Annotated in this window: 46 protein-coding genes; 39 read left to right on the plus strand and 7 right to left on the minus strand. The window is 42.6% G+C overall.

Annotation, left to right across the window (positions count from 1 at the left end; all coding sequences use genetic code 11):
* The first annotated feature begins 241 nt into the window (after positions 1 to 241).
* From AB5170_RS00940 to AB5170_RS00950, 3 genes are all read left to right on the plus strand, one after another.
* Positions 242 to 676 (plus strand): Hsp20/alpha crystallin family protein, encoded by a 435-nt coding sequence (locus tag AB5170_RS00940; protein WP_173734793.1) that lies wholly within the window; start codon positions 242 to 244, stop codon positions 674 to 676.
* Between the two features lie 635 nt (positions 677 to 1,311).
* On the plus strand, positions 1,312 to 2,262 hold the full coding sequence (locus AB5170_RS00945; RefSeq protein ID WP_118577640.1) for a 3'-5' exonuclease: 951 nt from the start codon (positions 1,312 to 1,314) through the stop codon (positions 2,260 to 2,262).
* 41 nt (positions 2,263 to 2,303) lie between these two features.
* Positions 2,304 to 2,603 carry a hypothetical protein gene (locus AB5170_RS00950; RefSeq protein WP_368361323.1) on the plus strand — a complete coding sequence of 100 codons (300 nt, stop codon included), beginning with the start codon at positions 2,304 to 2,306 and terminating at the stop codon, positions 2,601 to 2,603.
* A 137-nt stretch (positions 2,604 to 2,740) separates the two neighbouring features.
* Here AB5170_RS00950 and AB5170_RS00955 read toward each other — a convergent pair whose 3' ends face one another.
* Positions 2,741 to 3,973 (minus strand): D-alanyl-D-alanine carboxypeptidase family protein, encoded by a 1,233-nt coding sequence (locus tag AB5170_RS00955; RefSeq protein WP_237925448.1) that lies wholly within the window; start codon positions 3,971 to 3,973, stop codon positions 2,741 to 2,743.
* 617 nt (positions 3,974 to 4,590) lie between these two features.
* On the opposite strand from AB5170_RS00955, the gene ileS reads away from it, so the two are divergent.
* From ileS to AB5170_RS00970, 3 genes are all read left to right on the plus strand, one after another.
* The gene (ileS, locus tag AB5170_RS00960; protein ID WP_195589340.1) at positions 4,591 to 7,743 is read left to right on the plus strand and encodes an isoleucine--tRNA ligase; all 3,153 of its coding nucleotides are present in this window, start codon (positions 4,591 to 4,593) and stop codon (positions 7,741 to 7,743) included.
* 182 nt (positions 7,744 to 7,925) lie between these two features.
* Positions 7,926 to 10,400: a glycogen/starch/alpha-glucan phosphorylase gene (locus AB5170_RS00965; protein ID WP_368361352.1), complete on the plus strand. Its 2,475-nt coding sequence runs from the start codon at positions 7,926 to 7,928 to the stop codon at positions 10,398 to 10,400.
* A gap of 210 nt (positions 10,401 to 10,610) precedes the next feature.
* The gene (locus tag AB5170_RS00970) at positions 10,611 to 12,296 is read left to right on the plus strand and encodes an AAA family ATPase (protein ID WP_368361324.1); all 1,686 of its coding nucleotides are present in this window, start codon (positions 10,611 to 10,613) and stop codon (positions 12,294 to 12,296) included.
* A 54-nt stretch (positions 12,297 to 12,350) separates the two neighbouring features.
* On the opposite strand, the gene AB5170_RS00975 is transcribed toward AB5170_RS00970, so the two are convergent.
* The gene (locus tag AB5170_RS00975; protein WP_195379568.1) at positions 12,351 to 13,112 is read right to left on the minus strand and encodes a PIG-L family deacetylase; all 762 of its coding nucleotides are present in this window, start codon (positions 13,110 to 13,112) and stop codon (positions 12,351 to 12,353) included.
* A gap of 135 nt (positions 13,113 to 13,247) precedes the next feature.
* Between AB5170_RS00975 and AB5170_RS00980 the strand changes: the two genes are divergently transcribed.
* The 4 genes from AB5170_RS00980 (at position 13,248) to AB5170_RS00995 (ending at position 17,881) form a co-directional block, all read left to right on the plus strand.
* On the plus strand, positions 13,248 to 15,284 hold the full coding sequence (locus tag AB5170_RS00980; protein WP_368361325.1) for a beta-galactosidase: 2,037 nt from the start codon (positions 13,248 to 13,250) through the stop codon (positions 15,282 to 15,284).
* Between the two features lie 504 nt (positions 15,285 to 15,788).
* Positions 15,789 to 16,205: an IS200/IS605 family transposase gene (gene tnpA, locus AB5170_RS00985; RefSeq protein WP_368361353.1), complete on the plus strand. Its 417-nt coding sequence runs from the start codon at positions 15,789 to 15,791 to the stop codon at positions 16,203 to 16,205.
* Positions 16,206 to 16,260: 55 nt separating this feature from the next.
* Positions 16,261 to 17,517: a transposase gene (locus AB5170_RS00990; RefSeq protein ID WP_226814884.1), complete on the plus strand. Its 1,257-nt coding sequence runs from the start codon at positions 16,261 to 16,263 to the stop codon at positions 17,515 to 17,517.
* A gap of 133 nt (positions 17,518 to 17,650) precedes the next feature.
* Positions 17,651 to 17,881 carry a hypothetical protein gene (locus tag AB5170_RS00995; RefSeq protein ID WP_226840928.1) on the plus strand — a complete coding sequence of 77 codons (231 nt, stop codon included), beginning with the start codon at positions 17,651 to 17,653 and terminating at the stop codon, positions 17,879 to 17,881.
* A gap of 58 nt (positions 17,882 to 17,939) precedes the next feature.
* Here the strand turns inward: AB5170_RS00995 and AB5170_RS01000 are convergent, their stop codons facing one another.
* A complete protein-coding gene (locus AB5170_RS01000; RefSeq protein ID WP_368361326.1) occupies positions 17,940 to 19,061 on the minus strand; it encodes a DUF362 domain-containing protein in 1,122 nt (373 codons plus the stop codon).
* Between the two features lie 147 nt (positions 19,062 to 19,208).
* Positions 19,209 to 19,748, minus strand: a complete 540-nt coding sequence (locus tag AB5170_RS01005; protein ID WP_368361327.1) for a nitroreductase family protein — start codon at positions 19,746 to 19,748, stop codon at positions 19,209 to 19,211.
* Positions 19,749 to 19,935: 187 nt separating this feature from the next.
* Between AB5170_RS01005 and AB5170_RS01010 the strand changes: the two genes are divergently transcribed.
* The 11 genes from AB5170_RS01010 to AB5170_RS01060 all read left to right on the plus strand — a co-directional run bounded on the left by AB5170_RS01010 (position 19,936) and on the right by AB5170_RS01060 (position 31,324).
* The gene (locus tag AB5170_RS01010; protein WP_368361328.1) at positions 19,936 to 20,421 is read left to right on the plus strand and encodes an RNA polymerase sigma factor; all 486 of its coding nucleotides are present in this window, start codon (positions 19,936 to 19,938) and stop codon (positions 20,419 to 20,421) included.
* Positions 20,422 to 20,485: 64 nt separating this feature from the next.
* Positions 20,486 to 20,986 carry a hypothetical protein gene (locus AB5170_RS01015; RefSeq protein WP_368361329.1) on the plus strand — a complete coding sequence of 167 codons (501 nt, stop codon included), beginning with the start codon at positions 20,486 to 20,488 and terminating at the stop codon, positions 20,984 to 20,986.
* Between the two features lie 162 nt (positions 20,987 to 21,148).
* Positions 21,149 to 21,943, plus strand: coding sequence for a GNAT family N-acetyltransferase (locus tag AB5170_RS01020; RefSeq protein ID WP_118577632.1), 795 nt, complete (start codon positions 21,149 to 21,151; stop codon positions 21,941 to 21,943).
* Between the two features lie 195 nt (positions 21,944 to 22,138).
* Positions 22,139 to 22,675 (plus strand): DUF3877 family protein, encoded by a 537-nt coding sequence (locus AB5170_RS01025; RefSeq protein ID WP_118577631.1) that lies wholly within the window; start codon positions 22,139 to 22,141, stop codon positions 22,673 to 22,675.
* Between the two features lie 100 nt (positions 22,676 to 22,775).
* Positions 22,776 to 23,168: a VOC family protein gene (locus AB5170_RS01030; RefSeq protein WP_118577630.1), complete on the plus strand. Its 393-nt coding sequence runs from the start codon at positions 22,776 to 22,778 to the stop codon at positions 23,166 to 23,168.
* A gap of 71 nt (positions 23,169 to 23,239) precedes the next feature.
* Positions 23,240 to 25,045, plus strand: a complete 1,806-nt coding sequence (locus AB5170_RS01035; protein ID WP_118577629.1) for a sensor histidine kinase — start codon at positions 23,240 to 23,242, stop codon at positions 25,043 to 25,045.
* Complete coding sequence (locus AB5170_RS01040; protein WP_368361330.1) at positions 25,017 to 26,630, plus strand: response regulator; 1,614 nt, start codon at positions 25,017 to 25,019, stop codon at positions 26,628 to 26,630. The genes AB5170_RS01035 and AB5170_RS01040 overlap by 29 nt, the downstream gene beginning before the upstream one ends.
* Positions 26,631 to 26,774: 144 nt before the next feature.
* On the plus strand, positions 26,775 to 28,067 hold the full coding sequence (locus AB5170_RS01045; protein ID WP_368361331.1) for an ABC transporter substrate-binding protein: 1,293 nt from the start codon (positions 26,775 to 26,777) through the stop codon (positions 28,065 to 28,067).
* A gap of 77 nt (positions 28,068 to 28,144) precedes the next feature.
* The gene (locus tag AB5170_RS01050; protein ID WP_118577626.1) at positions 28,145 to 29,029 is read left to right on the plus strand and encodes a carbohydrate ABC transporter permease; all 885 of its coding nucleotides are present in this window, start codon (positions 28,145 to 28,147) and stop codon (positions 29,027 to 29,029) included.
* Entirely contained in the window at positions 29,026 to 29,865 is an 840-nt protein-coding gene (locus tag AB5170_RS01055; protein WP_118577625.1) for a carbohydrate ABC transporter permease, read from the plus strand. The genes AB5170_RS01050 and AB5170_RS01055 overlap by 4 nt, the downstream gene beginning before the upstream one ends.
* Before the next feature lie 67 nt (positions 29,866 to 29,932).
* Positions 29,933 to 31,324, plus strand: coding sequence for a glycoside hydrolase family 32 protein (locus AB5170_RS01060; protein ID WP_173715739.1), 1,392 nt, complete (start codon positions 29,933 to 29,935; stop codon positions 31,322 to 31,324).
* 174 nt (positions 31,325 to 31,498) lie between these two features.
* Here AB5170_RS01060 and AB5170_RS01065 read toward each other — a convergent pair whose 3' ends face one another.
* Complete coding sequence (locus tag AB5170_RS01065; protein ID WP_173770790.1) at positions 31,499 to 32,197, minus strand: FadR/GntR family transcriptional regulator; 699 nt, start codon at positions 32,195 to 32,197, stop codon at positions 31,499 to 31,501.
* Positions 32,198 to 32,477: 280 nt separating this feature from the next.
* Here AB5170_RS01065 and AB5170_RS01070 point away from each other — a divergent pair, with 280 nt between their 5' ends.
* The 11 genes from AB5170_RS01070 (at position 32,478) to AB5170_RS01120 (ending at position 45,767) form a co-directional block, all read left to right on the plus strand.
* Positions 32,478 to 33,833, plus strand: a complete 1,356-nt coding sequence (locus AB5170_RS01070; protein ID WP_368361332.1) for a GntP family permease — start codon at positions 32,478 to 32,480, stop codon at positions 33,831 to 33,833.
* 13 nt (positions 33,834 to 33,846) lie between these two features.
* Complete coding sequence (locus tag AB5170_RS01075) at positions 33,847 to 34,083, plus strand: HPr family phosphocarrier protein (protein WP_173715741.1); 237 nt, start codon at positions 33,847 to 33,849, stop codon at positions 34,081 to 34,083.
* A 17-nt stretch (positions 34,084 to 34,100) separates the two neighbouring features.
* Positions 34,101 to 35,846 (plus strand): dihydroxy-acid dehydratase, encoded by a 1,746-nt coding sequence (ilvD, locus tag AB5170_RS01080; protein WP_173715742.1) that lies wholly within the window; start codon positions 34,101 to 34,103, stop codon positions 35,844 to 35,846.
* A 2-nt stretch (positions 35,847 to 35,848) separates the two neighbouring features.
* On the plus strand, positions 35,849 to 36,901 hold the full coding sequence (locus AB5170_RS01085) for a sugar kinase (RefSeq protein WP_148461520.1): 1,053 nt from the start codon (positions 35,849 to 35,851) through the stop codon (positions 36,899 to 36,901).
* Between the two features lie 15 nt (positions 36,902 to 36,916).
* Positions 36,917 to 37,555: a bifunctional 4-hydroxy-2-oxoglutarate aldolase/2-dehydro-3-deoxy-phosphogluconate aldolase gene (locus tag AB5170_RS01090; RefSeq protein ID WP_227198687.1), complete on the plus strand. Its 639-nt coding sequence runs from the start codon at positions 36,917 to 36,919 to the stop codon at positions 37,553 to 37,555.
* Between the two features lie 201 nt (positions 37,556 to 37,756).
* The gene (locus tag AB5170_RS01095; RefSeq protein ID WP_148461522.1) at positions 37,757 to 39,289 is read left to right on the plus strand and encodes a sugar ABC transporter ATP-binding protein; all 1,533 of its coding nucleotides are present in this window, start codon (positions 37,757 to 37,759) and stop codon (positions 39,287 to 39,289) included.
* Positions 39,282 to 40,298 (plus strand): ABC transporter permease, encoded by a 1,017-nt coding sequence (locus tag AB5170_RS01100; protein WP_148461523.1) that lies wholly within the window; start codon positions 39,282 to 39,284, stop codon positions 40,296 to 40,298. The genes AB5170_RS01095 and AB5170_RS01100 overlap by 8 nt, the downstream gene beginning before the upstream one ends.
* A gap of 138 nt (positions 40,299 to 40,436) precedes the next feature.
* Positions 40,437 to 41,369 (plus strand): ABC transporter substrate-binding protein, encoded by a 933-nt coding sequence (locus AB5170_RS01105; RefSeq protein WP_148461524.1) that lies wholly within the window; start codon positions 40,437 to 40,439, stop codon positions 41,367 to 41,369.
* A 213-nt stretch (positions 41,370 to 41,582) separates the two neighbouring features.
* On the plus strand, positions 41,583 to 43,229 hold the full coding sequence (locus AB5170_RS01110; RefSeq protein ID WP_173715745.1) for a response regulator: 1,647 nt from the start codon (positions 41,583 to 41,585) through the stop codon (positions 43,227 to 43,229).
* A gap of 7 nt (positions 43,230 to 43,236) precedes the next feature.
* Positions 43,237 to 44,286 (plus strand): sensor histidine kinase, encoded by a 1,050-nt coding sequence (locus AB5170_RS01115; protein WP_148461526.1) that lies wholly within the window; start codon positions 43,237 to 43,239, stop codon positions 44,284 to 44,286.
* On the plus strand, positions 44,283 to 45,767 hold the full coding sequence (locus tag AB5170_RS01120) for an ATP-binding cassette domain-containing protein (protein WP_368361333.1): 1,485 nt from the start codon (positions 44,283 to 44,285) through the stop codon (positions 45,765 to 45,767). Before AB5170_RS01115 ends, AB5170_RS01120 begins: the two co-directional genes overlap by 4 nt.
* Positions 45,768 to 45,891: 124 nt before the next feature.
* On the opposite strand, the gene AB5170_RS01125 is transcribed toward AB5170_RS01120, so the two are convergent.
* Positions 45,892 to 48,303, minus strand: coding sequence for a glycoside hydrolase family 3 N-terminal domain-containing protein (locus AB5170_RS01125; RefSeq protein WP_272105094.1), 2,412 nt, complete (start codon positions 48,301 to 48,303; stop codon positions 45,892 to 45,894).
* 296 nt (positions 48,304 to 48,599) lie between these two features.
* On the opposite strand from AB5170_RS01125, the gene AB5170_RS01130 reads away from it, so the two are divergent.
* Together AB5170_RS01130 and AB5170_RS01135 are read left to right on the plus strand one after the other, a co-directional pair.
* Positions 48,600 to 49,541, plus strand: coding sequence for an AraC family transcriptional regulator (locus AB5170_RS01130; RefSeq protein WP_173770787.1), 942 nt, complete (start codon positions 48,600 to 48,602; stop codon positions 49,539 to 49,541).
* Positions 49,542 to 49,761: 220 nt separating this feature from the next.
* Entirely contained in the window at positions 49,762 to 50,628 is an 867-nt protein-coding gene (locus AB5170_RS01135) for a hypothetical protein (protein WP_368361334.1), read from the plus strand.
* An 87-nt stretch (positions 50,629 to 50,715) separates the two neighbouring features.
* Here the strand turns inward: AB5170_RS01135 and AB5170_RS01140 are convergent, their stop codons facing one another.
* Entirely contained in the window at positions 50,716 to 51,456 is a 741-nt protein-coding gene (locus tag AB5170_RS01140; protein WP_118577600.1) for a 1-acyl-sn-glycerol-3-phosphate acyltransferase, read from the minus strand.
* Between the two features lie 202 nt (positions 51,457 to 51,658).
* On the opposite strand from AB5170_RS01140, the gene AB5170_RS01145 reads away from it, so the two are divergent.
* From AB5170_RS01145 to AB5170_RS01165, 5 genes are all read left to right on the plus strand, one after another.
* Positions 51,659 to 52,105: a protease complex subunit PrcB family protein gene (locus AB5170_RS01145; RefSeq protein WP_118577599.1), complete on the plus strand. Its 447-nt coding sequence runs from the start codon at positions 51,659 to 51,661 to the stop codon at positions 52,103 to 52,105.
* A 28-nt stretch (positions 52,106 to 52,133) separates the two neighbouring features.
* Positions 52,134 to 53,690, plus strand: a complete 1,557-nt coding sequence (locus tag AB5170_RS01150; RefSeq protein WP_368361335.1) for an SPOCS domain-containing protein — start codon at positions 52,134 to 52,136, stop codon at positions 53,688 to 53,690.
* A gap of 241 nt (positions 53,691 to 53,931) precedes the next feature.
* Complete coding sequence (gene ispE, locus AB5170_RS01155) at positions 53,932 to 54,786, plus strand: 4-(cytidine 5'-diphospho)-2-C-methyl-D-erythritol kinase (RefSeq protein ID WP_368361336.1); 855 nt, start codon at positions 53,932 to 53,934, stop codon at positions 54,784 to 54,786.
* A 15-nt stretch (positions 54,787 to 54,801) separates the two neighbouring features.
* Positions 54,802 to 55,476 carry a GntR family transcriptional regulator gene (locus tag AB5170_RS01160; RefSeq protein WP_118577596.1) on the plus strand — a complete coding sequence of 225 codons (675 nt, stop codon included), beginning with the start codon at positions 54,802 to 54,804 and terminating at the stop codon, positions 55,474 to 55,476.
* Between the two features lie 295 nt (positions 55,477 to 55,771).
* Positions 55,772 to 56,871, plus strand: a 1,100-nt coding sequence (locus tag AB5170_RS01165) for a spore germination protein (RefSeq protein WP_368365031.1), incomplete at its 3' end; no start/stop codon positions are given.

Genomic DNA, 56,871 nt, shown 5'->3' on the forward strand with positions numbered 1-56,871 from the left:
GCAAGACTAACTTCCACCCCCAATTCCTAATGTAGAACAAAACAGACTAAAGGTGGAAGTTAGTTTTTCATTTAAGGATAAATGTGAAAAAAATGTGAAATTAGCACTCTCCTCTTGACAGTGCTAACAATGCGTGTTATATTACATGCAGAACAAAGGAAGAGAGAAAAAGAAATTTTCCAGTTTCAACAACGATGTTAATTAAACACGCAAGTGTTCACAATATAAGGAGGAATGGATTATGTTAATGCCTAGTATTTTTGGAGAAGATTTATTTGATGACTGGATGAGATTACCTGTAGAAAGAGAGAATCACAGAGGTTACAGAGCTGCTGAATTGATGAAGACAGATATTAAGGATGTGGATGGAAATTATGAGCTGAGCATTGATCTTCCAGGCTTCCATAAAGAGGATGTGAAGATTCAGCTGAAGGATGGCTATCTGAACATTCAGGCTTCCAGAACCGAGAATAAAGATGAGAAAGACAATAACGGCAAATACGTTCACAGAGAGCGTTACACCGGACAGTGCTCCAGAAGCTTTTACGTAGGTAAGGAACTGGAGCATGAGGACATCCATGCGAAATATGACAATGGTGTTCTGACTGTTACTTTCCCGAAGGAAGCGAAGAAAAAAGTGCCGGAAGAGAAGAAGTTTATTTCTATTGAAGGCTGATTTCCGGGGAAAGAGCTGTTTTAACAGATAAGAATTCCCGTGGGAAACTGATAACAGATAATAACTGGCGCGGAGCAGTTCACCTGCTTCGTGCCGATGAAATAAATAATTGAAATAGACGATTGAAATAGATAATTGAATTAGATAATATAGAGTGTGCATTAGCCGTAAATCAGAAGCGGCGGCTGATATTGCCGACTTACATAAGTAACGAGTGAAGGCGGCAGAGCATGTTTTGTTTGATGTGCTTGCAGTGTATGGATTATTCAGCAATATTGAAATAATGGTAAACAGCTTCTTTTATATAGATTGTGTTCATTTTAAGACGATTTTCTAATTTACATAGATTTTGTTTCATACCCCCTCATTTCCTGCCGGCTACCCACCGGCAGGTTTTTTCTTATGTCTTTACATCATTTCACCTGTCTGCTATACTTGTCTGGAATTGTTGATAACTGCAAAGGACAGAACAAAAAATCTCCCACAAATTATGATGTACATCTTGCAGAAAGCCTTTTCAAACAGGCTCCAGAGCGTGAAAACAAGATGTTGCTGCAGTAATCGTGGATGGCAAAAACATGTTACTGCTTACCTGTTCACAGTAACAAAAACATTTTCAGAAAAGGAATTTACCCATGAATTACATTGTATTTGACCTGGAATGGAATCAGAGTCCGGGGGGAAAAAGGTGGTCTAACAGCCGTCTGCCTTTTGAAATCATAGAAATCGGCGCCATAAAACTAAATGAAGAGAAAGAAATTGTGGATAGCTTTCAGCGTCTGATCAAGCCCCAGGTGTACAATTGGATTCATGACAGCATTCATGAAGTGATTCACATGAATTATAAGGATCTGCAGAATGGAACTCTTTTCCCACAGGCCATCACGGAATTTTTGGAATGGTGTGGCGAAGAATATATTTTCTTTACCTGGGGAAATCAGGATGTAATGGAACTGCAGCGGAACATGAAATATTATGGAAAACTTTCCCTGCTCAAAGGTCCGGTGACTTATTATGATGTGCAGAAATTATTTGCTATTCGTTATGAAGAAAATGACGAGCGCCGTGCTCTGGAATTTGCTGCTGATAAAATGGGCGTGGAGAAGAAAATGGATTTTCACCGCGCTCTGGGAGATGCTTATTATACTGCATGTATTCTCCAGAAAATAGAAGATAAATACATTTTTCCAAACTCATCCCTGGACGTGTATCAGAATCCCAAGAGCAAGCGTGAAGAGATTCACATATCCTATCCAACCTATGATAAATATGTATCCCGGGAGTTCTATTCCCGCGAAAAAGCCATGAAGGACCGGGAAGTAACCAGCACGAAATGTCCATTGTGCCATAATCCTGCCAAGCGTAAGATCCGTTGGTTTATGAATAATTCCAAGGTTTACTACAGTGTGTCCCTCTGTCAGGAGCATGGCTTTGTACTGGGAAAAATCAGGATTCGCCGAACGGAAGACAATAAGTACTATGTAATTAAGAAGCTCACCAATGTAACCGATGAAGAAGCCGATGAAATCCGCCAGAAACGTGATGCGCATCGTGCCAAACGGAGACTGAAGAAAGAAGAGCAGTAAATCCGTGAAACTACTTCTTGTAACGAATGAAAAACTAACATTTGGTTAATCTCAAGCCAAAACTGAAACAGCTTCAGGTAAAAGTGAAAGGCTATAAATATTATCCGGATTCCGGCAAAACCATTTACACAACCCGCTTCACCAATAAATCCAAAAGCACCATCACCAAAGTGAAGCTGAAATTCACCATGACCATTAATGAAGAAATGACCCGCACCAAAACCTTCAAGGTCAATATAAAACCGGGAAAGACAAAAACCATGAAGCTGAATATAGGAAAATTAATAGCAGATCCTTCAAATATTAAGGTGAAATGCCTGAAATTCTGGTATAAGAGTTGAGGAAAGAAACTGTAGTAATAGGGGCATTTCGAATAAAGAGATAAAAGAATATTGTGTAAAGTAGAGGAGTTACAATAAAAATAATACAGGGCTAAGAACGAAAATGCGTAATGCAGGTTTCATTCTTAGCCCTTATTCTATAAAGTCGGTGTTGTCAGCAGACTGGTCATGATCGACCGTTCATACTGCATACCCCATCCAACCATCTGACCATTGAAATAATACTTGCTCTTTAATCTCAATGGTCCCACAGCGTTGGAAAGAATGGCCTGTTTCTTGGTAAGAACACTGAGGTCTGTTCCTGTGGGGACGGTCACGTATACATTTTTTGTGTAGTAGAATGGATAAGTATTTCCGCAATTATTCAGCAGATACTGCTCACCTGGAAGATTTTTCTTCGGAACAGGATTTTTGCTGATTTTTACTTTTTTACATTCGAAATTGTCGAAACCGTAATCCAGAAGGCTCTTTGTGTCAGCCCAGGCGCCATTTACGGAATTCATCACAACTGCAACCAGGGTCATATTTCCACGCTTGGCATAGGTGATCAGAGTAGCACCGGCAACATCTGTGTAGCCTGTTTTTCCACCCAGAACACCATCATAGGCGTAATCCCGGCCAGCCATCATCTTGTGATGATTGAGCAGATAGCGGGTTTCTGTAAAAATATTGGTAGGCGGAATTTCATAAAGATCTGTGGTGAAAAATTTCCTGCAAAGTGGATTCTGCCATGCAGCCTTGGCTATTTTTGCCATATCGCCTGCGGTGGTTACATGAGTCTCATCAGGAAGTCCGTTAGGGTTATTAAAATGGGTGTTTTTGCATCCAAGCTGCTGGGCTCTGGTGTTCATCAGCTCTACAAACTTCTTCACAGAACCGGAAACCTCTTCCCCAATACCAAGTGCCATTTCATTGGCTGATTCCAGCATCAGTGCCATAAGACATTGTTCAACTGTAAAAACCTCTCCGGCATCACCATAAATGGTGGAACTTCCCGCTTCAATTCCGTAAGCCGCCTGCTGAGAAAGGGTAAGCTGTGCGTTCACGTCCAGGTTCTCACATCCAAGAAGACAGGTGAGAAGCTTGGTAATACTGGCCGGGTAAAGCTGAGTATTGGCATTCTTGGAATACAGGACCGCTTCTGTATTTAAGTCCATGAGAACTGCTGACTGCGCCTCAATCTTAGGACCCTCCGGCCAACCCTCAATGGAATCGGTATCAGCTGCCTGTGCATAATATTCGGTGTGCGGATCCGGAGTAGGAGTGGGAGATTCGCTGGCAGTGTCTGTAGCTTCTGCCCAGACAGCGCCCGTCTGCCCAAGCAGCATTGCTGCTGTCAGGATTCCACAGAAAATCCGCTTTATTTTCATATGAAGATTTTTCCTGATCATATAAAATCCTTTCTTAAAATAGTACATAAAATTCCCAATACGTAATTGCATTATACCACTTTTCTTTATGTAAAACTATTAAAAGAGTGTGAATTGTTCACAGCACCCCGGAAAATCCACAAATTCAGCATTATTTTCCCCTATTCTTCCCATTTTTTCAGCGGAAAAATACTTGACATATAGAAATTCAGACCCTTATAATAGACAGGAAACAGAATAGTTAAAGACTGTGATGGAGACAGTAAGCTGATTTTGAACGTTTTAGGTTGTGCAGACACAGACAGCAGCAATCTTTTCAGCGAGACGGGGATGGTGTAAGCCCGCCGCAAGTAGATTCAGCCGAAGATCACTCCGGAGTTTTATCTCTGAAGGAACAAGTAGGAGATAACGGAATTCCCCCGTTACAGGGAGCGTGTATCGGCTGCGTGTGCAAGCCTGTACAATGTAACAGGTGGTATAACGAGTGCTGACAGCTTTCGTCCTTTTGCAGGATGAGAGCTTTTTTTATGCAGACGGAGAATCCTGCAGGCAGGATTTTTTATGTAACAGGAAATCCCAACAGCAATCGACTGATAATTTTAAAGGAGGAAAAAGCTTTGTACCAGAAAGTAGACACGAATCTGAATTTCGTAGATCGCGAGAAAAAAGTAGAAGAATTCTGGAAAGAAAACCATATTTTCGAAAAAAGTATGGAAAACCGTAAAGAAGGCCCGACTTACACATTCTATGACGGACCGCCAACAGCAAACGGCAAGCCGCATATCGGCCATGTGCTGACACGTGTTATCAAGGATATGATTCCAAGATACCGCGCAATGAAGGGTTACATGGTTCCGCGTAAGGCTGGATGGGATACCCATGGTCTTCCGGTAGAGCTTGAAGTAGAGAAGAAGCTTGGTCTGGATGGAAAAGATCAGATCGAGGAATACGGTATGGAGCCGTTCATCCAGCAGTGTAAAGAGAGTGTCTGGAAATACAAAGGAATGTGGGAGGATTTCTCCTCAACAGTTGGTTTCTGGGCTGACATGGAGCATCCATATGTAACTTACGAGGACAATTATATTGAGTCCGAGTGGTGGGCACTGAAAGAAATCTGGAACAAAGGCCTCTTATACAAAGGTTTCAAGATCGTTCCTTACTGTCCACGCTGCGGAACCCCGCTTTCATCCCAGGAGGTTTCCCAGGGCTATAAATTAGTAAAAGAGCGTTCTGCGATCGCACGTTTCAAAGTGGTTGGAGAGGACGCATATTTCCTGGCATGGACCACAACACCGTGGACACTGCCTTCTAACGTTGCACTTTGCGTAAATCCGGATGAGACTTACTGTAAAGTAAAAGCAGCAGACGGATACACTTATTATATGGCAGAAGCACTTCTTGACAAAGTACTTGGCAAGCTTGCAAAGGAAGAAGAGCCTGCATATGAGGTTCTGGAAACTTATAAAGGTAAAGACCTGGAATACAAGGAATATGAGCCGCTGTTTAAATGCACAGGTGACTATGTAGCATCCAAGGGCAAGAAAGCGCATTATCTCGTATGTGATAACTACGTTACCATGAGTGATGGTACCGGTATCGTTCATATCGCTCCTGCATTTGGTGAAGACGACAGTCGTGTAGGACGTGAATATGACCTTCCGTTTGTACAGTTTGTAGATGGCAAGGGTGATCTTACTGCTGAGACACCATATGCCGGTGTATTTGTTAAGAAAGCAGACCCAATGGTACTGGCTGATCTTGAAAAAGAAGGCAAGCTGTTCGATGCTCCGAAATTTGAGCATGATTACCCACACTGCTGGCGTTGTGATACACCACTGATCTACTACGCAAGAGAATCCTGGTTTATTAAAATGACAGCTGTTAAAGATGACCTGATCCGCAATAACAACACCATTAACTGGATCCCGGAGAGCATCGGTAAAGGACGTTTCGGCGACTGGCTTGAGAACGTTCAGGACTGGGGAATCAGCCGTAACCGTTATTGGGGAACTCCACTGAATATCTGGGAGTGCAGCTGCGGTCATATGGAATCTGTTGGAAGCCGTCAGGATCTCTATGAGAAAACTGGTGACGAGCGCGCCAAGACCGTAGAGCTTCACCGCCCATACATTGACGAGCTTACCATGAAGTGTCCGGAGTGCGGCGGCACTATGCACCGTGTACCGGAGGTTATTGACTGCTGGTTCGATTCAGGAGCAATGCCATTTGCACAGCATCATTATCCATTTGAGAATCAGGAATTGTTCAAACAGCAGTTCCCTGCAAACTTTATTTCTGAGGCTGTTGACCAGACAAGAGGATGGTTCTACTCCCTTCTTGCTGAGTCCACTCTTCTGTTTAATCAGGCTCCATATAAGAATGTTATCGTTCTTGGACATGTTCAGGATGAGAACGGCCAGAAGATGAGTAAGTCCAAGGGAAATGCAGTTGATCCGTTTGATGCACTTCAGACATACGGTGCAGATGCCATCCGCTGGTACTTCTACATCAACAGTGCACCATGGCTGCCGAACCGTTTCCATGGCAAGGCTGTTCAGGAAGGTCAGCGTAAATTCATGGGTACTCTGTGGAATACTTATGCATTCTTTGTACTTTATGCAAATATTGATAACTTTGATGCTACCAAATATACGCTTGACTATGACAAGCTTCCGATTATGGATAAATGGCTCCTCAGCAAGCTGAATACACTTGTAAAGACTGTTGACGAAGATCTGAACGACTATAAGATTCCGGAGACTGCAAGAGCACTTCAGGGCTTTGTAGACGAGATGAGTAACTGGTATGTAAGACGCTGCCGTGAGCGTTTCTGGGCAAAGGGCATGGAGCAGGATAAGATCAATGCTTACATGACTCTTTACACAGCACTGGTAACAGTTGCCAAGGCTGCAGCTCCGATGATCCCGTTCATGACAGAGGATATTTACCAGAATCTTGTAAGATCTCTGGACAAAACAGCTCCGGAGAGTATTCATCTCTGCGACTTCCCAGAAGTAAAGGAAGAGTGGATCAATAAAGATCTGGAAGAAAACATGGAAGAAGTTCTGGATGTCGTTGTTCTTGGCCGTGCATGCCGTAACACAGCAAACATCAAGAACCGTCAGCCAATCGGAACCATGTATGTAAAAGCTCCGAAGGTGATGGATAAATATTTCACAGACATTATTGCAGACGAGCTGAATGTAAAAGAAGTGAAATTTGCAGACGATGTGGAATCCTTCATTTCCTACAGCTTCAAACCACAGCTTCGTACAGTTGGACCGAAATATGGCAAGCTTCTTGGCGGAATCCGTACTACACTTGCAGAAATCAACGGCAGCAAGGCCATGAGCGACCTGAAAGCAAACGGTGTACTTGTACTTGATATTGATGGAAACAAGGTTGAGCTTACAGAGGAAGACCTGCTCATCGAGACTGCGCAGACAGAAGGTTATGTAACAGAGTCTGAAGGCGAGACTGCAGTTGTTCTGGATACCAACCTGACACCTGAGCTGATCGAAGAGGGATTTGTCCGCGAGATCATCAGTAAAGTACAGACCATGCGTAAAGAGGCTGGCTTCGAGGTTATGGATAAGATCCGTGTTTCTGTAAAAGATAATGACAAGATTATCGAGACCATGAAGGCAAACGAGGCTGAGATCAAATCTGAAGTTCTGGCTGAGAAAGTCGTTTATGGCGAGACAAATGGTTATGTAAAAGAGTGGAATATTAATAAAGAGCATGTAACTCTTGGTGTTACAAAATTATAAAATACCAGGTAGGATTGTGGGAGTGCAACGCACGAAATAATCCGCAGGTATCATAGTCGGGGCTTTTGCCCCGGCTATAATGACAGTTTGCAGTACAACCGAATAAGATTGAGACTCCAGCAGCTGTGTTTTTATGAGAAAACAGGCTCGCTTGAATCATACATTACAGGAGGGACAAAATGATTGACAAACAGTTTGACAAAGAGACTTTCAAGAAAAGTGTAAAAGACAACGTTAAGTTTCTTTACCGCAGAAAGCTTGAAGAGGCAACTCAGGAGCAGCTCTTCCAGGCAGTAAGCTACACAGTGAAGGATGTAATCATCGATAACTGGCTTGATACACAGAATGCTTATGAAAAGCAGGATCCGAAGATCGTATATTATATGTCCATGGAGTTTCTTATGGGACGTGCCCTTGGAAACAACCTTTTAAACCTTGGCGCATACGGTGAAGTGAAAGAAGCTCTTGAAGAGCTTGGAATCGACATCAATGCACTTGAGGATCAGGAGCCGGATCCGGCACTTGGAAATGGTGGTCTGGGAAGACTTGCTGCATGTTTCCTTGATTCCCTTGCAACACTTGGATACAGCGCATATGGCTGCGGAATCCGTTACCGTTATGGTATGTTCAAACAGGAAATCAGAGATGGATTCCAGGTTGAGGTTCCGGATGCATGGCTTGAGGAAGGCTATCCATTTGAGCTTCGTCGTCCGGAGTATGCAAAAGAGGTACATTTCGGCGGATATGTAAGAGTTGAATATGACCAGGCAACCGGCCAGAACAAATTCATCCATGAAGGATATCAGGCTGTAAAGGCTATTCCATACGATATGCCGATCGTTGGATACGAGAACAATGTAGTAAATACACTTCGTATCTGGGATGCAGCTGCTATCGAAGAGTTTGGATTTGATTCCTTTGACAAAGGTGATTATAAGAAAGCCGTTGAGCAGGAGAACCTTGCAAAGGATATCGTAAATGTTCTCTATCCGAACGACAATAAAATGTCCGGTAAAGAGCTTCGTCTGAAACAGCAGTACTTCTTCGTATCTGCAAGTATTCAGGCTGCAATCGAGAAATATAAGAAAACACATAATGATATTAAGAAGCTCCACGAGAAAGTCGTATTCCAGATGAACGATACTCATCCGACTATGGCAGTTGCAGAGCTTATGCGTCTTCTTATGGATCAGGAAGGTCTTGGCTGGGATGATGCATGGGCTGTAACTACCAAATGTGTTGCTTACACCAACCATACCATTATGGCTGAAGCTCTTGAGAAATGGCCGATCGAGCTGTTTTCCAGACTTCTTCCACGTGTATATCAGATCATCGAAGAGATCAACCGTCGTTTCATCATTGAAGTACAGAACAGATATCCTGGAAACTATGAGAAAATCAAAAAGATGGCAATCATCTATGACGGACAGGTTAAGATGGCTCACCTTGCAATCGTTGCAGGCTTCTCTGTAAATGGTGTTGCAAGACTTCATACAGAAATCCTGAAGAATCAGGAGTTAAAAGATTTCTATGAGATGATGCCAGAGAAATTTAATAACAAAACCAACGGTATCACTCAGAGACGTTTCCTTCTTCACGGAAACCAGAATCTTGCTGCATGGATCACAGACCATATTGGACCAGACTGGATCACAGATCTTTCCCAGATCAGCAAGCTGAAGGTATATGCTGACGATGAGAAGGCTCTTCAGGAGTTTATGAACATTAAATTCCAGAACAAACAGCGTCTTGCGAAATATATTCTGGAGCACAATGGTGTTGAAGTTGATCCTCACTCCATTTTCGATGTACAGGTTAAGAGACTTCATGAGTATAAGAGACAGCTTCTCAATATCCTTCATGTAATCTATCTGTACAACCAGATTAAATTACATCCGGAGATGGAATTCTATCCAAGAACCTTCATCTTTGGCGCAAAAGCTTCTGCAGCATATGAGCGTGCGAAAAAGATCATCAAACTGATCAACTGCGTAGCAGATGTTGTAAACAACGATCCATCAATTGGCGGCAAGATCAAAGTTGTATTTATCGAGAACTACAGAGTATCTAATGCTGAGATGATTTTTGCAGCAGCAGATGTTTCCGAGCAGATTTCTACTGCAAGTAAAGAGGCTTCCGGTACAGGTAACATGAAGTTCATGCTGAACGGTGCTCCTACACTTGGAACCATGGACGGTGCAAACGTAGAGATCGTTGAGGAAGTTGGTCAGGAGAACGCATTCATCTTCGGTATGAGCGCTGACCAGATCATTAATTATGAGAACCATGGCGGATACGATCCAGACTTTATCTACAACACAGATGCTGAGATCCGTCAGGTACTGATGCAGCTGATCAATGGAACCTTCTCCAGCGATACAGAGCTGTTCAGAGATATCTATGATTCTCTTCTGAACACTAAGAACTGCTCCAGAGCAGACCAGTATTTCATTCTCGGAGACTTCAGATCCTATGCTGAGGCTCAGAAGAGAGTGGAGGCAGCTTATAAGGATGAGAAGAAGTGGGCGAAGATGGCACTTCTGAACACTGCATGCAGTGGCAAATTCTCCTCTGACAGAACCATCCAGGAGTATGTAGATGATATCTGGCATCTGGATAAGGTTACTGTAACCAAGAGCGAGGCTGCTGAGAAATAAATAAGGGCAAATTTATTTTGCGAAAAAGATTATAAGACATAATAAAGGCTGTGTTCATGCCAGAACCTGAAAAGGTTGGTGTGGATGCAGCTTTTTTCCGCTACAGTAAATATGAATTTTTTTCAGATTGAGTTTACCATTCAAGTGTGCCATAATGAATATATACATATCAGTGTGGGAAAAATGCGGATAAGGAGGTCAGAGGCTGTTATGAAACCAATCGTATCCATTGGAAATCAGGATTTCAGATCCATTCGGGAGAATCATAATTTTTATATTGATAAGACAGCGTTTATCAAAGAATGGTGGGAAAATCAGGATACAGTTACGTTGATCACCCGCCCCAGACGCTTTGGCAAAACCTTGAACATGAGTATGGTGGAGAATTTTTTCTCAATTCAATCCAAGGCGGAGGAGAATCTTTTTACAGGGCTTGAGATTTGGAAAGAAGAGAAGTACCGGGAACTTCACGGCAAATATCCGGTGATTTTTCTTAGTTTCGCTTCTGTGAAAGGCGATACTTATTCCGATGTGCGCGAAGGAATCGTGCAGACCATCCTGGATCTATACGCGAAGTATGATTATCTGCGCCAGAGTGATGCACTGAATGAGAAGGAAAAGGCCTATTTTGACTATGTGAATGGTGAAATGTCCAATACCATTGCAGCTATGGCGCTTCGGAGATTATCTCTTTGTATGAGTCTGTATTATGGGAAAAAAGTGTTGATTCTGCTGGATGAATATGATACGCCGCTGCAGGAAGCTTATGTGAAAGGGTACTGGAATGAACTGACCTCTTTTATGAGCAGTCTGTTTAATTATACGTTTAAAACCAATCCATATATGGAACGTGGATTGCTAACTGGAATCACACGGGTCAGCAAGGAATCTATTTTTTCCGATCTTAATAATCTGGAAATAGTGACAACCACCTCAAATAAATACAGCACCTCTTTTGGTTTTACGGAGGAAGAAGTGAGAAATGCCCTGCAGCTGTTTGGACTCCAGGATCAGGCGGATAATGTGAAAAAATGGTACGATGGTTTTTGCTTTGGAAATAAGAGTGATATTTACAATCCCTGGTCTATTACGAAATATCTGGATACTGGGAAATTTGACAGCTATTGGGTTAATACCAGCTCCAATTCGTTGATTGATAAGCTGATTCAAGGCGGTACTTCAGATATCAAAATTGCTATGGAAGATTTGCTGGAGGGAAAGACCATAGAAACTGCCATTGATGAAGAAATCATTTTTGAGCAGCTGGAAAATAACAGTGCGGCTGTGTGGAGTCTGTTGCTGGCATGTGGATATTTGAAGGTAAATAAAGCTTCAAAAGATGGCGCTGGTGGAAACTATATTCTTTCTCTGACTAATTTTGAAGTACAGAACATGTTTCGCCGCATGATTCAGGGATGGTTTGGTAATGTGTCCGTAAGGTACAACGATTTTATTAAAGCATTATTGTCAGATGACCTGGATTACATGAATCAGTATATGAATCAGGTTGCGATGCAGACTTTCAGCTTTTTTGATACTGGAAAAAAGGCAGAAGAGCAGGAGGAACCGGAGCGGTTTTACCATGGTTTTGTACTGGGGCTGATGGTTGACCTTGCAGATAAATACAGAATTACCTCTAACCGGGAAAGCGGTCTGGGACGGTACGATATTATGATGGAGCCCCTGGAGAAAAATAAAAGAGCATATGTAATAGAATTTAAAGTGCATAAAGCAAAGCGTGAAAAGGATTTGGAGGAAACCGCACAGAATGCTTTGCAGCAGATTGCGGAAAGAAATTATGATGCGGAGCTTATGGCACGGGGAATTCGAAAAGAAAATATCAGACATTTGGGATTTGCATTTTGGGGAAAGAAAGTGCTGATTGAGCAGGAATAAATCAGGAACGGGCAGCAGCTCTTAGTTGAGTTGCCTGCCCGTTGGTGTTATACATTATTTTTCTATTGCTATTTCCTGCCAGTACTCATAGGCCAGCATATGATACATTTTCCTTACGGTAGTCCGCTGACTGGTGTAGAGTTTGGCTAGTTTGCGCTTCTGGATGTAGAGGTCTTTCGGCATTTCTTCAAGGTCGTAGGGAACCTTATCATTTACATAATACTTTCCAAAAGAATAGAAATCAGCATTGCAGTCTGTCTCTTTATAGGCTTTTTTTACAAGCTGGTGAGTCATCTGGTGGTGGTGATGGCCGTACTCGCCGTCTGCGTTGTGAGTGGCAACCTGTTTCCAGTCTTTGTAGTTCAGGACTGTGGCAATATCTGCTTCCATATCTTTTTTCCAGTAGTTCCAGCTGCTGCGATCTTTTCCGATTTTGTCAGGGTAGGAAAGAATCAGATATTTGTCCCCGGTAGCTTTCATTACGGATTTAAATTCTGCGCTTCGAACCGGATCATTTCCACGGGTCATACATACTACCAGATACTTCTCCTCAATCAAATGCCGTCCTCCCCAGAGCAGATCATCATCTGGGTGTGCCACAAACATCACCTTGTCGTAACCATCCAGATCAAGGGCGTCCAGATCGGCAGTAGTTACATGGGGCAGATTCAGGTAAGGATAAAAAAGATAAAGCTTATGTCCGGCAAAGGCAATCGCGCTTAGTATTACAATTGCCGCCAGTAACTGTTTCCAGTGCCGCACTGACCAGGAAAAAAGATCGACAGTGCTGGAACTGGCAGAAAAAATATTTTTCATATCAGGTACTCCATTTCTGAGTTTATTTGTATAGACGAAATCGAAAATGAAATTGATTATTTGTAACAATTATACTATATTTGAGATAAGTTACAAGCTAAGATATAATACCATAAAAAACAATGGAGGATGAATATGAAAGAACTTCTTTACGGAGCAGCATATTATGATGAGTATATGCCGTATGACCGCCTGGATAAAGATGTGGAAATGATGAAAAAAGCGGGAATCAATACCGTTCGAATTGCCGAGTCTACCTGGAGCACCTGCGAGCCGCAGCCAGGAGTATTTGATTTTTCCCATGTGGAAAGAGTAATGGATGCCATGGAAGAGGCAGGAATCAATGTGATTATCGGTACGCCTACCTATGCTGTGCCTACCTGGATGGTGAAGGCGCATCCGGATGTTTTGGCTGAGACAGTAAAGGGAAGAGGTATTTACGGTGCCCGTCAGATTATGGATATTACCCATCCGGTGTATCTTTTCTATGCGGAGCGCGTAATACGAGAACTGATGAAGCGTACAGCACATAGAAAGTGCGTCATCGGTTTCCAGCTGGATAATGAGACGAAATATTATGGAACTGCGGGCAAAAATGTGCAGGAGCAGTTTGTGAAATATATTCGTGAAAAATTCCATGATGATCTGGATGCCCTGAATTACGAATTTGGCCTGGATTACTGGAGCAATCGAATCAACGCCTGGGAGGATTTTCCAGATGTGCGCGGAACCATCAACGGAAGCCTTGGCGCAGAATTTGAGAAATTCCAGAGAACTCTGGTGGACAAATTCCTCGGCTGGCAGGCTGATATTGTAAATGAATATAGAAGAGAAGACCAGTTTGTAACCCATAATCTGGATTTTGAGTGGCGTGGATATTCCTATGGCATTCAGCCTTATGTAAACCATCTGCATGCGTCCCAGTGCCTGACAATTGCAGGAACCGATATTTACCATCCTACACAGGACGACCTCACTGGCGTAGAAATTGCATTCGGCGGAGATCTGATCCGCTCCCTGAAACAGGATAACTATCTGGTAATTGAAACCGAAGCACAGGGATTTCCTGGATGGACACCATATAAAGGACAGCTGAGATTACAGGCATACAGTCACCTGGCATCGGGAGCGAATAGTGTGATGTACTGGCACTGGCATTCCATTCACAATGCCTGTGAAACCTACTGGAAGGGAATTCTTAGTCATGATTTTCAGGAGAATGCCACTTACAGGGAAGCCTGCATAATTGGTAACGAGTTTGCCCGCCTTGGAAAACATCTGGTTAACCTGAAGAAGAAAAATGAAGTGGCAGTACTGGTCAGCAATGAAGCACTTACTGCTCTGAACTGGTTCCGAATCCAGGAACAGGCACCCGGCGCGGATGCTAAGAGTATCTATTATAATGACGTTATGCGTTGGATGTACGATACTCTGTATCACATGAACATAGAATGCGATTTCATCTGGCCAGAGTCCGAGAATCTGGATCAATATAAAGCAATTATAGTACCAGCCCTTTATGCGGCACCTGATGAGCTTCTCATACGGTTAAATCAGTATGTGGAAAATGGCGGAACCCTGATTGCATCCTTTAAAACTGCTTTTGCAAATGAAAATGTGAAGGTAAGCCATGAGGTGCAGCCGCATATTCTGAGCAACTGCTTCGGAGTCCATTACGATCAGTTCACTTTCCCGAAAAATGTGGGCTTAACAGGGGAAGTTATTCTGAAAAAAACAGATCAGAAAGGCAATGCACACCCAGCTGCGAATGTATTTATGGAGCTTCTGGTTTCGGAAGGAGCAGAAGTGCTGGCATCTTACGAGCACTATAATTGGAAAGATTACGCCGCTATCACCCGAAACCACTACGGAAAAGGCCAGGCCGTATACATCGGCTGCATGACAGACGAGGAAACCCTGAAGTCCGTTTATAAAGCCGTGCTCCCGGAAGCAGACGTAGAAATCCCAGAATACCACTACCCAATTATTGTGCGAAAAGGTTTGAATGATCTGGGAAAAACTGTTTGTTATTTCTTGAATTATTCTGGTATGGAACTGGAAATGCCTTATGATTATAAAAATGGCATAGAGCTGTTAGAAAACACCGCCGTAGAAAATGGCACCGCTCTCCAAATGCCTGCATGGGGTGTGAAAATCGTGGAAGAAGCTTAAAAAGAAACCATAAAAAGTCCCGGTAAACGGTGGAAAGACATCGGTTACCGGAACTTTTTGTGTTACCAGTATTTGTTTGGAACACCAGTAGCGTGATTTGTTTGGTCCGTGTGTTGGTTTATATGCTGGCGGCTTTCTGCCTGGTCTGATTGTGGTTGTAAGGAAAGCGGATATAGGTCTAAATAATTTAATGCACATAAAACGTGATTTTTGTGTTAAGATAGTAATGAAAAACGTGAGAAAATTGCGAATAAAAGCTTATAAAACGTGATGACTTTTCTTGAAGGGGTGAGACTATGTATTTTAGGACGATAAGCGGGAATCCTCGGCAATTCAATTACCGAGATGAAAGCGTAGAATTGTGCATATCTGCACATTGAAATAATATAATAATCTCTTTACTCTTTGATATTAAGCTCTTTGATATTAATGCCGTAACCGGCATACAACAAGTCGAAAATATGTTCGGTTTTCATTGCATGTTTCAATTCATTATGTTATACTATATGTATGAAAGAAAATCTAATACATTATAGAACTTGTGTATGTAATATTAACTACCATATGGTATGGTCGGTGAAATACCGACGGAAGATATTAACCCCAGATATTGAGGAATACCTTCAGGAACTGGTGCAGCAGATTGCTGAGGATAAGGGCTTTACTGTTCATTTATTTGAATGTGGTGAAGGAGCCCATGTCCATTGCTTTGTATCAGCTCCACCAAAGCTGTCTATAACAGCAATTGTCAAGTATCTGAAAGGGATCACCGGCAGAAAATTATTCGAACGTTTTCCGGAAATAAGAAACCAGCTGTGGAAGGGAGAGCTATGGAATCATTCCTATTATGTGGAAACAATCGGGTCTGTATCTGAAGAAAATATCCGCCGTTATATTGAACATCAGAGCAAATCGTATTAAATCAAGGTGAAGGGTAAATTTTTATCTGCATAGCTGCTGGAAGGGGGAAAGAGGAATGCTGCTGTCACACAGGACATCTGTAAAAATCCGGCCGGAATATTCCAACATTATAGGACATATGTGTTATGCAGCTTCCAAACTCTGGAATGTCTGCAACTATGAACGCCATCATTATAAAGAACTGGGACTGGAAAAGTATCCTGACTGGTATTATCAGAAAAAAGCACATAAAGAAAATCTGTGGTATAAACAGCTTCCGTCACAGACAGCGCAGGAGACCTGCAAGCAGCTGGACAAGGCATGGAAATCTTTTTATGTCCTGAAAAAGACCGGAGGAATCAAAGCTCCAAATCCGCCCCGTTTTAAACAGGACAATATCCCGGTTACATACATGCAGATGGGGATCCGGCATGAGAAAGGTTCAGATCAATTGCGTCTGTCGCTGCCAAAAGATCTGAAAAGCTATATGGAAGAAACATACGGGATCCATGAAAAATTTCTATATCTTGAAAATAAGATTTTCAGGGACATGGATCATATAAAACAGCTGCGGATCTATCCGCCGGAAAATGGAACATGTGACCTTATTGTTATCTATGAGATTGAAGAGCCGGAACAGCTTTCTCAGAATGGACATTATTTATCTGTTGATCTTGGGCTTCATAATCTGATGACCTGTTATGATTCCGGAAATGGCCGGACTTTTATCCTGGGAAGGAAATATCTTTCGTTGGAAAGATATTTTCATAAAGAGATTGCCAGAGTACAGTCTGTATGGTATGCACAGCAGTCGGAAAGAGGGATAAAATATCCAAGATCATCGAAACATATCCAGAGGCTTTACAGGAAAAAGCAGAATGCAGTGAAGGATTATCTTCATAAAGTGACCAGATGGATTGCAGAATACTGCAGAAAAGAAGACATCCGCTGTGTGGTTGTGGGAGACATCCGAAACATCCGCAAAGAAAATGATATGGGGCATAAGACCAACCAGAAGTTACACGAACTGCCATATAACAAGCTGTATATCATGCTGGAATATAAGCTGAAACTGTATGGAATACAATTGATAAAACGGGAAGAAAACTATACCAGCCAGTGCAGTCCGTTAGCACCAGAAGTATCAAAAAGATATGCAGAAGCATCAAACCGAAAAGAACGGGGCATATATATAACCAACGGAGTAAGATATAATGCCGATGCAGTAGGAGCATTTAATATCCTGCGGAAATATCTTTCCGTATCCGGAAAGCAGAAGGAACTGTCCGTAACCGGACTAAAAAATCCAGAAATAATAAAAGTAGCTGTATAGCCGAAAGGCAAGCAGTATTGGTGTCATGGACGCACCCTGAAAAAAGGCGGTATCCCGCCAGATTTCAGATGCTCTGGTAACTCAGTTACCGAGTAGTTCACGATTATATTATTACAAAAAAGAAAATGCAACTTTGGAAGAAGATTTTTTTGTCAGGACAAAAGATGAACTGGTTCCGGTTGAAGTAAAGGCAAATAAAAATCGCTCAAAATCTTTAAGAAAACTGATTGATAATGAAAGTTACAGCGATATTAAGTGGGGAATAAAACTGGCTGACAGCAATGTGGGAATAGAAAATGGCATTTATACATTTCCATATTTCTGCTCCTTTTTGATTAAAAGGTATCTGGCAAAAAAAGGTTAAAGTTAAACGGCTGCCGCATTGTTCAAAGTGTTTTGATAATGTGGCAGCTGTTTATTAATTAAATTCTCTTCAGTTCATAGCTTCTTGTTCCAAGTCCAATCTTCTGTCCATGATCCAGAGTTGCTTCCCACTCTACATTCGGATTGGAATCCATAAAGTGGTTGTGGTGGCAATGCCATTCTGGTTTCGCAAGGTTGTCACCAAGCTGGCTGTTGCGGATTGGCTCCGCAGCAAGACATGCATCTACGCAGGCCTGATCAAGAGCAATGGGATCGAAGCTTGCGAACATTCCAATATCCGGAAGAATCGGAGCATCATTTTCGCCGTGGCAGTCACAGTTCGGGCTGATGTCCTGAACCAGAGCAATATGGAAGCATGGGCGTCCATGACAGACTGCCTGTGCATACTCTGTCATCTTACGGCAGAGAAGCTCATTGGAATTGCTGTGCGGGTTGTGAATTGCATCAAAGCTGCAGGCACCGATACAACGGCCGCAGCCCTTGCATTTATCATAATCAATGACCGCTTTTTTCTCAGGATATGTAATAGCGTCACTTCCGCATTCCTTTGCGCAACGTTTGCAGCCGCGGCAAAGGTCTGTTTCGATAACTGGTTTACCACTATTGTGCTGAGCCATTTTTCCGGCACGGCTTCCGCAGCCCATACCAATATTCTTGATTGCGCCGCCGAAACCGGTGGCTTCATGTCCCTTGAAATGAGTAAGACTGATGAATATGTCAGCGTCCATTACAGCACGGCCGATTCTGGCAGTAGGACAGTATTCTGCATTTTCTACAGGAACCTCCACGTCATCGGTACCGCGAAGTCCGTCACCGATAATGATCTGACAGCCTGTAGTGATGGTGTTAAAGCCATTCAGATTCGCACAATCCATGTGCTCCAGAGCATTTTTGCGGCTTCCCGGATAAAGGGTGTTACAGTCAGTAAGAAACGGCATTCCTCCAAGCTCCTTACAAAGATCGGCTACTACTTTTGCATAATTGGGGCGCAGGAAAGCAAGATTTCCAAGTTCTCCGAAATGCATTTTGATGGCCACGAATTTACCATCCATATCAATGTTTTTGATTCCGGCTGCAATGCACAGTTTTTTCAGCTTGTCCAGCTGGCTTGTGCCGACTTTACAGCGGAAGTCAGTGAAATATACAGTTGATTTTTCCATAAAGTTCCTCATTTCTGATTTTTATTTATCTTCATATTATTCTTGTGATTGCTTTAATGTCAAGTTATTTTTGTACTATAGCGTGCCCTCAAAATTGTTCCCACAAATTGTAACTCACATCTTGCAGAAAGCCTTTTCAAACACGTTTTAAAAGAACTTCAGAACATCCTCCAACTCTCTGCGTCTCGGACGGCTGGGCTCCTCATCGGCTTTTCCCACAGCAATAACGGAAACAATGGTTTCACTTTCCGGAATAGAAAGCATTTCACGAATTTTGTCCCCATCCCGAAGTCCCATGATCAGAGTGGAAAGACCAAGCTCTGTGGCTTTCAGAATCAGGTTTTCGTTCTGAAGACCAAGGTCGTAACAGCCCCATCCATTTCCAATCTCATTATCAGGAGTGCCGTCTGTCTGGAAACCGGCACGGTTATGTACGAAGGTAGTGACAATCAAAGCTGCATGCTCAGTTTTTACATCGTTATTCGCGTAACACAGGCATTTCTTACGAAGCTTCTGACTCATGTCCTCTGATAAAACACAGTAATAACGACCTGTTTCCGTATTTTTCCATGATGGTGCTTCCAAAGCGGCCTGTACAAGCTGCTGGATCTGCTCTTTGGTAACGTTTGTATGGGAACTGTACTTACGCACAGATCTTCTGTTCTCAATAAGTGTCTGAAATTCCATGAAAAAGCCCCCTTAAAGTATGTTTTGGCTGTATTTTAGCATAATTCATTGGATGTGAAAAGTTAAAATTTTTTGTAACCTTTCCCCCTCTTTATTTGTATAATTAGTGAAGGTACCCGACACAAGAAAAAAACAGACCGCTGCTGTTCAGACTGTTTCAGACTGATCAGCAGCCAGAGGAGTTCTCATGAGACAACCAGTTCAACAGCTGATCCAGCTCTACCAGAACAATCTTTTTACCGCAGCGTTTAATATCTGTCAGAATCAGATGGATGCGGAGGATGCTGTTCAAGAGACGTTTGTTCAGTATTACACCAGCAGAAAAGAATTTGAAAATGAGCAGCACATCCGGGCATGGCTCCTTCGTGTGGTTATCAATAAGGCGAAAAATATAAACAGGACTTTCTGGAAGAAAAATAAATGCTCTCTGGAGGATTATATGGAAACCCTTTCTTTTCCAGATTCCCAGTCAAGAGATTTGTTTGAAGAGGTAATGAAGCTTCCGGGCAAGTACCGCATTGTGATTCACTTGTTTTATTACGAAGATTATCTCGTCAGGGAAATCGCCGAAATCCTGAAGCTTTCAGAAAGCAATGTAAAGGTTCGGCTTTCCAGGGGAAGAGCCTTGCTTAAGGATTCTTTAAAGGAGGAATGGGAAAATGACGAATGGTGAAAAATATAAAAAAGCTTTTTCCGTATTGCAGACTTCAAAGGGCTCATTACAGGAGGTTGAAAACATGGCAAAATTACAGAAAAGAACAAAAATGAAAACTGCAGCCGCAGTGCTTGCAGGCTGTATTATCCTTGGAGGAACCGGTACTGCATATGCAGCGAATGTTGGAGGTATCCAGCGCACGGTTCAGATCTGGCTTCATGGTGATCAGACACAGGCGACCTTAGATGTTTCCAATGACGGTACTTATACCATGGAATACTATAATGAGGATGGCACACTTCATCAAACCGGTGGCGGTGGAGTATCTATTGATGCTGACGGAACTCAGCGCGCCCTTACAGCGGAAGAACTTATGGAAGAAATTAATTCCCCGGATGTAGAATATAAAGATGATGGAAGCGTATGGGTTTATTTTCACAATCAGAGTATTGACATTACCGACAAATTTGATGATAATAATGTTTGTTTTGTAAAGGTTACAGATGGAAAAGAGACATTCTATTTAACGGTGAAATATAAGAATGGGTACACTTTTTCAAATGATAAATATATAGAACCGTAGAGCATTTTTCAAATACGTTCTAAAGCGTTTCGCAGGCGTGGAACAGCTGACTTTGACTTTCATATATGGTGCTGTCACCGACAAGTCTGTTTGGATAAATGAATTAAGCAAGGATGGCGAGGGGCAAAGGTCTCTCGCCTGATTTACGTAAGGGGGATGAATATGATTTATGAATTAAAAGAAACGGGCAGAGCCACTGCTCTTTTTGCAGGCTGGCAGGATAGTGTAGTCTGGTCCGCATTGCAGGGAGTGATGGGAAAAATCTATGTGGATTCTCTGGAAAAACCGGAGAGTGGTGTTGTTATGCTTGGGGATTTCTGCTTCCTGAGTGGAAAACCAAAATCAGAGATCATTTCCGGAGCTTTGACAAACAGTGCATCAGAGGAAGTGATTCTGGTTCCGCAAAATGATGACTGGGCACAGATGATTGTGGAATGTTACGGGGAGAAGGCAGAGAAAGCGATCCGTTATGCAATCAAAAAGGAACCTGGAATCTTTGATTTAAAGCAGCTTCAGAAGGTAGCACAGAGTTTGCCAGGAGAGTATGAGATGAGACTGATCGATCAGGAGCTTTTTGAAATTTGCAGAGATACACAGTGGAGTAAGGATTTGACAGCAAACTACGAAAGCTATAGTCAATACAAAGAGTATGGACTTGGTGTTTGCATTTTAACGGGCGGGGAAGTAGTCGCCGGAATTTCCTCTTATTCTGGTTATGGCAGAAGAAGTGACGAGAATCTTGGATGTCATGGTGGAATTGAAATTGAGGTAGTAACCCGTGAGGACTACCGGAGAAAAGGTCTTGCATATATCGGAGCGGCGCGGCTGTTTCTGGAGTGTGACAAACGCGGGCTTTATCCAAACTGGGATGCAGCCAACAAAATGTCAGTAGGACTGGCAGAGAAACTGGGGTATCATTTCAGTCATGAGTATGTGGTTTATAAAGTGAAAAAGTAAGTTGCGGCGAACCTGGAAGTATGGTAGAATATGAAAGACTGAAACGAAACATTATATAATTGTGATTTTTGTTATAAAAAAGCAAAGAAAACACTCATAATAGAAGAAAATTGTCAATTGATTGAAAAAGCAGCGGAAGCATTCAGCTGAAAGAATGGGATGTAAGGCCGCTTTTTAGTGGAAGTAGGAGAACTTATGACTGGATTTAAGAAGCTGGAAAATAGTTTAATAGATGTAATAAAGGAAGAACAGGCTAAGCTTGGCTTTAAGGAAGAGAAGATTCACTTATATTATCCGCTATCTTCCCTAAATCATTTTTTTTCTGTGCAGGACAGTGCAGAAGAAATGTTGGCTCGTCTGCAGAATCTGCCGGAAGAGCTGACTTCCAAGCTGGGAAATGTGGCGGTGTCTCATAAAGGGGACAGATTCTGTTTTTATATTCCGGAGCCTGGAAGCGTTTATGTGCATGAGAATATGAAAGAGAATGAATTTATCAAAGTGCTCATCGAACTGGTTCAGAAGCATGACTGCACAAAGGTGAAATTACTTGACCTGTTTACTTCTTACTGGGAAAAAACAGAAAGTCAGGAAATGGACAATGGAGAATTTGATTTCTATATCCGTTTCCTGGATAAGGCAGATGATACCTATTATTACTGCTTTAAGGATGAGGGATTCCATTTCATTTATCACAGATTTCTGCCAGAGGATTATGAGGATTTTGGATTTTGAACAAGCGTAAATCTTGACAAACAAGAAAACTTGTGCGTATATTGTTAAAAAGCTATTGGACAAAACATATTTTTTAACAGAGTTTAAGGGGGAAACGAAAATGGATTTGAAAAACTATTCAACAGGTGTCCAGCATATTGGAATTCCAACAAATGATATTGATAAAACTGTAGATTTTTACCATAAACTGGGTTTTGAAACAGCTTTTGAAACAGTTAATGAAGAGGCGGACGAGAAGGTTGTATTTCTGAAGCTTGGAACTCTGGTTGTAGAAACATATGAGAATCATGCAGCAGTCCTTCGGGTTGGTGCAATTGATCATGTTGCACTCGATGTTAAGGATATAGAAGAAATTTATCAGTACATTAACCAGGCTGGTTTGAATACCACACAGGACAGTATTCATTTTTTACCATTCTGGGAAAATGGAGTAAAGTTTTTCACTATTGAAGGACCGAACAAAGAGAAGGTTGAATTCAGTCAGTACTTATAAAGGATATTTATAACAGGAAGCCGGTACATTGCCTGAAACAATGTACCGGCTTTTATAAGGTGGATGGAAAAATGAAAAAGTTAAAAAAATGGTTTCTGAATCTTTCAATTCAGAGAAAATATCTGTATTGTACACTAGGCATTACGTTGGTTGTGCTTTTGGCAACCAGCTTTTTCCAGTTTATGTCTGCATCTGAAATTGTAACAGAGCAGACTGTGAAACAATCGGCAGGAGTGATTAATGAGCTGTCTGTTAATCTGGATCATTATTTCGATATGGTGGAAAATTCATTTGAGTATATCGCGAATAATAGTATTGTACAGGCAGAACTGGAATCAGATGAACCATATAAATCTGACGGTTCCGAGCTTTATTCTTATTATTCAAGGGCAGGTCAGATCAGACGTCTGCTGCTGCAGGGATATACGAGCATATATATGAATGATATTCAGCTGTACGGATATAATGGTGCAAACCATCTTCTTTCCAATGACAGAGGAATCAATGAAGAAAGCTCCGAAATTTCCTGCACAATGGCAGAAAATGCAAATGGACGTTGTGTTTACTATAATGCAGCGGACGAAAATCTGATTTATATGGCTAAACAGATAAAAGATGTATTGACTATGGAACCTCTTGGAGTTTTGCGGGCTTCTATAAAAATCAGCTATCTGAAGAAAATGACGCTTACAGCACAGGAGTCCCTGTTTGCTCATATATTTTTACTGGATCAGGATAACAACATTCTGCTGGAAAGTGTCGGTGAAAATAAAGATTTGAAGGATCAGAAATGGGTGGATCAGATTAATGGAAATTCCGGAAACCTTCGGCTTAATCTGGACGGGAAAGCTTACAATCTCGTTTACCAGACAAGCTCAGATACAGGACTTACGGTTGTGGGAATGATTCCTACCAGCTTTTTGCAGAAAACGGCTAGGGAACTGGAAAAAACCACTGTGTTGTTAATCGGAATCAGCATTCTGCTATGTGTATTTCTTGCAAATATTATGGCGCGTGGAATTACAAGACCTATTGAACGAACCAGTAATGCCATGAAAAAATTTGCCAAAGGAGATTTCTCAGTGCGCCTCCCGGAAGAACGAACAGATGAAATCGGAGCGATGAATTCTGTTTTCAATCAGACGATTGAGAAGATTGAAAAGCTGCTGAAGCAGATCGTCGAGATGGAAATGGTAAATAAAGATATAGAATTTCAAGCATTGCAGGCACAGATCAATCCGCATTTTCTTTACAATGTACTGGATACCATTAACTGGATGGCTAGAAAAAAAGGGGAAGAAAATATCTGCCGGATGGTAACTGCAATCAGCAATCTTATGCGGGCAAGTATTAGTAATAAACGAAGCATGGTACGTGTGAAAGAAGAATTGAAATACATTGAAGACTATCTTTTTATTCAGGAAACAAGATATGGAGATAAATTTACTTCGTATATTGAGGTAGACGAGGAACTGAACGAACTGGAAATTCCTAAGATGGTAATACAGACGCTGGTTGAAAATGCGGTCGTTCATGGAGTTGAAAATGCCACCTGGGACTGCTTCCTCTATATTTCAGGAGAAGTTCAGGATGGTATAGCAGTATTCAAAGTAAAGGATGACGGTGTGGGAATATCTGCAGAAAAGCTGAAAACCCTTATGAACATGGAGGAAGAGCCGGAACATAAGGCAGAAAGAACACATACGAATCTGGGCATTTATGCAGTGCAGAAACGTCTGGAATATGTATATCACGGAAAAGCAAAAATGACGATCACATCGGAACAGGAGAAGGGAACTCTGGTAGTGCTGGAAATTCCTTTGAAAAAAGCGAAGGAGATTATGGAAAATGGAACTTCAGGTAATGATATTGGATGATGAGTATATTATTCTGGATGGCTTGTGTTCTTTTCCCTGGTCTGATTATGGATATCAGGTAGCAGCTACTGCGAAAAATGGTCTGGAGGGACTGGAAAAGCTGGAGCATATAAAGCCGGATCTGATTCTTACAGATGTTCGGATGCCCGGAATGGATGGTCTGGATTTTGCGGAGTGGGCTCACGAGATGTATCCGGATACGGTTATTGTAATCCTGACAGGTTACGACAGCTTTGCCTATGCTCAAAAAGCAATCACTATTGGCGTGAAGGAATATCTGCTGAAGCCAATTGACTATGAGGAATTAAAAAATATGGCAGCCCGGCTTGCAGAAGAGATACATGCAAAAAAAGATGAACAGCAGGAGGTTCGGGATTTACAGAAATATTTTAATCAGTCTGTACCAGAGCTGAGATCTAAATTTGCAGGGAATCTTCTCTATGGAAGGATCCAGGGAAAAGGTGTGGTGCAGGAGCAGGCGAAATCCCTTAAGCTGACCATCGAAAAATACATTGTATGTGTTGGAAGAAAGGTAGTTGGGGAAAAACAACTTCACGAAGGCGACAAATGGATTGAAGAATTTGCCTGTATTAATATTTTTGAGGAAATTTTCAACAATTACAACATACAGGTGTTGAGTGATTATAATACGGCTACAGCTGAGTATAACTTCATACTTTTGTTTGCGAAAGAGGAAGAAAATCAGAAATGTATGGATCTTGCACTTCAGGCCTGTGGAAAAATTCAGGAAGAAGTGGAACGGTATCTGAAGGCATATATGAATTTTGGAATCAGTGATATTTCAGAAGATGAGTATCAGGCAAATGCCCAGTACCGAAAAGCCCAGAAGGCCTGCAGACAGTGTATTTATCTTGGAGCGAACATTATTCTGAAATATGAAGACCTGCAATATGAAGAACAGAAGGATTTTGTAATTACACCGGGAGAAAGAATGCATTTTATGATGACTCTGTTTCAGGAGAGCTTCGAAAAAGCGGAAGATGAATTGCGTCAGCTGTTTGCCAAAGCACCGGAGGATGGGGAGGCTGTAAAATTTGCAGCAATGGATCTGCTGTTCGGATGCATGAAGTTTCCGTACACCTGTGCAGTAGACAGTGAAATACACAATAAAAACTGGAATTTTTCTGTATTGCAGGATGGAGTAAAGCGTATTTCCCAATGTGAAACTACAGAAGAAGTTCTGACCTGTATGTTTAATCTGTTTGGGACTTTGATCAAGCAGAATACAGAAGGCTCAGATGAACGAAACCAGAAACTGGTTCAAAGTATATTATCATACATTGAGAAAAATTTTGCTACAGATATTTCAATGGATGATCTTACAGAAAAGTTTCATGTAAGCCGAACCTATATCAGCCGGCTTCTGAAGAAATATGCAGGAAAAAGCTTTCTGGAATATCTGACAGATGTGCGTTTTAAGCATGTGGAGAAGCTGATAGCAGATGATCGCTATAAGCAATATGAAATAGCAGAAATGGTAGGATATAAGGATTTCGGATATTACATTAAGGTGTTTAAAAAGCGATACGGCATTACCCCTAATGAGTTCCGTAAACATATCTAAAAGCAATGGGAGATTTGTGCACAAAAGGAAACTGTGTACAAATCTCCCATTTTTACGTTTATTTCCAATTGTTTATAAAAGCACCAGAAGGTAAAATAAAATCATCAAAAGCGAGGAAACCTAAAATAAAAGGAGGAAAATGAAATGAAAAAAATGAAAAAAATGAGAAAAATGGTATCTCTGGCGTTGACAGCAGCTATGACAGCTGGTCTTATGACAGGAATGGGGGCGTTAACAGCTTCAGCAGACAGCGAGAGAACCAAGATTACTGCACTGTTAAAAGGAACGGAATCAACAGAGCAGTTTCAGACCTTTGACTATCTTCTAAAAAACTTCTGTGACGAGAAAGGCCTGGATTATGAAATTGAACTTGTAAACGATATGCAGGACTATTTCACAAAGCTGCAGATGTACATCAACAGTGATACACTTCCAGACATCTTTGGATGCCCGAATGGAACACTTTCTGCAGCCTGCAAGGATATTGATGCTCTGGTTGATGTAGGTGCAGAGTTAGAGAGAAACGGATATGCAGATAAATTAAACGGAGCAATTCGTGATTTCCTTACCGATGCAGATGATGGAAATTTATATTTGTTCCCACAGGGATTGTACTGCGAATACTTTATGTATAGAAAAGATATTTTTGAAAAAGCAGGAATCACAGATGCTCCTACAACCTGGGAAGAGTTTGAAGAGGACTGCCAGAAAATCGCAGATCAGGGTGAGATTCCGGTAATCGTAGGTGGCTCTGATGCATGGCAGCTTATGAGATATCTTTCCTTCTCTCCATGGAGAGTAACAGGTCCTGAATTTATCCAGGGATATCAGGCAGGAACAGATTCCTTTAGTGAGAACGAGTCTGCAAAATATGCAGTAAATCTTCTTTCTGATCTTGGAACAAAAGGATATTTTGAGCCTGGATTTGCAAGTGTAGACTTCACATCCGCATGCAACCTGTTCTTCGGTGGTACAGGAGCAATCTTCTATACTGGTTCCGGACAGATCAGCCTGGCAGAAGAAATGTATGATAATGGAGAACTTGGATTCTTCCCGGTACCGGATACAGAAGGAATGGACAATATGTCTACAAATGTACCGATTCATGCTGGATTTGCAGAAGGATTCAATAAGGCTACATATGATGATACAATGCAGGAATTCTTTGACTACATGTGCGAGAACTTCTCAGACGCTTGCTACACTCAGGCACATGTATTCTCTCCATTTAAAGAAGATTCTCTTCCAGAAGGACTTCCGCAGCTGTACTATGACACTCAGCCAATGTTCGAGAACGCAGAAACAGCATGGACTTCCTGGGATGATAAACTTGATTCTGATGTGCTGACTAAAATCGTTGATGAACAGCAGAAACTGGCACAGGGAATTACCACACCAGATGAATTTATTGAAACCTGTGATTCTTTTGTTAAATAAAGAATTTTAAGCATGCAGGAATGAGACTGGCGGATTAATCGTCAGTCTCTTTTAAAGAAAGAAGAGGAGGGAATCTTATGCAGAAAGCATTTGGAAAAAAATCAGTAATTTTCATGTTCCTTTTTCCTGCATTCCTTATCTATACTGCATTTGTTATTGTGTCCATTGTATGGGCAGGCTATTACAGCTTTTTTGACTGGAGTGGTGTAGGCGAGAAAGTATTTGTAGGATTTAAGAATTATGCGGAGCTTTTAACCCAGGATACGGTGTTCCGCTCTACAGTATGGCATACGATTATTTATACCATTATCAATGTGGCAATTCAGGTATTTGGAGGTTTGTTGTTTGCAATCCTTCTTTCCAGAATCAAAAAAGGAAGAGTTGCTTTACAGACCTTGTACTACATTCCGGTAGTAATTTCATCTGTTGCAATCTGTCAGATTTTTACAAAGCTGTTTTCTGTAACACCGATTGGAATCATAAATCAGATTTTATCATTTGTGAATCCTTCATTTAAGTTCATGGAGTGGATATCAAATCCTCAGATTTCTTTGTATGTAACAGCATTTGTAGAGGCTTATAAATATCTCGGTCTGTATATGGTTATTTTCTATGCAGCACTGATCGGAGTACCGGATGAACTGGGTGAGGCAGCATTGATTGACGGAGCAGCAGTATGGCAGGAATATCTGTATGTAAAAATCCCATACATCAAACCGGTTATCATTGCAAACTGTCTTCTGGTATTAAATGGATCCTTAAGATCCTTTGAATTCTCATATCTGCTGACACATGGCGGACCTGGAAATGCTTCTGAGCTTATGACAACTTACATGTATAAACAGGCATTCAGCAGTATGAAGTATGGATACGGAAGTTCTGTAGCCATTATGATCGTAATCATTTGTATGGTAGTTGGTTTATTATTCCGTAAATTTTCAGGAGAGGGGGAAGATGAATGAAAAAGAAAAAAGTTTCCATTTCAGGTATTATTAAATGGGTCATTGCGTTACTCCTGGTTATTATGCAGGTGTACCCCTTCTTCTATGTATTTACCTCCAGCTTTAAATCCCTGGATGATTTCAGAAAGCTTCCGGCATATGCACTTCCATCTAAGTGGGTATTAACAAACTTTATTAATGTTTTTACAAAGAGCCATATGCTGACTTATTTTAAAAACAGTATTATCGTTTTGATCGGTGTATTAGTTCCATTACTTTTATTTGCGCTGATGGCTGGATTTGCACTTAGTAAAATTAAATTCAAAGGAAGAAAAGTAATCCTGAACTATTTCCTGCTTGGATTAATGCTTCCTATGCAGGTTGCCTTGATTCCCTTGTTCAGTATCTTTAATAAAATGGGACTGATCAATACATATCCGGCAATTATTTTACCGCAGATTGCATTTTCATTGTCCTATTCCATCCAGCTGTTTTATTCCTTTAACAAATTCTTCCCGGAGGAAATGCTGGAAGCAGCTATTATTGACGGATGTTCTCCAATGGGCTGCTTTTTCAAAATGGTAGTTCCAATGTCCTTGAACTCTATCATTACCGTAGCTACCATGCAGGCTGTTTTCTGCTGGAATGAATATATCAATGCTTATACATTTACAAGATCAACAGATATGAAAACAATTACACTGGGTCTGAATGACTTCGTGGGAAGTATGGGACTGACTGACTGGGGCGCAACCTTTGCGGCAATAACAGTTACAGTACTTCCAGTATTTATTTTCTATTTCTTCAGCAGCAAGAAGATGCTTGCAGGTATGACAGCCGGTGCTGTGAAGGGATGAGTATTTAAATAAAATTTACAGATTAAGGGCAGATATATGCCTGTAAAGAAAAGGAGAATATATTATTATGCAGAAATTATACTATCAGTTTCCGGAAACCTGGTTCGGCGATTGTATGCCATTCGGACATGGGGATAAATTCTATTTATATCATCAGAGAGATACCAGAAAACCGGGACCATTTGGAGAGCCATTTGGCTGGGATTTAGCAACAACCTCGGATTTTGTTCACTACGAAGACTGTGGTGTGGCAATTCCAAGAGGAACTGACGAAGAGCAGGATCAGTTTATTTTCGCAGGAAGCGTTTTTGAAGCAGAAGGACAGTATCATATTTTCTACACTGGTTACAACCGTGATTATCCAGCTCTTGGAAAACCGTCTCAGGTACTGATGCATGCATATAGTGATGATCTGGTTACCTGGCACAAAACTCAGGATGCTCTTACCTTTACCCCACAGGAAGGCTATGATCCAGATGACTGGAGAGATCCATGGGTGATCCGTGATGAAGAAAATGATCAGTACTTACTGATTCTTGGAGCAAGACTGCAGGGACCGAAAACAAGACAGACAGGAAGAACTGTTAAGTTTACATCCAAGGATCTGAAAAACTGGAAGTTTGAAGGCGATTTCTGGGCACCGGATCTTTATACCATGCATGAAATGCCAGACCTGTTTAAAATCGGTGACTGGTGGTATCACATTGTGACTGAATACAGTGACAGAAGCAAAATGGTTTACCGTATGAGCAAGAGCCTGAATGGTCCATGGATCGCACCGAAGGATGATGCATTTGATGGCAGAGCTTATTATGCAGGACGTACTTTTGAGCTGAATGGACAGAGAATTCTGTTTGGATGGGTTGCAACGAAAGACAAAGATGATGATGACGAAAACTTCATCTGGGCAGGAACCTTTATGGCGCATGAGGTATACCAGAAAGAGGATGGTACTCTTGGTGTAAGAATTCCGGAAACAGTATGGAATGCTTTTGACAAAGAGGAAAAGAAGGATGATTTCGTTATCGATACACCAACTAAGAGTTCAGAAGTAGTTGTTGGAAGAAATACCGGTGACATTTTCAAATTCGAAGCAGATGTGGAATTTTCTGAAGGCACAAGAACATTTGGCGTGAGATTTTATGAGGACGAGGACAAAGCAGAATCTTACCAGTTTGTATTTAATACTACAGAGAACCGTTATGTATTCGAGAAGAAACCGAACTGGCCATGGCCAGCAAATCAGAACATCGGACTGGAAAGACCGCTTGATCTGATTCCTGGAAAGAAATACAATATCCGTATGATCGTGGACGATACAATTGCGACAATTTATGTTGATGGTGTGGCTTTGAATGCACGAGCATACAAGAGACCAGGAGAAAGCTTATCTTTATTTGCGTCAGAAGGAAGTCTGAAGGTTACAAATTGTAAGGTGACTACCGGGCTGAAGAAATAAGTCGCAAAAAGGAAATTTTTAAGGCTTCATTAAACAGATACATAATTTTATAAAAAAGTCATAGGGTATCATAAGAGATATTGTATAAGTTCCAAATCTTATGATACCCTTTTTATGGATTCCACGTAATATAAAAATATCAATATTGTTATAAAAACAATAAAAATATAGCATTTATTCAGAGTCTTTTTTTATCATCTGAATCCGCTTACGGTTATAAACCAGATGCAGATACATGGCATCCTGTGCGCGGAGCGGGTCATGAGCGGCAATGGCATCCGCAATCTCACGGTGGGTCTCTATGGTCTCATCCAGCAGTGTACCTCTGGTGGTCTCTACAAACAGAGGAATCGAGCTGTTGATCACAGGAACCAGTCTTGGAACCACAACGTTTTTGCTGCTCAAAGCAATGGCTGCATGAAAATCTATATCCTTTTGTGTATGGTTTTCATGTTTTTTTAATAAGTCTTCTACTTCATCGCAAAGCGCGGTGATTTTTTTTATGTCTTTTTTATCGGCACGTGTGGCTGCCATTGCAGCAATAGGGGGCTCAAGGAGGAAGCGCACTTCCAGAAGGTCATTGATCAGCTTTTGCTTATTGCCGATAAAGGTAAAGCCTAGTGGGTCATCCACCATTCCGGGGGAAGAAGCAATATAGGTACCAGAACCCTGTCGGATCGTAACAATATTTCGGGATGCGAGAAGCTTCATGGCTTCCCGGACAGAACTTCTTCCTGCATTCAGACGTTCTGAGAGAATAGTTTCATTCGGTAATTTATCTCCTGGCTGTAAGTTTTCTTCTAAAATAAGTGTAATAATGTCCTCTGATATTTTTTGAGGAAGACTTTTTTCTTCTGATAACAAATTCGTCATATGATTTGCTCCATTTCTGATGTGATAATTCCTGTATCTTATGATAATGTTTTTTGAAATCAATGTCAAAATGCTAAATTGCACAAAAATAAATACAAAAATTTAGATAAAATTCCGTATTGCGTTTTTGGAGAATAGAATATACTATAAATACATCAGATGAATTCAAAGGAAAAAGACAGCAACTAAAGGGAAAATTACGTAAAAGCCACAGAAAAGGTCAGATGAATTCATTGAAAGATTGTAAGACATCAGATGAATCAAGGAGGTAAAAGGAAAAATGGAAGAAACAACTTTTGCGGCAGATCCAATGAGACTGATGATCGCGGCGGCGGTGGGAATTGTGATTCTGCTGGTACTGATCATCAAATTTAAGCTTCATCCGGTTCTGTCAATGATGATTTCCGCTATCATCATCGGAGCGGGAGCAGGAATGCCGCTTACGATGATCTCGGACACAGTAGAAAAAGGTGTTGGAAAGACATTGCAGGGAATTGCGCTTCTGGTAGGACTTGGTTCCATGTTTGGCGGAATCCTGGAGGTAAGCGGAGGAGCCCAGAGAATCGCAGAGACATTGATCAGTAAATTTGGCCAGAAAAAAGCCGGCTGGGCACTTGGACTTACAGGACTTGTAATTGGCACCACCGTATTTTTTGAAGCTGGTGTTGTGGTATTGATCCCATTGGTGTTCAGCGTTGCGAAACAGACCAGAAAATCCACCCTGTATTATGCGATTCCCCTTCTTTCCGGTCTGGCAAGTGGCTATGCTTTTGTTCCGCCGTCTGCTGGCTCGGTACTTGTGGCAAATGCACTTGGCGTGAATCTGGGAACCATGATCATGGTAGGAGTTCCGACAGCGCTGATCTGTATGATGGTTTCCGGAATTTTCTGGGGAAGCTTTGTTGGCAATAAGATTTACACAGAGCTTCCGGCAAATGTGGAAGAGATTAAAGACGATGGAAAAGACCTTCCGCCCTTTGGACTGGTCTTAGGGGTGATACTGATTCCACTGGTTCTGATTCTTCTCAGCACGTTATCCAAGTATATGCCGCTTCCGGAAGGAGTAAAGGATGTTCTGGGATTCATAGGAAAACCATTCCTTGCATTAACCATTGCAACGCTGGCATCTATGTACTTTCTTGGAATCAAACGAGGATTTACAGGTGCCCAGTTAAAGAAAATCCTGGATCATTCACTCAGACCGGTAGGTATGATTCTTCTGGTCATTGCCAGCGGTGGAGTGATCCGGTGGATGCTTCAGGATTCCGGCCTTGGAAATATTATCGGACCGGTGCTGGAGAAGAGTGGTCTTCCATTGATCCTGATCGCATTTCTCATTGCCCTTCTGGTCAGAGCTTCTGTAGGAAGTTCCATTGTAGCGATGACAATGGCATCCGGAATCATGGCGACCATGCCGGCTGTAATGGGTACCAGCATGCTTTACAGAGCTGCTATGTGCTGTGTAATCTGTGGCGGCGCAACTGCACTGAGCCATGTGAATGATGCAGGCTTCTGGCTGGTAACTTCATTCCTTGAGATCGACGAAAAGACAACCCTGAAATCCTGGACGATCATGGAGACACTGATCGGTGTTACGGCACTTATTGTAAGCTTTATTGTTTCAATCTTTGCATAGGAGGCAGGACGCAATGATAAAGATACCGGTTTATTTAAGAGATATGTGTGATGCCAAGCATCTGGTGCAGGCTGCATCAGGATGTGAGAAAAATGTAGATCTGATCTGTGGAAGATATATTGTAGATGCGAAATCAATGCTGGGTGTGTTCAGTCTGCCAACATTTGATGATGTAGAACTTGGAGTAGAAGAAGAGGACGAAGAGAAACTCAGGAAAACACTGGAAAGTTTAAAGCTTATCAGAGAATAAAAATGGAGGAAAAAATCATGCAGTTAAAAAGTCAGGAAATGAGAAAGCTTGCACCGGAGCTTGATCCGCTGCGTATTGGAACAGGATGGACAAAAGAAGATCTTGGAAAAGTCCAGGTTATGGTTGAAAGCACCTATGGTGACAGCCATCCGGGAAGCGGACATCTGAATATCCTTGTAGAAGAAGTCCGCAAAGGAATCGCAGAAGAAGGCGGTTTCGGAGCACGTTATAACTGTACCGATATCTGCGACGGTGAAAGCCAGGGAACAGATGGAATCAACTACAGTCTGGCCAGTCGTGAGATGATCGCTAATATGATTGAAATCCATGCAAATGCAACTCCTTTTGATGCAGGTGTATACCTTTCAAGCTGTGACAAAGGTGTTCCTGGAAATCTGATGGGACTTGCCAGAGTAAACATTCCTTCCGTATTTGTTCCAGGTGGAACCATGAATGCCGGACCGGAAATGCTGACCCTGGAGCAGCTTGGAATGTACAGCGCAAAATTTGAGCGTGGCGAAATTGATGAAGAGAAGCTCGACTGGGCAAAATGCAATGCATGCCCAAGCTGTGGCGCATGTTCCTTTATCGGAACTGCATCTACCATGCAGATTATGGCAGAGGCACTTGGACTTGCACTTCCAGGCACAGCCCTGATGCCTGCAACCAGCCCTGACCTTCTTGACTTTGCAAGAGAAGCGGGAAGACAGGCAGTGAGAATTGCCCAGATGGAAAATATGCGTCCTTCCGACATTGTGACTATGGACAGCTTTGAGAACGCAATCCTTGTTCATGCTGCAATTTCAGGAAGCACCAACTGTCTGCTTCATCTTCCGGCAATTGCCCATGAGTTTGGCATTGAGATCACAGGTGATACCTTTGATAAGCTGCACAGAAATGCAAGATATCTTCTGGATGTACGTCCGGCAGGCCGCTGGCCAGCAGAGTGCTTCTACTATGCAGGTGGTGTACCGGCAATCATGGAGGAGATCAAAGATCACCTTCACCTGGATGTCATGACAGTTACCGGAAAGACATTAGGTGAAAACCTGGAAGAACTGAAGAACAACGGATTCTATGAAAAATGTGATAAATGGCTTCAGGAATTTAACAAACGTTACAACGTAAATGTTACGAAGGAAGACATCATCCGTCCATATGACAAAGCAATCGGAACAGATGGAAGTATTGCAGTTCTCCGTGGAAATCTTGCTCCGGAAGGCGCAGTGATCAAACACACTGCATGCCCGAAGGAAATGTTTAAATCTGTTCTCCGCGCAAGACCATTTGACAGCGAGGAAGAATGTCTGGATGCAGTTCTGAAGCATAAGGTTCAGAAGGGTGATGCAGTTTTCATCCGTTACGAGGGTCCAAAGGGAAGCGGAATGCCGGAAATGTTCTATACCTCTGAGGCAATCAGCAGTGATAAGGAACTTGGAAAGAGCATTGCCCTGATCACAGACGGACGTTTCTCAGGAGCATCTACCGGCCCGGTTATCGGACACTGCAGTCCGGAGGCTGTTGATGGAGGACCGATCGCTCTTGTGGAAGAAGGAGACCTTATCGAAATCGATGTTATGGAAAGAAAACTGAACATCATCGGAATCGCAGGAGAACGCAAGTCTATGGAAGAAATCGATCAGATTCTTGCCCAAAGACGTAAAAACTGGAAACCACGTGAAATGAAATACAAAAAAGGTGTCCTGAGACTTTTCAGCCAGCATGCTGCAAGTCCAATGAAGGGAGCTTATCTGGAGTATTGATTATGAAGTATAAATTTATTACCATCGGCGAGATCATGCTTCGCCTGACTCCGCCAGATTATGAAAAAATCAGAACAGCAACATCTTTTGAGGCAAGATATGGGGGAAGTGAGGCCAATGTGGCCCTCTCCCTTGCAAATCTTGGAGTAGCTGCCTCATTCTTTACAGTAGTTCCGGGAAACAGTCTTGGAAAAAGTGCTGTACGTATGCTGCGAAGCAATGACGTAAATTGCGACAGCGTAGTTTATTCAACAGAAGAAGAGACACCGACACATCGGCTTGGAACCTATTATCTGGAGACGGGTTACGGAATCCGCCCAAGTAAAGTGGTGTATGACAGAAAGCACAGTGCCTTTTCAGAATATGACTTCAGTAAAACAGATGTGAAGAAACTTCTGGAAGGTTACACCTGGCTTCATCTGAGCGGTATCACTCCTGCACTTGGAAAAAGCTGCAGTGAACTGATCCTGACCTGCCTGAAAACAGCAAAAGAGAATGGTATGACAGTCAGCTTTGACGGAAATTTCAGAAGTACATTGTGGAGCTGGGAGGAAGCAAGAGATTTCTGTACCCTCTGTCTTCCATACGTAGATGTTCTTTTTGGAATCGAGCCTTACCACATCTGGAAAAATGAAGAAGATCATACCGCAGGTGATGTAAAGGATGGTGTTCCATTCCAGCCGGACCGTGAACAGCAGGAAAAAGTCTTCAAGGCTTTTGTAGAGAGATATCCGAATATCAAATGCATTGCAAGACATGTGCGTTTTGCACACAGCTGCAGCGAGAACAGCCTTATGGCTTATCTCTGGTTAAACGGAAAGATTTATGAAAGCAAACGGCTTACCTTCCATATTCTTGACCGTGTTGGAGGTGGAGATGCATTTGTAAGCGGTATTATTTATGCACTGATGAATGAATATACACCGGAGGATATTGTGAACTTTGGTGTTGCAGCCAGTGCAGTGAAGCATACCATTCATGGTGACGGAAATATTACAGATGATGTTTCCCTGATCAGACATGTGATGGAAATGAATTTTGATATAAAAAGATAACGAAAGGAAATTCAAATGATGGATATAGCAGAAAAGTTTCAGAAGCTTGGTGTTGTTCCGGTAGTTGTGCTGGAAGATACAAAAGATGCAGTACCCCTTGCCAAGGCACTTGTTGAAGGTGGACTTCCATGTGCAGAGGTAACTTTCCGTACAGAGGCAGCTGAAGAATCAATCCGTCTGATGACAGAACAATTTCCGGAGATGCTTGTAGGAGCAGGAACTGTTCTTACCAGAGAGCAGGTGGATGCAGCTGTAGCAGCTGGTGCGAAGTTTATTGTAAGCCCTGGATTTGATCCGGAGATTGTAGATTACTGTCTGGAAAAAGAAATTCCTGTTTTCCCAGGCTGCATCACACCGTCTGAGGTTGCACAGGCAGTAAAAAGAGGCCTTAAGGTGGTAAAATTCTTCCCGGCAGAACCAGCAGGCGGAGTTTCCATGATCAAGGCTATGGCCGCACCTTATGTGGGAATTAAGTTTATGCCCACTGGCGGTATCAATGCAAAAAATCTGGAAGATTATCTTTCTTTCGACAAAATTATATGCTGCGGCGGAAGCTGGATGGTAAAAGGAGAACTTGTAAAAAATGGAGAATTTGACAAGATCAGAGAACTGACAGCAGAAGCACGAAAACTGGTTGATTCCATCCGAAAATAATCGGAGGTATTACACATATTCATATTCACAAAAAACAGGATCCTGCATGAAAACAGGATCCTGTTTTTTACACACATACACTTCATACATTAAAAAAACCCCCATAAACCCAAACTCTCCCCCTCTATCCCAACCCCATCGTATGAGTTAAGATAATATCAACAAAGGAAAGCAAAAACAAATAAATGAGGAGGGAATGGAATGAATGAGGTCATTGTCTCCATGAACAATATCAGCAAAAGCTTCCCGGGCGTAAAGGCCCTGGATCATGTAAAGTTTGAGTTGCGTTCTGGAGAAGTCATGGCGCTGCTTGGGGAAAATGGAGCCGGAAAATCAACCCTGATGAAAATCCTCAGCGGTGTATATACCAGAGATGAAGGAACGATGGAAATCTTCGGAAAATCCTATGACGACCTGACACCAAAGCAGGCCCAGGAAGCAGGAGTAGCCATTATCCATCAGGAATTGAACATGTGCAGGCACTTAACAGTAACGGAGAACATGTTCCTTGGAAGAGAAGTAAAAGGTGGTTTATCCTTAAATAATGCGAAGATGCGGAAAGAAGCCAAGAGGGTTCTGGACGATCTTCGAATCGACATCAGTCCGGATCAGATCGTAGGAGATCTGCCAGTATCCAAACAGCAGATGGTTGAAATTGCAAAAGCACTTTCCATCGATGCAAGGATCCTGATCATGGACGAGCCTACATCCTCTCTGACAGCAAAAGAAATTGATGATCTTTTCCGTATCATCCGAAAGCTGAGGGACGAAGGAAGAGGAATCGTATACATTTCACACAGACTGGAAGAACTGTCCCATATCGTGGACAGAGTTACCATCATGCGAGATGGACAATACATAACAGACGGTAATTTCAAAGACATGGACATGGACTACATTATCAAAAATATGGTAGGCCGTGAAATCAAAGAAAAATTCCCGAGAGTGGAATGCAGGAAAGGCAAGAAGATTTTTGAAGTGAAAAATCTCAATGCCGGAAAAATGGTCCGAGATATCAACTTCTCTTTATATGAAGGCGAGATCGTAGGATTTGCGGGACTGATGGGAGCCGGAAGAACGGAGACTACAAGAGCCATCTTCGGTGTTGATCCGAAAGACAGCGGAGAGTTTTATGTGGATGGTAAAAAAATCGAAGTCAACTGTCCAATGGATGCCATTCGAAACGGTGTTGTGCTTGCTCCTGAGGATCGTAAAAAAGACGGTCTCTGTACGAAACTGAGCATCCGTCAGAACCTGGCACTGCCAAATCTTGACCTTGTATGCAATAAGATGGGTGTGATAAACTCAGGAAAAGAAGATGCTCTTTGCGAAAAAGCAGTGAAGGATCTCCAGATTAAAACACCGAATGTGGAAATTGATTCCGGCAATCTTTCTGGTGGAAACCAGCAGAAAGTAGTTGTTGGAAAATGGCTCGCAAGAGATTCAAGGGTTGTTATCTTTGATGAGCCCACAAGAGGAATTGATGTTGGCGCAAAGGTAGAAATTTACAATCTGATGAATGAGCTGAAAAAACAGGGAATTGCAGTTATGTTTGTATCCTCTGAAATGCCGGAGGTCATGGGAATTGCAGACCGTATCATCGTAATGTGTGACGGACGTATCACCGGTGAGGTTTCAGCAAGGGAAGCCACCCAGGACGAGATCCTTACAATGGCAACATCCTTTGAAAACAAGAGTATTAAGGAAACTGAGGGAGGAAGTAAAAATGAATAGTAAACAGCAACGCCCTTTAAAGAAATTATTGGGAATCAGGGGAATGGGGGCAGCACTTACCGCATTCGTGGGGCTGATCATTATTTATATCGCATTTGGTATCATTAACCCGGCGGTTTTTTCAGGACAGAATATGTTGAACCTGCTGCGTTCCATGTCCAAGTACCTGTTGATCGGTATTGCACAAAGTTACGTACTGATCACTGGAAACATTGACCTGTCAATCGGATCCATGGTCGGAATGAGCGCCATGATCGCAGCTACCTTAATGACAACAGGAATGGTACCATTCCTTGCAATTGTGATCGCACTTATTGCCTGTCTGGTAGTTGGTGTGGTAAATGGATATCTGGTTGGAAAATTTAAACTCCCTCCATTTATTGCAACTCTGGGAACCATGTTCGTAGCACGAGGAATTGCCTACATGGTAAACGGAAACAGAAATACAGATGCCATTGCAACAGGTGTTGGAAAAGAAACGGCTGATGCATTCCAAAATTGTTTTTATTACGGTAAAACGCTTGGCATTTATAACACATTCTGGATCGCACTTGTTATTTTTGTTATATTTTTCTTTATCTTATCCAAGACACGTACAGGCCGTCATATTTACGCAATCGGTTCTAACGTGGACGCGGCAAAGCTTTCTGGTGTAAACGTAGTTTCCACCACAGTAAAGACTTATCTGGTAAGCTCCGTATGCTCCTGTGTAGTTGGTCTTATCCTTTGCGCACAGGCTGGTATGGGAAATATGGAAGCTGGAAACATGTACGAGATGTATGGCGTAGCAGCCGGCGTAATCGGTGGCGTTTCCCCACTTGGAGGAACTGGAATCCTTCTTGGAACCTTCGCAGGTGCAGCTGTCTGGCAGACTCTGGAAAATGGTCTGAACATGATCGGTGCACAAGTTGGTATCCAGCGAGTTGTAATCGGCGTGATCGTAGTTGCAGCCGTATTGCTGGATGTAGTTGTAAGAAACGGACAGTTTGGCAAACACAGAAAAAAATAACCGCAAGAAAACAGTATTTTTCACAGGAAAATGAAATCGACAACTGAATATGGGAGATGTAAAATAATTTCATGAAACTAAACCGCAAATGGAGAAGGCGGGTAGTTATAAAAAATAATTTTTAGGAGGATTTTTACAATGAAAAGAAAACTTTTAGCTATGGTATGTGCAGTATCTATGATCGCTTCCCTTGGAGCAGCTACTGTTTATGCATCAGATGATGTTAAGGCTACAGGCGATGAGAAAATTGCGCTGATCACAATGGACTCTATCGACCAGCACTGGATCACCCTGAACGAAGGCGCTCAGGAAGAAGCAAAAGAGCTTGGTGTAACAGTTGACTTCATGTCCCCGAATACAAAAGATGACGCTCAGCAGATCGAGTGTGTAAACAATGCAGTAGCAGGCGGTTATGATGCAATCATGGTTGCTGCAAACGGACCAGACGCTATTTCTTCCGCACTTCAGGAAGCAAAAGATCAGGGAATTAAGATCGTATATGTTGATTCCCCTGCAAATGTAGAGGCAGAAGCTACTTTCTCCACAGACAATGAGGCAGCTGGAACAACAGCAGGAGAAGAGATGAAGAAGGCGCTTGAGGATGCTGGTATTACATCTGGTAAAATCGGTATCATTAATGTAAACGCAGCTACTGATTCCTGCGTAAACCGTGAGGAAGGCTTCCGCGCAGCATTTGACGGCACAGACTTCGAGATCATGGAAACCCAGTACGGCGAAGGTGATGCTGCAAAATCCCAGAGTATCGCAGAGAACTACATTACACAGGGTGTTGTTGGTATCTTCGGATGTAATGAAGGCTCCACAACTGGTGCCGGAAATGCCATCAAAGCAGCTGGAAACGCTGACATCATCGGTGTTGGTTTTGATAAATCTGACGCGATTCTGAACCTGATCGACGACGGATATCTTCTTTGCACAATGGCTCAGAACCCAGATGTTATGGGATCTGAAGGCGTAAAAGCAGCTGTAAAAGCAATCAACGGCGAGGAACTCGGCGGAGAAGTTACAGATACAGGTGTATCTGTGATCACAAAGGATTCTGATAAATAATCTGAAATAAAAGGAATATTGTTCATGGAACGTCATGGATATGATGACGGCTGGGGCAGTAATTATAAGGAGCAAGAAACCGTCGGTTTTTCCGGCGGTTTTCTTGCTTAAAATGCTGAAATGGATTATTATTAGAAGTAAGAAAAAGTGGAGAGAGTTTCTAAAAAAATGGGGAAATTTCTTCACAGTAATCATGTAATGGGGACGGAGAACATGGAGATTTTAAAGGTAGTAATTGCAGATGATGAGGTGCGGATCTGCCAGCTGATCCAGGCACTGATCGACTGGGATTCTATGGGAATGAAGGTGGTGGGAATCGCCCACAACGGAGAGGAAGCCTGCGAAATGGTACGGCAGACACAGCCGGATATTCTGATCACAGATATCCGCATGCCAGGCTGCAGTGGCCTGGAGCTGGTAAAAAGGGTGAAGGAGCTGGATTCCGCTCTGGAAGTAATCATAATCAGCGGTTACGCCCATTTCGAGTATGCACAGCAGGCTATCAGTTACGGTGTGGGACATTATCTTCTGAAGCCGGTAAACAAGGGGGAACTGACTGCTACCCTGCAGAAATTGCAGAAAAAGATCGGGGAGCGCAAGGAGTCGGAACTGAATCATCAGGAGCTTGTAAATAAGGCGAAAAGGGATGATGACCATTTACGGGCAAATCTGATCGACCGGCTGCTGGATCAGCCGGATATGCCGGTTTCACAGGACACATTGACGAGCATTTATCATCTGAAAGCAAGACAGGGAGTGTACCAGGCGTTTTGTGTAAAAGTGGATTATGGAAGAAAGATCATTTCTGGCGGCAGAATGGATGGAACAACAGGTCTGGCTGGCGCACGAGAGATCAGCTCCACTTCCAGTGAAATCCTTATGGAAAAAGTACGTGAGGTCCTGGAACGAAATCTGAAAAAAGACAGCCGCGAATTAGTTCTTCTGATTCGTGATGACTATTGCTACGGTATTCTTAACTATCCGGAAAGTGAGAAGGAATCCATCCGCCGGAGCATGAAGAGCAGCCTTACCCAGATGGAAATCCAGAAAAATATGTTTCAGCATGTAAGCTTTTCCATGGCAGTTGGAGCTGCATACAAAGAGGCAGAGCATTTGGCTGACTCTATGCAGGAAGCCCGAAAACTGATCCAGGAAAGGCTGGTAAAAGGGGACGGACGGGTTCTTGACTGTCTGGGAAAAGCTTCAGAAATCCAGGAGAGCGAGTTGCTGAAAAAGTATCTTCGTGAGATTACTCATGCCGTAGAAATTTCCAGCATTCAGAATGCAGCAGAAGCAGTAGAGGATTTGCAGGATACGGTAAATAAGGCGAAAGAAATTCGTGGCAGCGAGATTTTTGAACTGGTGTATGCAGCAGCTGATATTTTTGCGGCAAGTATTCGGATTCCAGAGCGTACTGCTACTGTGGAGGAATTCCGTAAACAGTGTGATAAATGTGGAAAAATAGAGGAAATTTTTTCCTGTCTTGGGGATTTCCAGAAAAAATATATCCAGGAGCAGGCTGAACGCTATGAAACTGATACTATCCGCCCGGTTCGCAAGGCAAAGGAATATATCCAGAACCATTTCAGTGATCCGCTGACTTTAGAGGAAGTCAGCGAGATAGTGGGACTTAGCACTGCTTATTTCAGTGCCTTATTCAAGAAGACAGAAGGAGAAGGTTTTGCAAAATATCTGATCAACGTGAGAATGGAACAGGCCAAGCTACTCCTTCGGGAATCCAATCTTCCAGTAACAGAAATCTGCAGGAGGGTAGGATATAACGATCCGAAACATTTCACACATACCTTTGAGAAAGCGGCAGGGGTGAAACCCTCTACATATAGAAAATTGTATGGATAAATCAAAAATGAAATTTAAAGAAAAACTGAAATACATATCCAACCGGGCTCTTGTCCTGGGAACGGTAGTCTTCGGGAGTTTTATTATTCTGGCGGTAATTCAGCTGTTATTGGCATATAAAGGCGAAACACCCTGGTGGATGGCCATAATTATAACAATATTTGCAATTTTGTTTCCGATTGTATTCTGGCTGTGGATTCACCGCCCTTACATGCGCTGTGAAAAAATGACGGATCGTTTTCTGGATGGTTATATTTTTTCCGAAAAAGAAGATATGGAACTCTTGAACCTGACTCCAAGCATCCAGAAGCAGATGAAAATGGTAGACCGCATTGTGCGTTCTCCCCAGTATATGGATCTGAACAAAAGACAGGCTCAGTACCTGGCTTTGCAGAATCAGATCAATCCCCACTTTCTTTACAATACACTGGAAAGCATCCGTGGAGAAGCTATTATTGCAGGTCTGGACAGCGTTGCAGATATGACAGAAGCCCTGGCAAGATTTTTCCGTTACACCATTACCAAGGTGGAGAATCTGGTTTCTGTGGAGGAAGAACTGGATAACTGTGAGACTTATTTTGGAATTCAGAAATATCGTTTCGGGGACCGGCTGCAGCTTCATATTGATTATGATATTGCAGAGTATGAAAAGATCATGAACTGCAGAATCCCCAAACTGACGTTGCAGCCGATTCTGGAAAACAGCATTATCCATGGCGTGGAGCTGAAGGTTGGCGGTGGAAATCTTTATATCCGTTTTCAGTGTACAAAGGATCGCCTGCTCATCCGTATTTCAGACGATGGGGTGGGAATGGACGAGATGACTTTAGCAAAGCTGAACCAGAAGCTGGGCAAGTCAACCAAGGCCATTCACGACAATGAAGAAAAACAGGGCGGAATTGCTCTGGTGAATGTGAATAACAGAATCCATTTGATCTTTGGGGATGAATATGGCATGCATGTTTATTCTGTACCAGGAGAAGGAACAGATGTGGAGATCACCATCCCTATACTTACTGACGACAGACAGGTGAAAAACAGGAGCGTGTTGGTATGAGAAACGAAGTTCTCAGAATGGAGCGTGTGACGTATAAAGAGGATGAGGTTGTGAAGCTGGAGGACTTCAATCTTCAGATTTTTCAGGGAGAGATTATGGGATTTATGCCTGTTAACAGTCATGGAAAAACAGCTCTTCTGAAGCTTCTGGAACGGAATCTTCCCCTCTATGACGGTTATATTTATTATGGAGGGGAAAAGGTAAACACCTGGAAAGAGAATTACAAGGCAGCAAACAGGATCAGCATTATCCAGGAGAAAAGTTCTCTGGCAGGAAATCTGAACATTGCAGATAATATTTTTGTCCTGCGTCCGGGCTTTCGCCAGTGGGTGATCCGCACAAAGATCCTGAACCGGCAGATGGAACCTTTTTTAGAAGATATCGGAATGGACATTCCCCTTAATAAAGATGTGGAGAAGCTTTCTACTTTTGAACGGATCATTGTAGAATTGCTCCGGGCTGTGATTATGGGATATCATCTGATCGTGCTGGACGAAGTTGGAGCCCTTGTCAGTGATGATGAGTTGAAAAAGCTCCATGGAATTATCCGTCGTTATGTGAAAAAAGGGTTTTCTTTTCTTTATATCTGTTCTCATCTGGAAGAGATTTCCAGTATCTGTGACAGATGTGCGCTGTTTACCAATGGAAGAATCCAGAAGATTCTGGAAAGAGAGGAGCTGTTCAATGATCCGCCCGTAACTTACATGACGGAATATAACGACATGGTCCGTTATCATACGGAAAAAAGGGAAGGGCAGCAGGCTGCACCGGTTGTTTTTCAATGGAAGGGCTACGGAGAGGATGCAGCCTGCAATTTTTCCTTTGATGTGCATAAAGGAGAATGCCTGGCCGTACAGATTATGGATGCCAGGGGAATGGAGGAGCTACGGAAGATTCTGACCGGAGATATTTTACCGGAAAGTGGAGAAATCCTGTTGAATGGGAAGCAGACAGAGATTCCGGGAAATGGCAGGATTGCAGTAATCCAGGAACGTACTACAAAAACCATGATTTTTCCGAAACTGGATTATATGAATAATCTCTGTATTTGTCTGGCAGAAAAAGTTCCTTCAATCTGGCACAACAAACGTCTTCAGAAAAGTATTCGGAATGAATACAGTCCCATATTAGGGACAGATGTTTTTGAAATGCCGGTGGAGGAACTGAGTGAAAAGCAGAAGTATCAGCTGGTGTATACAAGAGTATTTTTGCAGAAACCGGAGATTCTGTTTTGTATTCAGCCTTTCTGCGGCGCTGATCTTGCTCACAGGATGTTTGTCTGGAGTATGTTGGAAAAGTTCCTGGATAAGGGGATTTCGGTGGTGATCTTATCTTTGAATTTATCGGATTCCCTGGCTATGGCAGATCGCCTGTTGATTCTTGGGGAAAATGGGAAAAAGAAGGAAATTGTAAGAGAAAATTTCCATAAGATTACCTCGTCGGTGCCCTGGCTGCATAGGTATCCGTCAGAGAGAAAATAAAATGTATAAAACATAATACTAATAATTCGGATTGTATTTTCAAACACGCTCCAGAGCCTAAATAAGAAGCCCATGGCAACAGAAATAAAATTGCCATGGGTTTCTTTATAACTAAAATTCAATTTCAGTCAATCTTCAGAATCAGTTCCAGCACCCGTCTTGCACAGTGCTCTAATTCCGGGCGGCCAAGCTGTCCCATTTCCATGGCCTTTTTCACACGTTCTGGGAAACCAGTTCCCATTTTTACGTCATTTCCGGCCTTGATTTCTTTGTAATGCTCTGCTCTTGTCCACCAGTCAGTGGTGACCATTCCCTTGAAGCCCCACTCGCCGCGGAGAACATCTTCCAGAAGCTCACGGTTCTCAGAAGCGCGGTGACCATTGATTGCATTGTAGGAGGACATGATCGTCCATGGCTGTGCTTCTTTTACAATGATCTCGAAACCTTTCAGATAGATCTCGCGAAGTGCACGCTCGGAAACACGGGAATCGCTGTGCTTTCTGTTGGTCTCTTTGTTATTTGCTGCAAAATGCTTCACAGAAGCTGCAATGTGCTGGGACTGGATACCTTTTACCATAGCTGCGCCCATCTTTCCGGCAATCAGCGGATCCTCGGAATAGTACTCGAAGTTTCTTCCGCAAAGTGGGTTTCTGTGGATATTCACAGCAGGGGTAAGCCATACTGCAAGATTGTTCTCCTTCACTTCCTCGGCACCAGCCTGTCCCACCTGCTGAACAAGTGTCGGGTTCCAGGTGCATGCAAGAAGGGTTGCACAAGGCCATGCTGTTGTGTTCATGCTGCATTCTCCGCTGATACGAAGACCGGCAGGCCCGTCTGCTGTCATAATGGAGGGAACACCGTAATCCGGAAGATTTCCAAAGCCGAAGGTATTGGAAACACCTACGTTTGGCTGTCCTCCCAGAAGATGAAGCAAATCATCATCGTTTAACTGTGCCATAAAATCATCCAGGGAAAGTCTGCCTTCTGCCACATCAATAAACTGCTTTCTGCCAAAGTTGTCGAAAAGTGTGCCACGTGCACAGCTGCGGACTGCAGGGGTAATACCTTCCTCAGTGCCCGGCTCCATTTTCTCAAATACGCATTCGTTCATGTCGTTGCATGCAGACTGTGGAAGCTCCTCAAAACTGCCGTCAGAGAGCATACGCTCTTTCAGGCTGGTTGGAACAAGATGAGCTGTCAGCTGCTTTGTGATTACATTTTCAGCCAGTTCCATTGTCAGGATGCTCTCCTTGGTGTCGCGCACAGAAGTTCCAATATAGAACTTATAAGTACCTTTTTCCAGAATATATGCGGATTTCTTGATTTTTCCAAGGTCATCGTAGGAAGCCATGTCAGCCTTTGCAAAGGAAAGGCGGATCTGCTGTGTCTCGCCTGGCTGAAGAAGACGGGTTTTTGCAAAAGCGGCAAGCTGGCGGGCTGGTTTCTTCAGAAGTCCCTGTGGAGCTTCGAAATAAATCTGGACAACTTCTTTTCCAGCCAGGTTACCGGTGTTGGTTACCTGAACCTCAGCGAAAATCTGATCCTCTGTTTCCCACATAGCGATGGTGTCCAGGCCAAAGGTGGTGTAGGAAAGTCCATATCCAAATGGATAGATTACTTTTTTTTGTGCCCCTGGAAGAGTTTCAAAATAGCGGTAGCCTACATAAATATCTTCCGTATAGTTTACATAATCAAAAGACTCATGGAAGTTGGCTGTGGATGGATAATCATTTACGTCTGCAGCAAAAGTGTCGGCCAGCTTACCGGATGGATTCCCTTTGCCGGTGAGAAGCTCCGCCATGGCAAGCCCGCCTTCCATGCCACCCTGCCATCCAAGAAGAGCGGAGGAAATCTGGTCGTCATTTTTTACCCAGGAAAGATCCATGATTCCGCCGATGTTGAGAACTACCACGATATCATCGAAGCGCTCTTTTACCATGGAAAGCATTGCTTTCTCACGGGCAGTGAGATAGAAGTCACCATCTGGGAAAACTTCGCCGGAAATTTTCGGCATGGTGGTTTCTGTATCCCATGGATTAAATTCGTTGTTGCATTCAATGTTGGAACGGTCCCAGCCTTCGCCAGAGAAACGGCTGATCACAACAACTGCAACGTCAGCAAATGCTTTTGCGCCGTCAGCAAGTTCTGGGGAAAGCTCTGGCTCTACCGTCATTCCTGGTGCGGCACCCTTTTCATACTGGTGTTGGATATCGGTGCGGTAAAATGCGGATAATGGCTCATAGATCTGAACGGCGCCTTCCTGCATTTTCAGCCCGTCGTAAAGGTTGTGTACATAAGAAACCATAACATCACCGCTTCCGCCGCCGCCTTTTACATAGTCGAAGCTGCCCTTGCCGAAAAGGGCGATGCGTGTGCCCTCAACAAGAGGAAGCAGATTTTTCTCATTTTTTAAAAGAACCATACCTTCCTTGGCGGCTTCTTTGGAAAGAAGGATATGTTCTTTGCTTGCGGTAACACGGCCGCTTTCCTTAAGGGGAAGGTTTGGCTGGAATTTAACTCTGATCCATTTGTTCATTGTGGGATGTCCTCCTGTAGATAAATTTATAATTAGAAAGTTTTTTTCGTGTAGTTGCCTTGATATTGCTATTGTACTGGAAAAAGCGGTGGTGTACTAGATGGTTTATTGCTTCTTTTATAGGTCTTTCTTGATATTATAGATGAAATATTATATATTATCATAAAGAATAAATGGTATATTTTGATTTTGAACCTGTAGCATAAATGTTGTATTTTGATTTTAAACCTGCAGCATAAGTGTTGCGTATTATGGAAGTCGGGAAATTTGAGTGAAAAAAGAAGGTGAGGAATACTATGAGAGCAGAATATGAAAACGTGCTGGATGATCATTTGGGGAAAATTCATTTTACATATGTAAATACCTGGGATGAATTGTTACCGGCGCACTGGCATGAGCATTTGGAAATTATTTATGTGCTTTGCGGCGAGATTACAGCATCTATTAATGATGTGAGTTATGAGTTGGAAAAAGGGGATATTTTTCTGGTAAATTCCAATGATATCCATTATACCTACACGCATGAGGATGCCAGGTATTATCTTTTACAGATCCCGCCGGTTCATCTGGAAAGAATTTCTGCAAAGTGGAAGGGACTGAAATTTCAGGAGCTTATAAGGTCGAAATCAGCTGACGCATGTGTTCAGGGAGAACAACTGGAGAATGTGCAGCGAAAGGGACTTGTGGAGATGAGGGAGAATCGAAAGTCTACAAATCGGGCTGATGATTTGTATGATCAGTTGAGAGACGTATTTCGGAAAATTGCAGGCTTTTATGAAGGAAAAAAAGAAGGCTATCATCTTCTGGTGCTTTCTGCTGTTTACCGTTTACTTTATTTTCTTTATACAGAAGGAATCAGGAGTGAGGAAGATACAGAAAACACTCACGGCACTTTGCGAGACTTGGAGAGGATGAAGCTGTGCATGGAATTTGTCCGGGAACATTATGGGGAAAGAATTTCCCTTGCCGATGCTGCTGGGCTTTTGTCCATTACACCAGAGCATTTCTGTCGTCTTTTTCGCAAATATACAGGACAGACCTTCCTGGCTTATGTAAATCAGATCCGCATGGAGCATTTCCACACAGATCTTCTGGAGACAGATAAAAATATAACATTTCTTCTGGATAAAAACGGGATTACCAATTACAAAGGTTTTTTGCGAAAATTTAAGGAAGCTTATGGGGAATCGCCGAAGGAAGTCCGGAGAAAGAAAAAACTGAAATCTTATGATAAATAAAGTACTTGTAAATTAGCATGGACAATGTTACTATGATAAAAAGCATATTTCTTATATAGTTCATGGCACGTCAGCCATCTGATTTATCTAATTGCATTTCAGAAATTCATGCTTTTAAACCCATTAAAAATGAAAAAAGCAGGAGTTCTGAACGTGATTGGTTAACAAATAAGAGTTAATCTGTATTTTCTGACTCCTGCAAGAAAAGGAGGACCAGATTATGGTAAACAGAAACTACAAGGATACAATATTCAGAATGCTTTTTTCCGACCGTAAAAATCTGCTTTCGCTTTATAATGCGATTAACGGAACATCATATGAGAATCCGGAAGAACTGGAGATTGTGACACTAGAGAATGCTATTTATATGGGAATGAAAAATGATCTGGCATTTATTATTGGCACCAATCTTTTTCTGTATGAACATCAGTCAACCTACACACCTAATATGCCCCTGAGGGATCTTTTTTACATATCAGCAGAATACCAGAAATTGGTGAATAAGAAGTCTCTGTATTCATCGACACTGCAGAAAATCCCTGCACCAAATTTTATTGTATTCTACAACGGTATAGAGAAGACAGATGAAAGATGGGAAAATTGTCTGTCAGAAGCGTATGAGAACCTATCTGGTGAGCCGAAACTGGAGCTTAAAGTGGTAACGTTGAACATTAATGAAGGAAGAAACCGAGAACTGCTGGAACAGTGTCAGACGTTAAGAGAATATGCAGTATATGTAGCAAAGGTACGTAAGTATGCCCAATATATGGAACTAGAAGCAGCTGTGAAAAAAGCTGTGGATGAGTGCATTCAGAATGGAATTCTAAAAGATTTTCTTCAGAATAAAAGAGCGGAGGTTATCGCAGTGAGTATATTTGAGTATGATAAAGAAGAGGAAGAACGAAAGCTGAGAGAAGCCGAGTTTGAGGCTGGGGAGTTGTGTGGAATACAGAAAGGAATACAGAAAGGAATACAGCTGCGTGATAGGGAAATAGCCCAGTCATTGATGAAAAAAGGGATGACTGCAGCGGAGATTGCAGATATTCTTGAGATTAGTGAGAATGATGTTATAAAAATGCGGGAATGATTTTTCAAACAAGCTCCAGAACCCAAAAGCAGGACAGCCTTAAATTCTTTATGTAAAGGTCTGTCCTGCCAGTTGGAAGCTGACGCATTATAACTGCGCTTTATTTTTTACCAGCATTTCATGAATGATATTCTGTGTATAAGCACCCAGATGTTTTTTGTCCTCTTTTTCCAGCTGGTCTATGTAGATTGGTTTGCCATATTCCAGGATAACGTGGGTTTTCTTAACTCTTGGAAAATGGTTTTCCCAGATATCAGCGGAGCCGCTGATCGCCATCGGGATGATCGGACAGTTTGTCTTTGCGGCAATTTTGAAGCTGCCCTCATGGAATGGAAGCATGTCCAGTTCATCTTCATTTTTGTTTCGTGTACCCTCTGGGAAAATGCAGATGGAAATGCCGGATTTCACTTTCTCAATAGCAGTGAGAATGGTTTTCAGGCCCTGCTTCAGGTCATTACGGTCAAGAAACAGGCAGTGAAGACGTTTCATCCAGGTAGAAAGCAGAGGAACCTTTTCCATCTCTTTTTTTGCGATATAGCCGGTACGGATGGGGCAGCGTGGATAAGTGATCGGTACATCAAAAAAGCTTCTGTGATTTCCGATATAAAGAACCGGCACATCAGTTGGTACATTTTCCTCTCCGATAACAGTCAGCTTCACACCGGATATCCACAGGATAAAACGAAATACTGCCTGAACGATCCGAAGAGAGCTGATTTCCTTTGCCATAGGATTGAATTTGCCGATGATCCATTCTACAAAGAGAATGGGAATGGATAAAATCAGGAATCCAACCACTACAATCACGCATAAAATAAAACGAATCATATGATTTTCCTTTCTTTGATCTGTGCCTCATGCGTAGGAAGCATGTTTTGGCATATTGTTTATGTCTATTATATGTAATTTGAAAAATTCTTGCAATAAATCTTTTTTATTCCTCATACAATAAAATAAATGGAGATTGCTGTTTGCTGTGTTTAAAGGCTGAGCATCAGATGAACAGCAACGAGACATCTGAGGTGGCAGAATGAAAAAAACAAAAGCAGTTCTTCTGGGAGTAATTTTGTGGTCACTGCTTTTGATCAGTGGATGCAATTTTATCCGCATTGAGGAAGAGCCGCGGAAGCCTCTGGAGTATTCCATTGTAAAAAATGAAGAGATACCGGCAGAACTGGCTGCCCTGATACAGGAGAAAAAGAAGAATGAATTTCAGCTGACCTATCAATGTGAAAAAGACCTGTTTCTTGTAAAAGGATACGGGGAGCAAATGAGCGGAGGTTACAGTATTTCTGTGGAAGAACTGGGGTGGACTTCCCAGGCTGTTTTTTTCCGGACAATGCTGCTGGGGCCATCAGACGAGAAAATAACGATCAGTCCGCCTTCCTATCCTTACATCGTGGTGAAGACGGAATACCGAAAAGAACCTGTGATTTTTGAACGCTTTACTGAAAAAAGCGAAAATGATGCAATATAGCAGTCTGGTGAAAAAGGAGTGGAAAATCGTGGAATTAAGAAAAGAAAGTGTGCAGATGCTTCAGATAAAAAGCCGTGCAGCCAGCCAGGTAACGTTTGATACAGATTATAATGTACCAGATGCAAAGCCGGATGTGGGCCGACTGATCCAGAACAAGGGTGACGTTTCCATGGATGAAGTGCGTCTTAGCGAAGGAAAGGCATTTATCAGCGGAAACCTGAACGTGGATATTCTCTATGTGGGGGAAGAAAACCAGAAGGTGAGCAGTCTGGGGGCAAAACTGCCTTTTGATGAGACTTTGAACCTGGAAGGGATTGCAAGTGGGGATAAAATGTGCCTGAAGTGGGAGATTGAGGATCTCAGCGTGCACATGATTCATTCCCGAAAACTAAACATAAAAGCAATTGTCACCTTTTATGCAGTGGTAGATGAAATGGCAGGGATTCAGCTTCCGGTGGAAATCAGTGAGGAGGGAATTTCAGTAAAAAGGAAGAAAGTCCGTTTAATGAGTCTTATGGTACATAAAAAGGACACTATGCGGATTAAGGATGAAGTGACTTTGGTGTCCAATAAACCGAACATTGAACAGCTTTTGTGGTATACCATCGATGTCCGTGGAATGGATCTGCGTCCAGAGGATAATGTGGTGAAGGCAAGAGGGGAGCTGTCAGTTTTTGTCCTGTATTCGGGAGAAGATGAAGAAAATCCGCTTCAGTGGGCAGAGTATGTGCTTCCGTTTAATACGGAAGTGGAGTGTACTGGTTGTATGGGAGAGATGATTCCAAATATTGGCTTTTCCGTTATGCATCAGAGCATTGAAGTAAAACCGGATTCCGATGGGGAAGAACGGGTAATGAGTGTAGACACGGTGCTGGAACTGGACATGAAGCTTTACCGCGAAGAAGAGCATGACCTGATTCTGGATGTGTACTCACCTTTGAAAGAATGCATTCCTCAGGGAAAAGAGATGTGTCTGGAAAGCCTCCTGGTACGGAATGACTCCAAATGCCGTGTATCTGACCGTATTGAACTGAAGGAAAGCCAGGGGAAAATCCTGCAGATCTGTCACAGCCAGGGACGTGTAAAGGTTGAGAAAACGAAAATTGTAGAAAATGGAATCCAGGCTGATGGAATTGTATTTATGAAAATTCTGTATATTACAGGAAATGATGAAATGCCATTCTATTCTGTTGATGGAATGATCCCTTTTTCCCATATAATTGAGGCAAACGGGATCAACGAGGACAGTATCTTTTTTCTGCAGGCAGATCTGGAACAGCTGTCAACGTCTATGATCGACAGCAATGAGATTGAAGTGAAGGCTGTGATCAGTCTCAATGTGCTGGTGCTTCAGTGTGAAAACCGGATGATCATAAGTAAAGTGGAGGAGCGTCCCCTTGATATGGAGAAAATCCAGGCAATGCCGGGAATCACGGTGTATGTGATGAAAAATGGGGATTCTATGTGGGATATTGCGAAAAGATTTTATACTACAGTGGAGGAAATCTGTGAGCTGAATGAACTGGAAGAGGACAGAGTTGTGCCTGGAATGCCGCTGCTGTTGGTGAAGAAGGTGGAAGGGTAAGGCTGCTTTCTGTTTACTGCATATATTTGGAGAAAACCTTTTCAAACATGCTCTGGTCACGTTGTGGACAGTAACGATATATATAGAATGAGAAATTTCCTCGCATAAATGTATTGAAAAAAATACAAAAATATTTTACAATAAAAGCATTAATAAAATTGTATACAAAGTACAAAGAAACTGTTGCTCTTAGAGCCTGCCAGAGGTTTTATGTGAGCGGCAGCTACAAGCGGAGGAAATTATGCGTTTACGTGCACTTGCAAAGATAAATCTGGGACTTGACGTGGTTGGAAAACGTGATGACGGATATCACGAAGTCCGTATGATCATGCAGACCATACAGATGTATGACGTGCTTGAAATTGAGAAAAAAAAGGAGCCGGGAATTGTCCTTACCACGAACATTCCTTACGTTCCTACTGACGAGCGGAATCTTGTATATAAAGCGGCGAAAATGTTAATGGATGAGTTTGATATAAAAGAGGGGCTTACCATGAACCTGGAGAAGTTTATCCCGGTAGCAGCTGGCATGGCTGGTGGAAGCTCTGATGCGGCAGCTGCTTTTGTTGGAGTGAACCGCCTGTTTGGACTGGGACTTTCTGAGGAAGAGCTGATGAAGCGTGCTGTGAAGGTTGGAGCTGATGTTCCTTATTGTGTGATGCGCGGAACTGCTCTTGCAGAGGGAATCGGGGAGAAGCTGACCAGACTTCCCAGAGTACCTCACTGCTATGTTCTGGTGGGAAAACCAGGAGTAAATGTTTCAACCAAGACTGCTTATGAGAACCTGAAACTGGACGATCCTGCTGTGGTTCATCCGGATATCGATGGTATGGTGACAGCTGTCAGAAATGGTGATCTTGATGGAATGATTTCCAGAATGGGAAATGTATTTGAACCGGGAATTATCAGCAAATATCCTGTGATCCAGGAAATCAAAGATCTGATGGAGAGCAACGGAGCACGTAAGGCCATGATGAGCGGAAGTGGTCCTACTGTATTTGGCATTTTTGATGATAAGGAGAAAATGAATCGGGCAGCAGCTGTTCTCAGGGAGAGCAGACTTGCGAAGACTGTTTTTGCCACAGATGTTTTTTAGCGGAGGAAAATACAAATGACAAGTGATTTTACAGTGCATATGGATGAGTATCTTCCACTTAGGGAGGTCGTTTTTAACACATTGCGTCAGGCAATCCTGAAGGGAGAACTGAAGCCGGGCGAAAGACTTATGGAGATTGCCCTTGCGGAGAAGCTTGGGGTGAGCAGAACTCCTATCCGGGAGGCCATGCGTAAGCTGGAACTGGAAGGGCTGGTTGTGATGATCCCGAGACGTGGAGCCCAGGTTGCCAATATTACAGAGAAGGATCTGAATGACGTTCTGGAGGTCAGGATCACTCTGGAAAATATGGCCATTGAGAAGGCCTGTGCTAATATGACAGATGCGGATATCCGGAAGCTGGAGCAGGCGGCTGAGGTTTTCCAGACCAGTACGGCGGAAGGCGACCTGGTAAAGATGGCTGAGGCGGATGTTAATTTCCATGAGGTAATTTATGAAGCTGCGGATAATAAAAGACTGATGCAGGTTCTGAATAATCTTCGCGAGCAGATCTACAGATATCGTGTAGAATATTTGAAAGAGGATGAGTCCAGAAACCGTCTGGTGAAAGAGCATGAGAAAATTACCAGGGCGATTAAGGAACGGGACGTGAAAGCGGCACAGGAGCTGTCTTTTGAACATCTGGAAAATCAGCGGATGGGAATTATTCAGGCGATTCGGGCAGAAGAGTAAACTGAGTGGTTTTCTGGGAGCGGAGCGGGCACATCCTGCCCGCGTTCCTCCTTCTGGGAAGTTGAGAGAAAATGAATATAATTGTTTTTATGGGAGATACTGGGAGAGATAACCAGTGTCTTTTTTTTGTGTAATAGGAAATTCCGTTGGAATGCTCTAATACACAAAAAGCCCTACCGGGCAGGATCGCACTGCGGCGAAATGAAAGATGTCGTTCGAAGCGACCCGCCGCAGGCGGAGAATCCTGCAAGCAGGATTTTCTTTTGTTGCCTGAAAATGGAAAAGAGGAGCAGTGTTGGATAAAAATGATAATATTGTTATGATTTCAAAGGATATTCGAGAAAATGAACGGTATATAAGAGAACGTCTGACAGATTGTGGAGATATTCAGATCCGGAAGATGCGGCTGGGGGATGAGCGGAAGGTTGACTGTCTGATGGTCTATATTGAGGTAGCGACTTCCAATATGATGCTGGAGGACTCTGCCATTGGAAAAATGGTTGGGCATTTCTGGGAGATTTCGCCTGGGGAGATGCAGGAATTTGTGGAGTATAACAGTCTGGGAATTGCGGATGTAAAGAAGCTGACTGACATGGAGCAGGTGTTTGCAGGGCTGCTTGCCGGAAACGCGGTTTTCTTTATGGACGGATTTGACCAGGCTATGAAAATTTCCAGTGCCGGTTATCCAAGCATGGGGGTAACAGAAGTGGAGATGGAGAAGGTTCTGCGAGGTTCCAGGGAAGGCTTCTCTGATTCTGTGAAAATAAATTCGGCACTGATCCGGAAGCGGCTACGGGATACCAGATTAAAGGTAGTGGAATTTTATATTGGGGAGAGATCACATACACTGGTACAGATGGTGTACATGAAAGATCTGGTGCAGGAGGAATTTCTGGAGCAGGTGAAAGAGCGGCTTGGAGAGTTTCGAATTGATGGAATTCTGGACAGCGGAATGCTGGAACAGCTGACGGAGGATTCCTGGTTTTCCCCATTTCCACAGTATCAGACTACGGAAAGACCGGATCGGGCGGCGCAGGAAATTTTAAATGGAAAAGCAGTGCTTCTTTGTGATAATTCTCCGTCAGCGCTTATTTTACCAGGTGTTTTTCACAGTTTTATGGAAAGTAGTGAGGACTGGTATAACCGATTTGAAATGGCATCGTTTCTTCGAATACTGCGCTATGTGGCAATGGCAGCAGCTACGTTGCTGCCGGGGCTTTATCTTGCGGTGATCCGGTTTCATACGCAGATTCTTCCCACGAACATGCTTCTGTCCTTTGCCCAGGCAAGAGAAGGTGTACCATTTTCCAGCATTGCGGAGCTTGTTTTGCTGGAATTATCTTTTGAACTGATTCGGGAGGCAGGTGTGCGGATTCCGGGAGCACTGGGGAATGC

It is taken from the genome of Ruminococcus sp. RTP21484sp1_RTP21281st1_A8_RTP21281_210402, from assembly GCF_040914025.1.
In the GTDB taxonomy this organism is placed as follows: Bacteria; Bacillota; Clostridia; order Lachnospirales; family Lachnospiraceae; genus Blautia_A; species Blautia_A faecis.

Bases quoted from the DNA above. Each gene is read 5' to 3' on its own strand.
- AB5170_RS01110 (WP_173715745.1), top strand. From the start codon at position 41,583: ATGGAGATTTTAAAGGTAGTAATTGCAGATGATGAGGTGCGGATCTGC.
- AB5170_RS01145 (WP_118577599.1), top strand. From the start codon at position 51,659: ATGAAAAAAACAAAAGCAGTTCTTCTGGGAGTAATTTTGTGGTCACTG.
- AB5170_RS01005 (WP_368361327.1), bottom strand. From the start codon at position 19,748: ATGGAATTTCAGACACTTATTGAGAACAGAAGATCTGTGCGTAAGTAC.
- AB5170_RS01025 (WP_118577631.1), top strand. From the start codon at position 22,139: ATGACTGGATTTAAGAAGCTGGAAAATAGTTTAATAGATGTAATAAAG.
- AB5170_RS00990 (WP_226814884.1), top strand. From the start codon at position 16,261: ATGCTGCTGTCACACAGGACATCTGTAAAAATCCGGCCGGAATATTCC.
- AB5170_RS01040 (WP_368361330.1), top strand. From the start codon at position 25,017: ATGGAACTTCAGGTAATGATATTGGATGATGAGTATATTATTCTGGAT.
- AB5170_RS00980 (WP_368361325.1), top strand. From the start codon at position 13,248: ATGAAAGAACTTCTTTACGGAGCAGCATATTATGATGAGTATATGCCG.
- AB5170_RS01125 (WP_272105094.1), bottom strand. From the start codon at position 48,303: ATGAACAAATGGATCAGAGTTAAATTCCAGCCAAACCTTCCCCTTAAG.
- AB5170_RS01020 (WP_118577632.1), top strand. From the start codon at position 21,149: ATGATTTATGAATTAAAAGAAACGGGCAGAGCCACTGCTCTTTTTGCA.
- AB5170_RS01135 (WP_368361334.1), top strand. From the start codon at position 49,762: ATGGTAAACAGAAACTACAAGGATACAATATTCAGAATGCTTTTTTCC.
- AB5170_RS01010 (WP_368361328.1), top strand. From the start codon at position 19,936: ATGAGACAACCAGTTCAACAGCTGATCCAGCTCTACCAGAACAATCTT.
- AB5170_RS00940 (WP_173734793.1), top strand. From the start codon at position 242: ATGTTAATGCCTAGTATTTTTGGAGAAGATTTATTTGATGACTGGATG.
- AB5170_RS01030 (WP_118577630.1), top strand. From the start codon at position 22,776: ATGGATTTGAAAAACTATTCAACAGGTGTCCAGCATATTGGAATTCCA.
- AB5170_RS01120 (WP_368361333.1), top strand. From the start codon at position 44,283: ATGAGAAACGAAGTTCTCAGAATGGAGCGTGTGACGTATAAAGAGGAT.
- AB5170_RS01035 (WP_118577629.1), top strand. From the start codon at position 23,240: ATGAAAAAGTTAAAAAAATGGTTTCTGAATCTTTCAATTCAGAGAAAA.
- ilvD (WP_173715742.1), top strand. From the start codon at position 34,101: ATGCAGTTAAAAAGTCAGGAAATGAGAAAGCTTGCACCGGAGCTTGAT.
- AB5170_RS01105 (WP_148461524.1), top strand. From the start codon at position 40,437: ATGAAAAGAAAACTTTTAGCTATGGTATGTGCAGTATCTATGATCGCT.
- AB5170_RS00955 (WP_237925448.1), bottom strand. From the start codon at position 3,973: ATGAAAATAAAGCGGATTTTCTGTGGAATCCTGACAGCAGCAATGCTG.
- AB5170_RS01055 (WP_118577625.1), top strand. From the start codon at position 29,026: ATGAAAAAGAAAAAAGTTTCCATTTCAGGTATTATTAAATGGGTCATT.
- AB5170_RS01115 (WP_148461526.1), top strand. From the start codon at position 43,237: ATGAAATTTAAAGAAAAACTGAAATACATATCCAACCGGGCTCTTGTC.
- AB5170_RS01045 (WP_368361331.1), top strand. From the start codon at position 26,775: ATGAAAAAAATGAAAAAAATGAGAAAAATGGTATCTCTGGCGTTGACA.
- AB5170_RS01015 (WP_368361329.1), top strand. From the start codon at position 20,486: ATGGCAAAATTACAGAAAAGAACAAAAATGAAAACTGCAGCCGCAGTG.
- ispE (WP_368361336.1), top strand. From the start codon at position 53,932: ATGCGTTTACGTGCACTTGCAAAGATAAATCTGGGACTTGACGTGGTT.
- AB5170_RS01075 (WP_173715741.1), top strand. From the start codon at position 33,847: ATGATAAAGATACCGGTTTATTTAAGAGATATGTGTGATGCCAAGCAT.
- AB5170_RS01050 (WP_118577626.1), top strand. From the start codon at position 28,145: ATGCAGAAAGCATTTGGAAAAAAATCAGTAATTTTCATGTTCCTTTTT.
- AB5170_RS01085 (WP_148461520.1), top strand. From the start codon at position 35,849: ATGAAGTATAAATTTATTACCATCGGCGAGATCATGCTTCGCCTGACT.
- AB5170_RS01060 (WP_173715739.1), top strand. From the start codon at position 29,933: ATGCAGAAATTATACTATCAGTTTCCGGAAACCTGGTTCGGCGATTGT.
- AB5170_RS00945 (WP_118577640.1), top strand. From the start codon at position 1,312: ATGAATTACATTGTATTTGACCTGGAATGGAATCAGAGTCCGGGGGGA.
- AB5170_RS01000 (WP_368361326.1), bottom strand. From the start codon at position 19,061: ATGGAAAAATCAACTGTATATTTCACTGACTTCCGCTGTAAAGTCGGC.
- AB5170_RS01065 (WP_173770790.1), bottom strand. From the start codon at position 32,197: ATGACGAATTTGTTATCAGAAGAAAAAAGTCTTCCTCAAAAAATATCA.
- AB5170_RS01130 (WP_173770787.1), top strand. From the start codon at position 48,600: ATGAGAGCAGAATATGAAAACGTGCTGGATGATCATTTGGGGAAAATT.
- AB5170_RS00970 (WP_368361324.1), top strand. From the start codon at position 10,611: ATGAAACCAATCGTATCCATTGGAAATCAGGATTTCAGATCCATTCGG.
- AB5170_RS01090 (WP_227198687.1), top strand. From the start codon at position 36,917: ATGATGGATATAGCAGAAAAGTTTCAGAAGCTTGGTGTTGTTCCGGTA.
- AB5170_RS01070 (WP_368361332.1), top strand. From the start codon at position 32,478: ATGGAAGAAACAACTTTTGCGGCAGATCCAATGAGACTGATGATCGCG.
- AB5170_RS01095 (WP_148461522.1), top strand. From the start codon at position 37,757: ATGAATGAGGTCATTGTCTCCATGAACAATATCAGCAAAAGCTTCCCG.
- AB5170_RS00975 (WP_195379568.1), bottom strand. From the start codon at position 13,112: ATGAAAAATATTTTTTCTGCCAGTTCCAGCACTGTCGATCTTTTTTCC.
- AB5170_RS01100 (WP_148461523.1), top strand. From the start codon at position 39,282: ATGAATAGTAAACAGCAACGCCCTTTAAAGAAATTATTGGGAATCAGG.
- AB5170_RS01140 (WP_118577600.1), bottom strand. From the start codon at position 51,456: ATGATTCGTTTTATTTTATGCGTGATTGTAGTGGTTGGATTCCTGATT.
- AB5170_RS01160 (WP_118577596.1), top strand. From the start codon at position 54,802: ATGACAAGTGATTTTACAGTGCATATGGATGAGTATCTTCCACTTAGG.